Here is a 43,041-nt window from a genome sequence, read left to right as displayed (position 1 = left end):
CTAAAGGCTCTTCTGCGCTACCGAATCTCTCTCGTTTTTCAGTGGGGCAAAAGTAGTACGTTTTCCCCTCTACTTCCAAATATATTTAACATTATGTTTAAATTTAATTCATATTCATCGGTAACTCGCTGAATTCATGTGAGAAAAATTTTGGCAATGTTGACTGATGGATACTGACTATAGAATGTAGGGCGATGGATGATCGATGATCGATGATTGTGTGGGAGATTGAGAAATTATCTATGGGATTGTAAAGCTTACAGTGCTGCTGCCCTAGCCCCGATAGAAACGGCATCCTTTTTTAGATTCCACAGGCAACGCAGAGACTATCTAAAAAAGATACAGTGCATAGCGGGTAAAAGCTCCTAGAGAAAAGAAAGCAAGAGTTGTTTTTAAAGAAATTTTAATGAAGCCGTAGAAAATTCGCTTCTAATTAAAGTATCGTTTGATGAGCATCTTATATATATAGTAGCCTAGAAGGCAACCGATAGTGTCAGCAACGATGTCTAAGGTTTCCATAGATCTGCCGAGACCCATTTCCTCTTGAAGGATTTCTGTAAGGAATGCATAGATAAGGATGATCTGAAAAAAGTAAGAGAACCTAATTCTTGGTAGAGCCGCCATAAACGAAAAACCAAGCATTGCAAATATTCCTAAGTGCAAAAATTTGTCGATGCCATTGAACATAAAGAAGTATTCATGGTTTTCTACTCCCGGACGCAGGAGCATATAAGTAAGAAATGCCCAATAAATGGGCAGTATCTTAATAAATATGTTTGAAATCTTATCCAATGATTGCCTGATATTCTTCAGCAGAAAGCAATTCTGACTGATCTGCACCGTCAGCAATCTCTAATTTGATAATCCATCCGTTTCCGTAAGGTTCAGTGTTTAGTAATTCCGGCTGATCTTCTAAAGCAGCGTTGAATTCAATCACTTTTCCTGAAATAGGTAAGAACAGATCTGAAACTGTTTTTACAGCTTCCACACTTCCGAAAACGTCTCCTCCATTGATGTCATCATCTACAGTATCTACATCTACGTAAACGATATCTCCCAACTCTCCCTGTGCAAAGTCTGTAATCCCAATCGTAGCGATGTTACCTTCGATCTTTACCCACTCGTGATCTTTAGTGTACTTTAATTCTGATGGTGTGTTCATTTTTATTTTTTATTTAATAGTGACAAATTTATTCAAAATAGAGATATGCTCAAAGAAAATAAATGATTATTTAATAAGCTTGAAGATTGGAGCCTGGAGAAGGAATTTTGCTTGCTCGGAAATGCATCTTGAATATTAATAAAGAGCATTGCTTATACAAGTGTCGCTACCTTGTTTATTATTTGTTTTAAAATATAACCGAACTGCTATATACAATAAAAAATCCCCTTCTACTGTGAGAAAGGGATTGTTTTGATTTCATCTTTATTATAGGCCTCCGGAATCACCAAAAGTAAAGGTTGCAGAAAGACCTGCTCTGATGGTTGATAATGGGAATGCCGTTGATATTTTATATTTTGAGGTCATCTGCTCGTAGAATACTCTTAAATTTAAGTTTTCTGAAACATTGTAATCAGCAGACAATTTAATGTTCATTAATTTCTGACCACCTGTCACCTGCGAATCATCTAATAAAATATTCATAATACTTGTACGGCTGTCTCTCAAAGATATATCTCCTCTGATGTTAAGATCACTTCCTTTTCCTCTTCCACCTCTCGTGTTGGTCATATTGCCTAATCTGAAGTTTCTTACGATATAGCCTAATCTGACAACATATTCTGTATTTGAATCTTCGGTCAAAGTATGGTTTACCAATCCTAACAATAAAGTTCTCATCCGGTTATACTGCAAACCAAATTGCATATTGTTTCTCATGGTAACGTCGATTCCTATAAGTGGTGCAAAAGCTTCTACATAACCTACCTGGGCAAAAGTATAAGGATTGATGTAATCGTCATTCACATCTCGTCCCGTACTTGCAGGATCTACTGTGGTGTTGAAATAATCGATACTTGACTGTATACCTGTTGCCGTATATGTTGCGTTGTAGCTGTGCAGAATATCAAACTTGGTGAATTGCCCACTGATCATCGGTATATTTTTTAAACCTGAATAGATGATTCTCCAGTTTGGAAGAGGCATGCCTGCTTTTTTCGGATTTCCGATTGACTTAGCTCCTTTTCCCTCAACTGCTGCACGGAATGCAGGAATTAAAACATAGGCATTTGTAATACTGTGACCATCCGTAAACCCATCTGTTCCTATTGTTCCACCTAACTGCTGGGAAATCATTCTTGCATTTTGTCTGATCGATTCGTATACTGCCTGTCCGTTTTGGAATGCCGTATTGGTTATGATCACTGAGTTTGAGTAGCTCACCATATCATTGGCAAAGGTTAAATTCGGATTAGAGAAACCATCAGTATCCCGGAAATTGAAACCGGTCTGTGAGAAGTTTCTGTTATACGTCTGCAAGACATTAAAATCAATTCTAAAATCATTCACCGGCATCATCTGTAAATTTGCACGGAGTTCCCTCGTCGACATTTTCACATAAGGATCAATCATAAATTCTGAATCACTCACCCAGCCATTTTCGATGACTGTACGTCTGATGTCTGCCTGAGATCCTAAAAGGAAACCAACTGTTGGCCCTCCTAAAGTCTGCCCATAACCATATCCGTTGGGTGCTGATAACAATCCCGGTAGAACTGTACCGTTGTTCTCAGAATAATTAACATCTAACTGTTTGAATGAAGTCAATACAAATGCTGCATTCTGCAAAATAGACAGCTTATTTTTAAACTTATAGCTTTTAAATTTATATCTTTTTTTATCCCAAGCCTGAGTGTAAGCATTATTTAAGGAATCCATTTCCTGCTTACGTTTCTGGAGTGTGGTTGACATTTTTTTGAAATACCCAAACTGACCAAAGAACTTAGGAATATCGGCTGTTGCCGTAGCCTGAATGATATTGGTATTTTGACCAATGGATCCTAAGCTTCCGTCCGGACTTGACAGTAAAGCAGTAGACCTAGCATTCCAGTTGTAAGTAAAGCCATATTGAAGTTCTGCATCAATAAAGTCTAAATATGGGATAAGCTGGAACGGGAGTTTATAGTTTAGCTGAACTCTGTGATTATACAAAACCGGTCTACCTGCTCTGAACATGTTCCCGAAAATGGAAGAATTATCCATTGTATTAACATCTACATTATCATTCAGCGTTCTTGTAAGAGAGTTGATTTCCAGTTTTAAAGATTTGGTAAAATTAAATCCTAAACCATACTGCCATCCGAAGTAGAAGTTTCTGTTTTTGATTGCCGCAAAGTCATCCCCTAAGTTTCCGCTTAAAATAGCATCAATATTTCTAAATTCAAGCTCGTTATAATTTCTGTCTAATTCTGTTCTGAAAGACAATCTTGTTGGAACCGGATTAAAATTAAACTCTTTGATCCATCTCAAATACTTCGTTGACTTGGCAGTATCGCTAATCATTTTGTTAAACGGTTTAATCACCCAAGGTTTGAAGGTATAGTTATAATCTAAGAATCCTCTTAAATATTGTCTGTAGTTTCTTTTGGTATAAATATCTCTGTAGAAATCATCATTATAAACCGCAGTTAGTGAAAGGTTTTCTACATCGTAGAATTTAGGTTTACTGTTTTCCTTTACTCTTTCCTTGTGCATATTCACAACACCTAAGCTTCTTTGCTGCGTGTAGGTTCTTGCTACTTTTTTCAGTTCTTCTTTATTATTGGCTTTGCTGAATTCTACATCGGTATCTAAAGGATTGTATTTCGGATCTTCGATTGTTTGTGAGTAAGAATAGTTCACCGGAATTTTCACTCCAGTTTTTTCAGGCAAGAATTTATCTACATTCACCTGGGTATTGACACTGAAGGCTGACTGTGTAGACTGATTTCTTTCTGCCGGTTTAGAATCTATATTTCCGAAACCTACCGAAGTATAAGAACCGCTTGCATTCACAACGGCAAAATCACCAAGGTTGAAATTTAAACTTGCATTTCCTGCATAACCTCCATCATTTTCAATTTCAGAGAGACGGATTTCGTTGACCCAGAGAATAACATTATTAGGACCACTCGGCGCTCTTGGATCACTTGTGTTTCGTACCCCAACCATGATGGTGGTAATGTTCCCCAATGAAGGTCTACCTTTTATAAATATTTTTTTGTTGGAGTCTCCAAACTGAGCATCAGCTCTTCTTTCTGTAATTGAAGTCGGAAAACTTTTATCTCTTCTTAATTTAGCATCTACAAAATCCTGAACATTAAGATCAACATCATTTTCCATAGGCCAAATTTCTAATGGAGCTGTTGCGGTATTTGCTGTAAACTTTACTGAAGCTTCGTACTCATAATAATTATCAGTCGCATCACTACCAAGACGGATAAAGAATTTTGTATCCGGATCATAATCTGATGTCCTTGGTGAATCTAAATTTTCACCATGTACAAAAAGCTTAAGTTTTTTGTATCTTCTCATATCAAGCGCTGTATTTTTAAATACACCTTTCGCTTCAGTTCTGATATTTTTAGCTTTCAGATAAAGTGAAGACTCATTCTGTCTTTGTGCACCGGCATTTCCACTTAAAACCTGTCTGTCAATTCCAGGAGGCAGTACATATGGTGGCTGATTCAGTGCGTTCTCTTCAATATTTACACTTCCCACTTCCAATTCACTGGACGTTACTCCACCTGTACCTTCTTGAGGTCCTGTTACCGTAGGACTTGCAATTAAATTAGGATATCTTCTCCAGTCTGATCTTACCAAATCTAAAGTACCGAATCTTAAAGTAGAAGCCTGCTCGAATCCTGTCATTAACAATCTTGCAAATCTTACATTATTAAGTACTGAAGGATCTTGATCTCCACCTAAAGATGTGTCTAAATCTGAAACAGGAATTCTGAATAAATACCACTTAACTTCGTCACTTTGTCCATTTTGGAAAGTGGCAGTGACAATTTTTTCATCAACAACATAATTACTGGTTCCAGATTCTAAACTTGTTTTATCTAAATTAACTACATATTCATTGTAGTTTTCACTTTGATCTAAGTTATAGTCTCTGTTGATATCTTCTGCATCCGGAGTTTGTGAAGCTACTTCCAAAGAGTTACTTTGAGAGTTACCTTCCGGGCCTCTGAAATATTTGTATCGCTGAACGATTGAAGCTGCCTGACTTCCTGTGAATTTTTCAGACATGTAGAAAACAAAATCATCAACTGCAGGGTCAGTAAGATTCAATACAGGGTTTACAAATGTACTCGTCGGGAATTTTAAACCTTCCTGATTTGAATTTAAACCATCATAACCTGCATCCTGAATCGTACGGTCTTCACCTTCACTCGAAAATGCATACAAAATAGGCGGCTGTTTTGGCTGAGTTCCCCAGTTTGAACTAGATGTAGATGAAGTTTGTGCCGGTGTTGGCAATCCGTTTTCATACTGCATCATTCCATCTTTCAAAATATCTTCACTTACGTTTCCTAACTGAAGTAAAAGTTTAGGGTTTGTTCCTAAATTGTTTCCGTCAGCATAGGGATCCATCATCCAGAATTCTACATACTCAATATTTGAATTGACAAAATTGGAAACCTGAATCGGTCTCATAATTCCTGCCCATCTTTGAAGTGGTGTTTCTGCATTAGGATTCACATTATAAGGTCCTTTCTCTGTCGGATAATAAGAAATATCAAAAGTGTTGGTAAACGTCTGTTCACCTGCCACAAAATCTCTGTTATTAAAAATCTCCGAAAGCTGAACTCTTCTTGAGGCATGGTTGGAAACCGACTGTGCAGTAATTCCTGCCGGAGCTTTTCCTCCTACTCCCCAGAATCTAGGGTCAATATTGTACCATGACAACAAACCTCTACCGTAACCGTTGGTTACATTATCGTTGGCTCCTGCTCCCGCAAAAATAGGATTCGTCTGGTTTTTTTCAGGTTTTGATGCTAAACTCCATGCTGCAGGTTCTTTTAATGAAATTTTTGAAGTAGTCTGTTCAAAATCATCAATGTACGACTGATCGTTTGTTCCTTTATTGATTCCCGGAAGTAAATAAGCTCCTTCCATTTTGAAATTTAAATTGGATGGTGCTTCCGTATTGATCCCAGGAATTTTATCCGTTAATCTTGTCAAGAAAGGCAGCTGATTGTTGTACATCATATTGATGCCCGCCATGGTGTTGTTAACAGCTTCCTGACCGTAGTTTACTTTTTGGGTCAACGGAGATTCAGAATAATTAATCACTGTTCCCCCAAAAATAAAGTTGTCGCTAACTCTTCTTTCAAGATTTAAACCTAAAAATCTTTTTCTCTGGGTATTAAAAGTTAGCTGATTCTCTAATGAGATATTAATTGCCTGTCCGGACTGTTTTACGTTTTCATTAATAATAGTTACCGTTCCCAGCATATAATCTACGGTATAGTCGACACCTTCTGTCAGCTGTACTCCATTTGCCGCAACTTTTACGGAACCCTGAGGAACATTCACCGCACCTAAAGAAATCCCCTGACCTTGCGATCCTTTGTAACGACCTTCCATCGTATATCGTTGGGCCAAATTGCTGGATGTTGCCACCTGCTTCTGCTGAGTATATAAATCTGTAAAGACATATTGAGGGTCATTACCTACTAAACCTGCCATGTAACTTCCGAAAGGCTCCACTTTGGTATAAATTAGTTTGCCTAATTCCGGGCGAATGGTGATTCCATTGACAAAATCGAAAACTCCATCACCTAAGGTACCTCCATTGTTTTGTAAATCACCGTTTACATTCAGACGATCCCAGTTTAATAATTTCAATAAATTGGTATTCTGAACCGGTGTATTTGGAAGGTAGTTTACTTTACCACCTGTTTTTGCATCTCTGTAATAAATATTTAAAATAAAACCATCCTGATCAACTTGGCCGGCATCCAATGCATAAATATTTTTCATCATCAATTTCCACATTGGTGATGTTGTTTTTACATTGGTATTTGGTTTCAGAACCTTAGTCACCAAAACCGGACTTTCCTCAGAAAACTCTCCAACTTTATAGACTTGGTTGGTTCCATTGACGGTATAAGAATAAGAAACTGCCAAAAGCTGATTCTCATTTAATCTCTGATTTAATGAAATATACCCTAACTGTGGATGAAAGGTAAACTCAGTGCTGGTAAGTCTTCTTGCCTTTCTGTTGAAGATAAACTGTTCTCCGTCTGCATATGCTTCTGTACCACCTGCAGCATTAGGAAGAACCTGCCCCACAATTGTATTATAGGCAGAATTCACATCCCGCAAGCCTGCGCCCAAACCTGTAACGGCAGAATAGATACCATTTTGCGAGTTATCCGGTAGGCCAGAGGCGCCGTCTCCCAAATCTCGCACACCTACGATGCTTTTTTGATATGCCAAATTTGAATTTCCCTGATCTAAAACCCACACCTCCATTCTGCTGATGTTGATTTTTGAATTAATCTGAGGATAATTCAGCAATGCATTATCATAATTATTAAGAAAATAATGGCCTATAAAATAATGCTGATTGTCTTCATAGTCAATTGCGTTTACTTTGAAAGTATTCATTACGCCACCGCCCTGTACAACGATATTTCTGGCTTCACCCTGCTGTTGAGAAAGGACAACCGTTCCGAAAGTTTTTCCCAATTGAAATTCGGTTTTCACCCCGAAAAGTGATTCCGAACCACGGATTAAACTTGTTGAAAGCGGCATATTTACATTACCAAATTCAACTCTTTTGATAATCTTGTCTTCACCTCCTGCGCTTGGCTTGTTCACATCCCCCAAACCTTTTGTCTGAAGATCTTTCCAAGTACCTTTTGCCTGCCAAACCAAATTCATTCTATTCTCGAATGCGAAACCGCTTTGTGTATCGTAATTGGCTTTTAACTGAAGGTTTTCACCAACTTTTCCAATTAAACCAAGCTGAATTCTCTGGTCGATATCAAAAGTGAAACTGGTTCTGTTTTGAGGTAAAATTAATGGGTTATCAATTTTCTGATACAAACCTGCAAAATCAAAAGAGGCATATCCTGAAGGAATAATTTCAATTTTATTGCTTCCGAAAATGCTCTCAAAAAGTCTGTTATTGATGGTAAGTGAAGGAATCAAACCTTTTCTCTGCGCTTCAGACGTATCTTTTCTGTAAAGTAAACTATACCTTTCAGATTTGTCTTTGTAATACAATCTCGCTTGCTGAGCCTCCATGAATTCTTTATAATCTTCCGGAGACATTGCGGTCGGCTGACCAACTACCGTATTGCCTATTTTAGGATATACATAGTACATCCCGGTTTTGATATCGTAGTAGCCTTCGTAATAAGTAGGATCAGTAACTTTATAATCCCTTTTTATTGAAAACGCTTCAGGATTTACCTGTCCAAATACATTTATCGATAAAAATAAAAATGACAGGAGCGAACATATCTTGAGAAACCTATTATTTTTCACCAAAAGTTAAATATTTTTTAATATTTGTTTTACCAATTCTTCAACAGAAATCTCCGGATCCTGTTTAATGATACGATCTGCAATCTTCTCACTCATTCTCTTAGAAATTCCTAAAACTTCTAATGCAGATAACGCTTCATCCTTGCTTTTATTATTTGCCAGCACAGAATTATTTTCTTCTATACTGCCGAATTTCTGCACCTTATCTTTCAAATCAACAATGATTCTTTCCGCTGTTTTTGTTCCCAAACCTTTTGCTTTCTGAATAACGGCACTGTTTTTGGAAAGTATAGCGGTAGCAATCTCAGAAAGACTTAAAGTTGACAGTAAAATTAATGCTGATACAGCTCCAACACCGTTAACACTTATTAAGAGATTAAACATTTCTTTTTCGGAACGGGTATTAAAACCGAACAGCAGATGTGCGTCTTCACGTATAATTTGTTGGATAAAGAGCATGGTCTCCTGATTCAAAGTCAGGGTTTGCGAAGTCATTAAACTGATGCCCACATAATACCCAATGCCATTGACATTGACTACCACATAAGTCGGTGTAAGCTCCTGAACAATTCCTTGTAAAGAAAATATCATCATTAATTTTTATAACTTCCAAATATAGTAATTTAAACTAAGTAATAAATTCATTTAACACAAGAATGATATTTAACTTTTTTTGTCATTGCAAAGACAATGATTTAACTAAAAAAACAAAAAACTCCAAAAATGGATTTGACTAAAATCGCAAATCCGCCATGAAAATAAATGCGGGCAGAATTTTTAGAATTCTGCCCGCATCGTATAAATTTTTTTTTGATAAGATTTCATCCTACCCTTTACCAAGTCGTTCCTTCGTAATTTTTTACTTTTTACTTTTCACTTCTCTTCTCTGCGCATCCAAAACGGCAACCGTTGCCAAATTAACAATCTCATCAACGCTTGAACGCATCTGTAAAACGTGAACGGGCTGTTTCAGTCCCATCAAAATTGGACCAATCACCTGTGCAACCTTCATCCCTCTGATTATTTTGTAGGATAAATTGGCAGATTCAAGATTCGGGAAAATGAATGTGTTTGCCGGAGTTGTTCCTAATTTTGAGAATGGGTAATCACTCAAATGATCTGCATTCATCGCAAAATCAGGTTGAATTTCTCCATCAACAATCATTTTCGGGAATTTCTCGTGGAGAATACTTACCGCTTTTGCCACTTTTTTCGACGTATCAGAAATCGCTGAAAAGTTTTCAAAACCAAGCATTGCAATTCTTGGTTCGATTGCAAAAGATTTCACTGTGTGTTCTGCCATTTTAGCAATATTCACCAAATCTTCAGCGGTAGGATTTTGATTGATCGAAGTATCTGCGAAGAAAATTGGTTTCTTTTCTGACAAGATCATCATCATAGCCGCCACTTTTTCAACACCTTTTTCTTTTTCAATCACTTCTAAAACAGGCCTTAAAGTGGAGACATAATTTTTAGAAAAACCAACAATCAAACCGTCTGTATCACCGTGCTTTAACATTAAAGGACCAAAATAATCTCTTTGGCGAACGTATCTTTTCGCTTTGTACTCATTCATCCCTTTTCTCTGACGAAGTTTCCAAAGTGTTTCTCTATATTTTTTTCTGTTTTCTTTTTGGTCATCATCACTAGGATCGATAATCGGCACATCAAGAGTGATTCCGAAACGCTCCATCTGTTCTTTGACGTATTTTTTATCTCCCAATAGGCTTGGGTAAGCAATTCCTTCTTCATAAAGAATTTGTGCAGCTTTCAAAACATTATATTCTTCAGCATTACCCAAAGTAATTCTCTTTGGATTTGCTTTTGCACGGTTTTGCATCATTCTCACCAATTTCTCATCTCTTCCCATTCTGTCGAGAAGCTGAGTTTCGTATTCGTCGAAATCTGCTATGGTCTTTCTTGCAACTCCACTGTCAATTGCTGCTTTTGCCACCGCACTTGACACTTTGGTAATTAATCTGTTGTCAAATGGTTTCGGAATAAAATATTCTCTTCCAAACTGTAAATTCTGAACATTGTAAGCCAAAATTACCGCTTCAGGCACTGGTTCTTTTGCTAAATTAGCAATAGCATGAACGGCTGCCAATTTCATTTCTTCATTAATTCCTTTTGCCTGAACATCTAAAGCACCACGGAAAATATAAGGAAAACCTAGAACATTATTTACTTGGTTAGGATAATCACTTCTTCCTGTCGCCATGATCACATCTTTTCTCGTAGCAAGTGCCAGATCGTAAGCGATCTCAGGATCAGGATTTGATAATGCAAAGACAATAGGATTTTCGCTCATACTGCTCAACATTTCAGGTGTCATTACATTTCCTTTAGACAAACCAATGAAAACATCTGAACCTTTTACAGCATCTTCTAATGTATCGATATCTGTCTGAGCAATAAAATCTATTTTTTCCGGAGTAAGGTTTTCCCTTTTATGATTAATGACTCCTTTACTATCGCACATCAATACATTCTCTCTCTTTAAACCTAAAGAAATGTACAGATTGGTACAAGCAACAGCTGCCGCTCCTGCTCCATTAACCACCATTTTTACTTCTTCAATATTTTTGTTGGCGATCTGAAGTGCATTGATCAATGCTGCTGCAGAAATAATTGCAGTTCCGTGCTGATCATCGTGCATTAATGGAATATCCAATTCCTCTTTTAGTCTCTGTTCGATATAAAAAGCTTCCGGAGCTTTGATGTCTTCAAGGTTGATTCCTCCGAACGTTGGAGCGATACCTTTTACAATCTGAATAAATTTATCTGGATCTTTTTCGTCGATTTCTATATCAAAAACATTGATGTCTGCAAAAATTTTAAACAGAAGCCCCTTACCTTCCATTACAGGCTTTGAAGCTTCGGCACCAATATCACCCAAACCAAGAACCGCTGTTCCGTTTGAGATTACTGCAACCAAATTCCCTTTTCCTGTATAATCATAAACGGTTTCAGGATGATGATGAATTTCCATACACGGTACAGCAACTCCCGGAGAATACGCCAAAGACAAATCTCTCTGTGAAGAGTGAGGCTTAGATGGTATAACTTCTATTTTTCCTTTGGGTTCTGCTTTATGATAATCTAGCGCGGCCTGATTGAAATTTTTTTCGTCGCGTTGAGTTTTATTCGACATAGAATTTTCTGTTTTTTATAGTATATATTTAATATGGTAGTTGACTAAACTTTCGATCGGTTTTTGTACAACTTGTCCCACATTCAATTGAAGTTCTGAAGCTACAGAACGTAGAATATTTTCGTAATAATAAGCAATCGATCCGATAAAATTAATCTCGGATTCTTTAGATTCTTCGTAGGGAAGCACCTGGTATTCGAAGAAATTTTTCATTTCTTCAGAAACCATTTGGATAAAATAAGGATGATCTTTTCTCTCTACCACAAATTTATTAAAATCTGCCAGAAAAGCGTTGGGTCTAGTACTGTGATACATATTTTTCAATGCCTCTTCAACCGTCAAATGATAGGTCTCTTCAAATTCAGCATGAAGATCCTGAGGTAATTTTTGCATAAAGAATCTGCGTACCAATTGTTTTCCAATAGCACTTCCGCTTCCCTCATCACCAATGAGAATACCCAGTGATGGAAGTTTTATCTTTAAATTTTCCCCGTCGAAATAGCACGAGTTCGAACCTGTGCCCATGATGCAAACGATTGCAGGTTTACCATTGTATGCGGCATAAGCGGCTGCGGCCAAATCTTCTCGCACAGTAATTTTAGCATTAATAAAAACTCTCCCCACCTCCTGTTCTACGGTATCGCAGTTTTGCTTCACGCCACAACCTGATCCATAGAAATAAATCTTGGTAATTGAATTTTTTACAGACGTTAAGCTTGTATTTTTTTCAATTTCGGGAACGATCAGTTCTCTGCTGATAAAATTGGGATTAAAACCAATGGTTTCGGTTTTTAGGAAAACATTTTTGAATTCATCTAAAATTACCCAGTCTGATTTTGTAGAACCACTATCAACAATAGCAATCATAATTCTTATTTTAAGAGTGCTAAATTATGAATTTATCTTTAAATAGCCTTTAAAAACAGATAGAGAAACCCTTGTAATGATTAAGCTCAGCTTTTGATTTCAGATTTATTTTGGTTAAACTGTATAAGCCAGTCTTCTATCTCTTTTTCCAGATAGGAAGTCTGCATCACCATAGCATTGATAAAGTCGTCAGGAATAGGTTCTCCCTCTTGATTTTCCAGATTCCAAAGTTCGTCTGACATATTTTCGTACTCTGAAAACACTCTTTTGAAACGTGTATTTTCTTTTTCTAAAGCTTCAATATTTTTTTGCTGAAGCTGAAATTTCCTGTATTTGTTTTGAGATTTCATACAAATAGTTTGATTATTTTAATGTGTAAAATTTGAGCAACCTGTCTCAATCAATTAGTACAAGATAGAAAAACCCTCAACAGAATGAGTTGAAAATGAATTTAGTATCAGGTATATAATGCTTCTTTCTGAAAATTAAATTTAGAAATTATTTTTACACGAAAAAAAAAATTAACAACTTTTTTCACTGTTTAACATATAGTTATAAATTTGCACATTACTAAAATACATGAGAGAACTATTACTACGCCACAAACAAGTCCTGTTTTTCATCATCGCCGGCGGACTGAGTGCCGTGGTAGAAATTGGGAGTTTTAAGATTTTCAGCTCTTATCTTCCCCAGATTTTTTCTCAGGAACAGAATTTTCATGGTGTACATTTCCCGTTCAGTAACATTTTCTCGACGAGTTGGGGAATTTTAACCAATTATTTCCTCAGTATCTGGTTTGTTTTCGAAAGAGGGAAGCATTCTAAAAAAAGAGAGTTCGTTTATTTTATGGGCGTTTCTTTTTTTTCTACACTATTAAGTTTATTTTTCTTCCAGATATTCTACAGTTTTATATTTAAAGACAATATTGATTTAATTTTTTATACCTTGAGTCCGGAAATGATCAGTAAAATAGCAGCTATTCTGTTGGTTTCTGTTCTGAATTATTCGGTGAAGAAAAAAGTAATTTTTAACGGTTGATTTGTGGTAAAGATTTTAAATTATCTCTGGAGATTTTGGTTAGTGGTTTTGGCATTTTTGCTAACAATCCTATTAGGTTTACCTGTATATCTGTTTTCTCTTAATAAAAAAACATATAAATACGCTTATATTTTCATCAGAATCTGGTGCTATGGAGTTTTCTACGGAATGGGTATGAGATACGAACTCATCAATTTGACCGATAAAAAAATCGATAAAAACACACAGTACGTTGTTATTTCCAATCACACTTCCATCATGGACATCATGCTTCCATGCATTTTGTTTCCAAATCATCCGCTTTGCTACGTTGGAAAAAAAGAACTGGTGAAAATTCCAATTTTCGGAACTATTTATAAAAGAATCTGCGTGATGGTTGATAGAAGCAGCCCCCGGAGCCGCGCTGATGTTTACCGCAGATGCGCAGAAAAAATGGAAGAAGGCAACAGTATTGTACTCTTCCCTGAAGGTGGTGTTCCCGATGACACTTCTATTGTTCTCGATCAATTTAAAGACGGCGCATTTACTTTATCTTCTAAGCATCATTCGCCAATCGCAATATTTACTTTCATAGGCTTGAAAGAAATGTTTCCGTTTGATCATTCTAAAGGTTTCCCTGGAAAAGTAAAGGTTTACTTCAACGATATCCTTGAACCAACAGATTTTCCGAAAGATTTAAAATTGTCTTCATTTGAGACAATAAAAAAAACGTTAACACAGCGCAGTTAATCAAAGAAAAAAATTATATTTGTTGTTAAGATTTTTTAAAAACAAATATGTCTAAAACAACTCAACCAACTAATTACCCCGCACTCTATACACTTATACTGGTGTTTTTTTTCTGGGGATTCATTGCGGCAGGGAACAGTATTTTCATTCCGTTCTGTAAAAACTATTTTTCACTCGACCAGTTTCAGTCACAGCTGATCGATTTCGCATTTTATACAGCCTATTTTCTCGGTGCATTATTCCTTTTTATTGCGAGTACTATAAAAGGTATTGACATTATTGGAAAATGGGGTTACAAAAAAAGTATTGTATATGGGCTTCTGCTCTCGGCCATTGGTGCTGCCATCATGATTATTGCGGTAAAAAGCAATGTATATTACGGAATGTTGATCGGTTTATTTGTCGTAGCATTAGGTTTTTCTATTCAGCAGACTGCTGCTAACCCTTTCGCCGTACTTTTAGGTGATCCTAAAACAGGAACTAGCCGACAGAATCTGGCTGGAGGTGTCAACTCTTTTGGTACTTCCATCGGTCCAATTATCGTAGGTCTTGCTCTTTTCGGAACAACAGCTACAGTGGATGATGACCAGATTAAGCATTTAGCTTTAGATAAAGTTATTTTACTATACACAGCAGTCGGAGCATTATTTTTAATTGCTGCCGGAATTTTTCATTTTTCTAAAAAGTTGCCAGCAGGAATTTCTACAGAGCCAATGGAGAAAGCAGGTAAGGCTAGAAAGAATTTGATTGCAATGACTGTCTTGGTCATCCTTTGTTTCATTCCTGTGTTTGCGAGTTATAATTCTGATGCTGCGAAGAAGATCGAGGTTATAAACACTGAGTTAGCGACTTTAGACAACAGTAAAAAAGCAGAAACTGATGCAGCTACAATCGAAACAATTCAAAAAAACATAGATACTAAAAAAGTAGAGTTACAAGAAGTAAAACACCCATTGGAAAAAACAAGAATGTACTATTTAGGTGGTGCCTTACTTGCGGTGGTTTTATGTTTGGTTTACGCCAATACAAGTTCTAAGAAAAATCCGGAAGGCTGGGGAGCTATGAAATATCCACAACTTGTTTTGGGGATGCTTGCGATCTTAGCTTATGTCGGGGTTGAAGTAGCCATTGGAAGTAATTTGGGTGAACTTTTAAGTCTACCCGAATTTGGAGGACATCAGTCTTCAGATTTGGCACCTTATATTTCTATGTATTGGGGAAGTTTGATGATCGGGAGATGGACAGGCGCCATCAGTGTTTTCAACCTTAACAAACAGCAGCAGATGATTGCGACGATTATTGTTCCGTTCATTGCATTCTTTGTAATTATTGGAATTAATATGATTGCGCAGAAAGACATGTCACATTTATATTATTATGCAATCTGCATCGTAATTCAAGTGATTTTGTTCTTAGCTAGTAAAAACAAGCCGGCATTAACTTTAATTATCTTTGGATTATTCGGAGTAACTGCAATGATTGTAGGTCTTCTAACCACAGGAAACATTGCGATTTACGCATTCCTTTCAGGAGGTTTGGCTTGTAGTATCATGTGGCCTTCGATTTTTACTTTGGCAATTACAGGATTAGGAAAATATACTGCTCAAGGTTCAGCATTTTTAGTAATGATGATTTTGGGTGGAGGAATTATTCCACCGCTTCAAGGTAAATTATCTGATATTATTGGAATTCACAGCTCGTATATCATACCAGTATTATGTTTCGCTTATATTACGGTTTTTGCTTATATGGCAAGAAAAGCTTTGAGTAATCAGGGAATTAATGTTGACGTTTTAGAATCTGAAGGTGCACATTAATCAATTAAAAATATATCAAAAAAAGAGATTTTGGGCAGCTATTTTAGTTGTCCAAATTCTTTTGTTCTATATTTTCTCAAAACTGAGAATAATGATTTCTGCGTTTGAAAGTTTTTTCGAGGTTCAGAGAAAGATTCATCAGATACTTTTCTCACGAGTTCCTTTTTCGTTTGGAGATCTATTGTACATTCTATTGGGAATTTCACTTTTTTATTTTATCACTAGGTGGTTTAGGAAAGAAACAAGAAGTGCCTCTTTTTTAAAGATTTTAATATTAGCAAATATTCTCTACTTTACCTATCAGATTTTTTGGGGAATGCTTTATTTCCAGAAGCCTATTATTACAAAACTTCCAGAGACTGAAATCACCCTAGAAAAGAGAAAAAACTTAGCTTTAAAATACTTGGAAAAATGCAAGCAGACAAGAATGATTGTAAAAGAAAATCAACAAGGGGTTTTCGTTGTTTCAGACATCAAGAATATTCAGTCGGAAATTTTGAATCGTCAGACAAAACTGCCGACATTTATCTCAGATAAAAAAGCAGAGCAGATCAATTCATTTAAACCTAGTATATTTAAAAATATCATGAGTTTTACAGGCATTTTGGGGTACTACAATCCTTTCACCGCAGAAGCTCAATATAACCCCGAATTACCATCTTCATATTTGCCTTTTACTTTGGCTCATGAAAGCGCACATCAGCTAGGTTTTGCCCGCGAACAGGAAGCTAATTTTATTGGATATTTAATTGGGGTCAATTCATCAAATTCTGAACTCAGATACAGCACGCAATATTTTACTTTAAAAAGTCTGTTGAACTCAATCGTTTACGACGATGAAAAATTTGTTGAATATATTATTAAAAATTATTCTGCTGGTATGAAACGGGACCGAGCGTACGAAAAGCAATTTGTTTTTCAGCATCAAGGATGGCTTAATGAGTTTTTTGGGTTTACAAATAATCTTTTTTTAAAGAGCAACCAGCAGGAAGGCTCTGTTACCTATTCTTATTTCATTGATCTTTTAGTGAGATACGAGAAGTAAAAAAAAAGAATCGTATCAGGCGATACGATTCTAAAAACACAAATGATGAAAAAAAATTTATTACCTTGACTTGTTCCCTCATTCAAGGCTCTGTAAAAGTACAATAATATTTGTTATTTCAAAACTTCAGTATCTACATTTATTTAATTTTAAGAAAAATTATAACTTTTTAAGTTTTCTATCGGTATGATCGTATTCGACTGATTTACTAATTGAAGGCCATTTTCATATTTGAAAAAACACCAAATTTAATTGAAATTTCTTACTAGATAAAACCTTTAAAGAAGTATTGCATTCAATGTTTAAATTTCAAAAATAAGAATCGATTTTGCTTTTTTTGAAAATCCATTTATTAGAGTGTAAACAATTTGTTATTGAGTATATCTGGCATAATAAACCACTCAAAAAAGTCTCAATATTCTAATTGAGCATCCCAAATGTATCTGTAAAAAGAAAACAGAGAAAATAGTCTTTCAAATTCATTCTTTAGATCATATCAGATTTTTTGAATAGTGTAAAGTTTTGTATTGATCAGAAAAAAAATTAAACCGAAATTCACAGTCAACCATGGACAAACTTTTTAGAACCTGATGAGAGAAGTTTGTAATGTCTGTTTCTCTTAGATTTAAAATTTTCTAATTTTAGAAAGAGAGTAATTAACTATACTCATTAAAAAAAACAAACCCCTATAAAATAGGGGTTTTATTGTAGCGAAGACGGGAATTGAACCCGTGACCTCAGGGTTATGAATCCTGCGCTCTAACCAACTGAGCTACCTCGCCGTTTTGGTGGTGCAAATATATAAAATATTTGACTTTTACCAAAATTATTTTGCATTTAAATATGTCAAAACATCACCTACATGGTCTGGCTTACTGATAATCTTGTTGTTAGCATCCAAAATAAAATAGCTAGGGGTGGCATGTACATTATAAGTTTCGGTATATGAACTGTTCCATCCTCTCAATTCAGAATCGTTGATCCATGGGAAAGCTGCAATTTTCTTGGTATAAGAATCTTTGTCAGAATCTAGAGACAGTGCGATAACCTGAATATTTTTAGCTTTAAGCTCATTGTATTTTTCCAAAAGTTTTGGAAGCTCAGTTTCGCAATGTGAGCATGTAGAAGACCAAAAAACAATCACTTTCTTTTCTGCTTTTACGTCTGCTATAGATTTAGCAGTTGTATTAACGGCCGATTGAAATTTATAGCTTGGAAATACAGCGCCAATTTCTACATTCGCATTTGATTTCAGGGTAGAAGCCAGACGATCAGTAATGGTACATTTAAGATTTTTTGCAAGCGATAAATACTTATTCTTAAACTCGGTCATTTCATAGACATCAAAAATATCTATTAATTCAGACAAAACAGTTTGGCCACGAGGAGTTTCTACCTTAAGCCTATCTAATAATTTATCTACAGACTGCGCAACATTAGTATTACCTCCATTGTTAAGATAAGCCACTAAAATAGGTCTTACCAGTGAAGATGATTCCAGCATATCATTTGATTTATCAAAAAAATCTACAACTTGATCCTGACTTACTTTTTTTGCAGCATCATTTGAAAGAAATTTAGTATAATTGGTGTTGTAATAAGCGACAAAAGGATGTTTAGCTTGGTCTATTGTACTATTTCCTGACAGCTTCCCCATCTCTGTAATGAGAGCCTTTCCAAACTCTGTATTATCCTTATAGTATTCTTTAATTTGAGCTAAAGCTGGTAAAATAAGTTCTTTTTTTTGAGAATACTCCTGAATGTTATTCATGAGTTCATTAGCTTCATCCAAGTAGATAACATTTGTGACTTTATTTCCTTGAGTTTCCAATTTAATATTCACATTTTTATTTTCAGAAATAAAGCTGATACTGTTATTGGTATTCGGAAAATAAACCTTCATCATCCCCGAATAGTTTTTTGGATATTTAAAAGCCCATGAATTGTTCTTATTTTGTTCTTTAGTAACAATAATATCTTTCGAACCACTGAGAGTGTATAAAATAGCTTCCTGCTCCTTAAAATCTGCCGGTGTCTGAATACTTACAGAAAACTGTGCTTGCAGAGAAAATGCCAATAACATTCCCGATAATATAAATATCTTTTTCATTATGTAAAAATAAAAAAACTCCCTGACTAATCAGAGAGTTTAAAATATTTTAATAAAATTTTTATATTTTTTTTGCTTTGTATTTCTTGGCAAAATACAAAATAAAAACTATCCCGATTATACCTAAAACATAGACATACATATCAATTGGTGAGGTTGGATTACAATTAAAACAAGGAGCTCCCGGACCATTTGATTGGGCATTTGCTACACTGAAAAATACTAAAAATAGAGTAAATAGTACTTTTTTTATAAGAAATCTCATCATTTTTCGAGGTTATTTAATTAGTATTTTAGTATTAACTATTGTTCCGTCGTTTCCTACAACTCTCACAACATATCCAGCTTTAATCCCTGAGTCTAATCTAATTACGAAATCTGAATCTGTTTTGATAGACTTTCCTGAAATTACAAGCTTACCACTTGTATCGAAAACTTCTACAGAAGCAGATTTCCATTCTGGATCAAATCTTACTATATAATTATTAATATTAGGATTAAATGTTACTAAAGTTCTAGATGCTGGTTTAACTTCATTAGTATTCAGAACAACATTCTGTGGAGTTCCATAGTATAAACCAAAATTAGAACTGTTTACAGGGATAACCGCTCCTTGTGTCGCTTGAACAGCTTGTCCGGTTCCTATCGTATAGTAAAATCCGGTTCCACCAGAAAGCATATGTGTTCCAGTAGGAATGAGGTTGGTATCGTCTCTAATCTCAAATTTCAGAGATGCTACATTCGAACCAAATACATTCATATCTATTCTTTTACCCAGATAATTTGTTTCATTAGCCTCATTGATGTATAATCTGTAAGTAGAAGCATAATTCTGATCAATTCCTCCTGCAGCAGTTTCCTCAAAAGTTTGAATGATTGACGAATTATTAGTCATCGCCTGAACTGAACTTAAACTTGGATTTGCAAAGTTCCCTGTACCAAAATGAGGAGCTACCACATAGTATGTTTCACCTATTTGATTTCCGTTGGCATCTAAAGCCAACACACCTAATTGCTTAATTGCGCTTGCATTCTTTGCCGCAGTTACACCATAGGATGTTCCCTCAGCCCTTGGAGTATTGCTGAATCTTCTCAAATTATCAAAATCCATTGTTTGGGCAGTATTGTCTCTAAGTTTTATCTTAAAGGTACTTAATGGATTTATAATTAAAGTATTAAAATTTCCTAATGGTTTATGGGAAACAGGGTCAAAATTCACAACTTGAGTCGATGCATAACCTGATCCAGTTCCTGCAGTTGGATTATAAACAACACTTTCAGGATTTGCAACGATACCCCAAATATTTGTCAATGCATTATTATCAGTAGTTGCACCGGGCTCAACCCATCCTATAAACGATAAATCTAAATTTGTTAAGTAAGGGTTTGAGAACTGATATGTATATTTACCAAACGTAGTAGATGTACTCCACGGTGTAGTGTTATCGAATGTATCAAAAATATAGGTATTATATTTCTCCTGATAAATATTAAGATTATTTCCTAAAGTACCGAAATTAACTGTTACCAAGTTAGGATTTAAACTCACTCTACCTCCATTTGATAGACCATCAGCAAATGGTGCACCTTTTAATGTATGTAAGAGTTCTGGGTTCATACCTAAGCCAGTTCCTACTGCATAATATGCAGTTCTGTCCGTAGGAACAGTTGGCGTATTTAAATTCACTGTAATGCCAGGAGTTGTTGCACTCGTAATGGGAGAAGTAGGGATAATTGAACCATCCCATCTCAGATTAGTATTACTCCATTTCAGAACTTCTCTGTTACTCCATCTGTTTTCGGTCAAACTACCACCCATTTCTGTACTCAGACTAGCAAATGTTTTACCATTAAACGGCATTCCGATCTGCTGATATACACCATGTTTAGTAACAGCATACTCTTTATCTACAGATCCTGTAATATTGTTCTGTGGAATACCTGTAATGTACAGCTGACCATACGTAGAGGTAACAGGTGTAGCGACTTGGTTTAATCTTACAATTACATTCGTGGGATTAGGAGTTCCAGCAGTAGCAAGTGTTCTTACGACGTCAGTAGAATTATTTCCTACTACCATCATATTTCCATGAAGATCAATCACTCCATTTCCTCTTGACTGCATACCTCCACCATTATAGACTAAGGTACCTTCACTTACGTACATTTTAGCTGTGTCATCTACATGAAGTAGAACGGTCTGCGCCTGAACAGAACCAACAATAGCTAAAAGTCCAACAGCTAATAAATTTTTTTTCATTGTATATTATTTTTTGTATTAATACAACCGTCACTTACAAAGATATAATTTTTTTTCAAAAAAAAACATTAAACTTATTTAGTAATCAAAATATTATCGTCTTTTAATATGATTTCCTCATCTTCACCAATTGAGAACATGTAGTCTTCTAATACTTTTTCAGTAGTTCCTCTTAGCCCTCTTGCACCCAATCCTTTTTCCATTGTTTCGTCTACAATTTTCTCAATTGCACTCTCGGTGAAGATCAATTTAGTACCATCCATCTTGAAAAGTTCTACAAATTGATTCGTTATTGAGTTTTTAGGTTCCGTCATGATTCTCACCATTGTTTCTTTCGTCAATTTCTCTAAATAAGTAATGATTGGAAACCTTCCGAGAAGCTCAGGAATCAATCCAAAAGTACGAAGATCAATTGCATTAATATTTGTCAACACATAATCATCTTCTCCCACTTTATTGATTTTTTCCGAGCTAAAACCAATTGCCTGCTTGTTCATTCTTCTTTCAATGATTTCCTTGATTCCATCAAAAGCGCCACCTGCGATGAAAAGAATGTTTTGTGTATTCACCTGAATATATTTCTGGTCAGGGTGTTTTCTTCCTCCTTGAGGTGGGACATTTACAATGCTTCCTTCTAAAAGTTTCAGCAAACCTTGCTGCACTCCTTCCCCTGATACATCTCTTGTAATGCTTGGGTTATCAGATTTTCTAGCAATCTTATCTATTTCATCAATAAAAACAATTCCTTTTTCTGCTTTTTCTACGTCGTAATCTGCTACCATCAGAAGTCGTGAAAGAATACTTTCAACATCTTCACCTACATATCCTGCTTCTGTCAAAATGGTTGCATCAACAATGCAGAAAGGAACATTGAGTTCTTTAGCAATCGTTTTCGCCAATAAAGTTTTACCTGTACCAGTCTCACCAATCATGATGATATTTGACTTCTCCAATTCGACCTCTCTGTTTTCGTCTTTAGCGTGAAGCAGTCTTTTATAATGATTGTAAACAGCAATTGACAACTGCTTTTTAGCCTGATCCTGACCAATCACATACTGATCAAGAAATTCTTTTATTTGTTTTGGTTTCTTAAGTTCTTCGATAGTTTCTGCAGGAGAATATCCTGTAGGAGAAACCGTATCTTTTACGATAGAATGTGCCTGCTCGATGCAGTTTTCGCATATAAATCCGTTCTGTCCCGAGATCAACATTTGCACTTCATTTCTTTTCTTGCCACAGAAAGAACATAGGTTTGCATTCATTTTATTTTAAATATAATTAAAGAAAATCGTAAAAAATTTCTTTTTTACGATTTTTCTCCTGTTTTGTTAAGAATTAATTATTGACTTTTGAATTTCTGTATATTCTTCTACAGACAATTTAAGCCGCTCGTTTTTAAAGTTCATATCCTCTATCTTATTAAGAGGAATCAGATGGATATGAGCATGCGGAACTTCAAGCCCCACCACGGCAACCCCTACTCTTATGCAAGGAATTGCATTTTTCACTTTTTTCGCCACTGTTTGGGCAAAACTCCAAAGGTTTTTATACTCTTCACTATCCAAATCAAAAATCAAATCGACTTCTTTTTTTGGAACAACCAAAGTATGGCCTTTCACAAGTGGCATTGCATCTAAAAAAGCAACAAAATCATCATTTTCTGCTATTTTATATGCAGTAATTTCGTCATTAATGATTTTTGTAAATATTGAGCTCATTTTAAATAAGAATTATAAATTTTGAGTTTTTAATCAAGTGTGATTTCCAATACTTCGAAAGATAATTTATTTCCGTTTGGCAACACGATTTCTGCTGTCTCGCCGATTACTTTTCCCAGTAAACCTTTTGCAATAGGTGTATTTACAGATATTTTACCGGTTTTCAGATCACTCTCGTTGTCTGGTACCAATTTAAAAACCTGTTCCTTTTTAGTATCATTATTCATCAACCTTACTGTCGTTAAAATAGAAACTTTTGAAGTATCAAGCTGAGTTTCATCAATCACTTTAGAAGTCGTAACAATATCTTTTAGTTTAGAAATTCTCATTTCCAACATTCCCTGTGCTTCTTTGGCTGCATCGTATTCTGCATTTTCAGACAAATCCCCCTTATCTCTTGCCTCTGCAATCTGTTGAGTGATTTTTGGTCTCTCTATCTTCTCCAATTGCTCAAGCTCGGCTTTCATTTTCTCTAATCCTTCCTTAGTTACATAGCTTGCCATAATTTTTTAAATTTAGTTTTAGTATAAAAAAATAATCCGACATTTGTCGGACAATGTTTTTGCGTGTTAATCGTTATTGTTTTACAAATATATAAAAATTTATATTGAAATGAAAAAAACTTTCTCAACCATATCATTTTTCATCTTATTGACTTTCAGTTTATTAAACATAAACTCATGTGGCAGCAACCAAGACACAGTAAGCTGTTTTCCTAACTCACCGATAAGTGCCAATCTCAATCTGAACCTCGCAACTTATAATAATTTAAACTACGTAGGGCAACCCGTTTACATCGATGAACAGCAATCCGGAACGCGTGGACTTATTGTAGTGAGAACACAAGATTCGCCTGCATCATTCAAAGTGTATGACCGCAACGCGCCACATCTTTGTCCTGACAACAATACAACTTTAGAAATAAAAGACAATATAAGCATCGTCTGTCCAAAAGACAATGCCACCTGGATATTACTTACCGGTCAACCGACAGCAATCTCATCAGTTCCACCAAAGACATATTTCTGGAATTATGATGCAGCAACAAAAAACCTTACATTATACAATTAGATGAAAGCCGTTATCCAAAGAGTTTCTGAAGCCAGTGTAAAAGTAAATGGAATTACTGTCGGGGAGATCAGCAAAGGTCTTATGTTACTAATCGGTATCGACGAACAAGACGAAAAAACTGACGCCGACTGGTTGATTCAGAAAATTTTACATCTCAGGATTTTTGGGGATGAAAATGAAAAACTCAATCTTTCGGTAAAAGATATTTCGGGAGAAATTCTCTGCATCAGTCAGTTTACCCTAATTGCAGATTACAAAAAAGGAAATCGCCCTTCATTTATCAAAGCTGCAAAGCCCGAAAAGGCAGTCCCACTTTTTGACTACTTTAAAGATGAAATCGTAAAATCAGGTTTGAAAATCGAAAGCGGAATCTTTGGCGCAGACATGAAAGTTTCATTAATAAATGACGGACCGGTAACTATTGTTATGGATTCAATTAGCAAAATTTAACATTCACAGCACTTTTTGGGGAAAATTTAGCTCAATCATTCGTTAATTGAACACATAAAAACATGACTACGGTCGTATTTCACACATTAGTTACAAAAAGTAATAATTGAATTATACGCTTCATAATTCACATTATGAGAAATAATCAATATAATAATCAGTTTTTCTTTGCACAATCGTTAAATTTGGTTAAATTTAAAAAAAAGACATAACTAAATTAACGATTATGAAAAATTACTACTCTATGCTTATTCTCCTTATGTTTGGATTAAGCATCAATGCACAAGTTGGAATCAATACTGATAATCCGAAATCTACCTTACACGTTCAAAAGAGAGCCGAGCTCACGTATGCAGATGGTATTTTGCCACCAAGAATTTCAGGTGATTCACTAAGATTGAAAGAAGCTGCTTACGGACCAGCACAAAATGGCGCTATAGTGTATGTAACATCTCCCGCAACCATCACAGGACCAAAAACAATAGCTGTTATTTCTAAAGGTCTCTATGTATACGATGCAGCCGCGCCGAATACTGGCCCTGGAACAGGTCTATGGAATGTATTACCTGAAGGACCTATAACCCCATCAACAAGTACTGGTGATGGCGCATATGCAGGTAGAGTAGCAGGAACTTTGTCATTACTTAATCTGGGAATTAACCTTCTTGGTAGTAATATTCAAACAATACCGTTACCAACTGCAACTGTAGCCCCAGACACAAATGTTGATATTGCTTCAGCACAGATAACAACGACTCCAACAGATTCATACTACACGATTCCTTCTACAGGTATTTATCAGGTAAATTATAGCTACCGAACAGGTCAAGGTATAAGACTAGAGCTTCTAGGAGCCAACAGACCTGGATTGATTATCACAAAAACAGCTACAGGAGCACTTCCTTCAACAGCAACACAAATTGATTACAGATATTTTGGAGGTCTTAATTTGCTAGCATTACCAACACTTCCAATTATTGGTGGGCTATCTTTAGCGAATATTGCATTAACACAAGGTCAGATCAGCCATATTTATCAATTCACTGCGGGAGACCGAGTAAGATTTGGAGTTATTTCTGGTGGATTAGCTGCCGGAGTATTATCTGACTCATCTGCAGAAATTTCTATCTACAAAGTTAAGTAAGTAATAATTTAATTTTAATAAAAACAAAAAAGCTTTCTCAAAATTTGAGAAAGCTTTTTTTATTACTGCCATTTAATTATCTAACAGGTACACTGCTAAAATTCAATGCTACTTTCAGATTCATATCAGATGTAGTCTGATTTTTCAGTTCATAAACTGTTCTTACAGTCACTCCTGTACTTTTCACCATTTCATCTAAAAATCCCGCATCATTTAAATCTAAATTTACACTTGAAGCTGTTGATGAGATATCGCTGCGTGAGGCCACAAGCTTTTCACTGCTACCGCTTGACGAGATGTAAATTTTAACAGATTTTAAAGCGCTAAGATTTCCTCCTGTCGGAGAAACTACTGATACTTTTGCATCTGCAATTCTCACATCTTTTATCTGCGCATTATTGTTTCCTCCAAACCATGTCTGAACGTTAGTTGCTGTCGCTGTTGACGAAATTTCTTTATTTGCCGGAACTCCGGTAGAAATCAAAACATTTGCCGTGTAAGGAAATGTATTCTGAATCACCGACTGAACCGTTCCGCAACTCACCATTATAGCTGATGCGGCTATTGCTATCGAAAATATATTTTTCATTTGATTAAATTTTACATTTCTATTTGCATAAATTATACCAAATCATTCTACACTCACAGAAAAACTTCCTGTGGTTTTCCCATCCGCCATATTGTTCTTACCGATAATCAACCAAACCTCTCCAGAACTGGGTACATCATAAGTGATTTCCCTCATAAATGGCCCATCCATTTTACCATCGGGAAGCTTAATCTGATTAAATCGGATATTGAAATCCTGCTGTTTGGCAACAATTTTAGCAGTAATTTTAGGTTTATTGAAATTTGCAATTTTCAGAATGAGCTTATCTTGTTTTTCTGTGAATTCTTCACCAATCGTAAACGGAAGGCGTTCCCCGTCTGCCAGTCTTACGATGACTCTGTCTTTTTCTTCCCTTGCAACACCTGTTCTCAAAACCTCTTTCGTTGCAGGAGCATTGTTGATTACAGAATCTCTCTCTCTTTTATCAACAGAATCTGCACTTGGCTTCGGTATTGGCTGTTCGGTTATAATAACTGAATCTCTATCTGCAGATTCCGAAACTTCAGCTTCCTTCTTACATGATAAAATCATTAATGGAATTATTAGCAATAAAACTGATTTTTTCATAGTATATTTATTTTGACTTAAAACTACCCTAATTAATCTGCTTTCAGATTCTAATGAAATAAGGTATCAATTATTTTTGAATAGTTTCATAATAAAGAATCTTTGAAAGAAAAGTTTCCGCTCTTTCTTTCTGAACCCTTCCCAAAACATCTTTTTTCAGCTGTGTGTTTCTTTTTTCTTCCGCATATTTCAGCAAGTATTTTTGACTGAAATTGATTGAAGTCAGGTGATAATTGACTGCAAAATCCTTTCTTTTCATATTTTGTGAAGTGATGATTCCGCCCCAATTGATGTAACTGCAAGCTAAAACTGTTCCATAAAAATACCAGATCATTACATTGAAAAGAAAGATATTTCTTTTTTTCATCTGAATTTTAATAAAAGTCATCACCAAACCAATCAATGACAAAATAAGAAATGCGCATACTCCCAAACGCTTGTACGTAAAACCGTAAGAAACGATGTATTCTATGTTTTTAAGCATCGTTGAGATGACCAAAACAGCATTCAGAATGATCCATATTTTAACTAAATTTTTCATCAAACCCGCTTTTGGATCGAAGTTGAAATTTGATTTAAAATAGAACATAATCACAAGAATCGCCATTACTATTGACATAATAACTGCCAAAACTCTTTCATGAGTTTCTTCGGAAAGTTGATTTGGAGTTTTTACCGTTTCATAAAACTGCTCATAATTGAACGTAATTATAAAAAATACCAGCAAAATATTTAAGGAGAAGAAAGAAATCACACCGCTCATCCTCTCAGAATTTAAGTCTAAGAAAGAATAAGTAGGCTTCTGAATTTTATCCTGATCTGTAAATCCATTTTCGAGTATATGATTTTGTTTATAGATTAGTTTCTCAACAGAGTAATTCCAAAAATTGAAAGCAATGAAAAAGCCTAAAACCGTAATGACTAATAATTGCCAAAAATTAATATCAAATTCATAATTGGTAAATACGTTTGCAAAACGCTCACTTGCAACAGAATAAATTCCGAAGAAAATAGAAATAAGAATCAATGGAATCAATATAAAAGCCATTGTTTTTTGCCAAAGTCCGGAAGTATTTGTTTTTGGAAGCCAGGAATCAAAACTGAAAAACCGACAGATAAACGTGAAACAGTTGACCACAAACACAGGTATCAGCAAAAGAATTTTCATTCTTCTGTGTTTTGAACGGTAAGAAAGAAGTAACAGTGAAATAACAACTGCTAAAAATGAAGGAAAATCTCCGTACCACGCAAAAGCTATACTTGAAAGTATGCTTGTCACCAGAAGAATAAGAAAAGTTTTGGTTCTGTTTTTTTCAAGTGTCTTGAAAAGCGTCAGCAAAGAATAACCAATTCCTAACATACCGAGATTAAGCCCTATATTTTCATTGTAAAATACAATGATGAACAATGCGGTTGCAATAAATATATAATGATGTGTTTTCATAGGTTTTAAAATTAAGTTTGAATTTGTCTGAAATTTAGATTAATAATAAACCGGTGTATCTTTGTGTTTCAGAAAATCTTTTATATTTTCAAAATTCTGCCAGAGAAGTTCTTCAAAATCAATATGATGGAAAGTTCTCATGTTTTGTCCTTTGCGGAAAGCCTTTAGATAAATTTTAAAATATTCTGGGAAAACAATTGTTCCCAAAGCCAGAACTCCCAAAAGATAAGCACTCCGTTTGCCGTTGCCAAATAGCAAATATTGCATTGCAATTTCATCCTGAACATTGGTGCTGCAGTCTGTGATTAGGTGATAGACATCGTGGTTTTCCATTTTGGGAATCATCCTGAAACCGTGATTGTGATAGAATTCTCCCAACGTTCTGCCCAAAGAATCTTCATTGAAACTCAGCAGTTGTTCTTCGCTGAACTGCCATTGTCTTTTTTTCTTTTTGAAATATTTCCTGTACTGCTTTTGTGAGTTTTCGTACATGAAAATGATAAAGTGGATGCGTAGTTTTTTCATAGTTTTTGATTTAGTAATAGTTTAAAAAATACGAGATTACAATGATCAAGGGAGCCAAAAATGGTATTGAAACTGAAATCCAAAAGCCTAGTTTAAAAAGTTTTTTTCGAAATTGTGAGGTATTGTCTTTATTATAAGTGAGGTCATATAAAACACCGAAAAAATAAAATAAGTTGGCAACCCCAATCATAAATAGATATCCTACTGCCTGAAATACAATAGTGAACAATGTTATTTCAAACTCATCATCGTATGGCATAATCAACCTAACACCTGAAATTACGTAAAGAATAAATGCTAGCATTCCTGATACAGCTAATCCTACGTTGTATTCAGTTCGTCTCTCCCTCCACCAGTCTTTTATTTGTGATTGTGTAAGATCTGACGTCTCTCTCATTATTATATAATTAAAAGTTTAGAAGTGATAATCCGATGTAGAAATAAAGAATTGCAATCGGGATATTGATACAGATTATTAATGATGCTTTCACACAGGTTTTGAGTTGAGACTTATTCAATAGACCAGAAATCAGTAAACAGAGAATAACAAATAAATTAATGGGTATCGCAAATTGTAAAAGCGTAAATCCAGAATTGGCAAAAGAATCATTTTTAGACATGATATATCCGAAAAGGCAGATATTTCCCAAAATAAATGATAGCCAAAAGAAAAATTTCCCGACGTTAAGAATATTTTTGTTTTTCATAATGATATTTTTAATCTTGAATTAAAGTAAAAACAGTAATCTCCGGCCTCACCATAAATCTTACCTGAAAAGAATGTCCTATTGCGCGGTTGATATAGAGCATTCTTCCGTCCTCCAAATCAATTTCTCCTGAAACATATTTTCTATTTTCTACAGGAAGTATTGGTGTAATCACTCCTGGAATCCTGCATTGTCCGCCATGCGTGTGACCACTCAGAATCCAGCCTTGATAACCATTCCATACATCTTCGTCGCAGACATCAGGATTGTGACAAAGCACAAGGTTAGCTTTTGATGAATCATAATCTTTCATCACTTTCATCGGATCGAAATTAGGTGACCATAAATCGTCGAAACCGATGATATTCAGCCCATATGATTCTACCTGTGCATTTTTAAGCACCTTAATTCCTGAATTTTCCAGAATGTCACAGATCCTTTCGGCGGAATCTAAATCTTTCCAGTTTGCTCCATAATCGTGATTTCCTAAAATTCCGAAAGTTTCCAGTTTCCCGTACACTGATGTTTCCATTACTTTTTTTAGACTTTCTAAGTCTTCCGAACTTCCGTGATTGACAAAATCTCCGGTGTAGACCACAAAATCAGGATTAAAGTTTTTAGCTTTCTGGAAAGATTCGATCAGAAAATTCCAGTCAAAACGGTCTCCAACATGCAGATCGGAAATCTGCATCAGAATCTTGCCTTCCAATTCTTTTGGCAAATTTTTAATCGGGAGTTTTCTTTCTACAAATTCTACCCAAAAAGGTTCAATTTGCCAAGAATACATCAACGGAAACGCTCCGACTGCAGAAAGCTGTACAAGTCTTTTGAGAAAATGTTTTCTTGTCATAAGTCTGATAAATTGAGTATATATTTTAGAGAAATTTAGCTACCAGCGAACGGCGTTCCGAACAAACCGACCGCCAGTTCCATCCAGACGAGTATTAAAATAAGTATTGTAACGATGGAAATGATGAGTTTTATCTTGAAAGAAAATTTTGAGCTTACAATCATATAAATGAAAGAAGCGGTTCCGAAGAGTAAAATCCCGGCGATCACAAAATCAGATCCTGACCAGTCCCAACCGTCTACGAATAGGTTTCCGATAAAAGCGGCGGCTAAAAGGAGTGAAGGAATGGCGAAAATGAAAGCTGTGTTTTGTTTTTGTGTTGTCATCATATTTAATTTTAATATTTAAAAGTACTTTGATTTTCAAAGCTAAAATTCAAAAATTTTTTATTTATCTCCCAATTAATTTTTCTAAAGCATCTAAATGTTCCGTAAAAGCTGTCCTTCCGGACTGTGTAACTCTATATGAAGTCTTAGGTTTTTTGCCTACAAACTCTTTTTTCACCTCAATATAATTGGCTTTTTCTAAGGCATTGCTATGACTTGCCATGTTTCCGTCTGTGATTTCCAGAAGGTTTTTCATTTCAGAAAAATCAACCCAGTCGTTGACCATAAGAACAGACATAATGCCCAATCTTACACGGCTTTCGAATTCTTTGTTGAGTTTTGAAATGTTAATCATTATTATTTACTTCAGTTTAATCATTGATTCTTTTATGTTCAAGTTTAGAGACCTTGTTATCTTCAAAATTTACGATCAGTAAATGATCAACAAAGCCGAAACCGTTACTCAGACCTCCATAATATTGCCAAAAATGGTTCTGTTGATCTCTGAATTCAGGATTTCCTAAAATTCTTTTGACTTCCAGAGAGTCTTTGGCTATTAACAACTTGCGGCTGATGAGATCGTCCATCATTTCATATTTTGATATTTTACCTTCCGCTTCTGTCGCCGTTTTCCATTCATCTTCATCGAAATCCCTGCTTTTTTCTCTGCTCATCATAAAGATGAGATAAGAGACAAATGCAAAATAAATTAAAGGAGAAAGAACTACAGCGATAATTCCACTTATCAAAAATTTCTTCTTTCTCTTTTTAAGTAATACGGCTGATATACTGAAAACAAAAACAGCAATAAAAAATATGTAGAAGGCTATCATTTACTTATACTTTTTATGCATAATCAAGCCATACACAATATGCAGCACACCGAAACCAACCGTCCATGCGACCAATCCCCATCCTAAAAACAGGAAGGAAAGTAATCCCAAAACAATCTGGCAATATCCTAAATATTTTATGTCTGTCAAAGTATATCTCTCGGCACTTACCAAAGCCAATCCGTAGAAAATCAAAGTTGCAGGTGCCACCAAAACGAATAAATGATGGTACAAAAGCACTAAACAAAACAAACCACCAGTTACCAAAGGGACTGCAAACGTCACCAAAAGTCTCCTTGTTGTGGCATCCCAAATTTTCAGTCCTTTCTTTTTGCTTTTATTGGCAGTAAAAATATATCCGCTTAATAAAGCAATAATGAGAATAACAGCTCCAATGATAACCAATTCGCTCACCAATGCTTTCCCGAAAATATTTCTGTCACCATCGAAATAATCAATCCCTTCTCTCTGAAAAACAAAGTAAACATAAATCGCTCCAATGATTGCTGCCAAACCGGCAACGACACCCGACAATCCGCTCAGTGAAATAAAACGTGACGATCGTTCCATCATGGTACGGATGTGTGATAAGTCTTCGTGATAGTTTTTTGATTCCATATAAAAGAACTTTGAATTACAAAGTTATATTATATTTTGAAATATCAAAACTTTTTTCGAAAAATTTATTCAAATTGTTAACTTTAGAAAAACATATACTATGGATAAAGAAACCTTGCGTTCAGAAATCTTCAGGCACTTAGACGGCGTGGTAACCGCTCCAGTCGTTGTTTCATTACTAAAAAAAGAAATCATTGCCTTCATCATCGAACGTAAAAATATTTCACTGAGTGAACTTTCAGACGAATTTAATGCTAATGATGGGTATTTAAATGTAGCAATCCGGACATTGGCCTCACAACGTTTTTTAGACTATAAGGTAGATAATGAAAAAGACCAAATATCTATATCAGCAAATAAAAACACTCAATTGCTTCAAAAATACAGTTTGCTTTATCTTAAAGTAATTCCGTTTCTGAAGCTTTCTACAGATATTAAAAATCAAATTAATCAAACTTCGTTCATCGAAGAATTCTCATTACTCAGCACAGCTGTTAAAGATAATTTTGGAATTCAACTATCTGATGTTGCCGATGAAAAAAACATTCAGGAGCAAATTTTAAAACATATTGAAGGTTGCATTATTGGTCCGGTCATCGTATATCTCGGAATGACTGGGATGTTTCATAAATATTTTATGGAAACGTCTTTTCAGGCTGCAGAATTTCATAAAAATTCTGAGAATTTTGAAGTAGTTTTAGATTTCCTGACTTTTTTGGGTTGGTTTAAAAAGACTGGTGATAATTACAAATTTACCGAAACCGGAATCTACTTCGCCAAAAGAGCTGCATCCTATGGTGTTACGGTATCTTACCTCCCTTTGCTGAATAAAATGGATGAACTCCTGTTTGGAAATGCTTCAAAAATTAGAGAAATCTCAGAAGGCGAAGATGAAATTCATGTGGACCGGGCAATGAATGTTTGGGGAAGCGGCGGCTCGCATTCCAATTATTTTAAAGTGGCCAACGATTTTATTATTCAGATTTTTAATCAGCCTATTCATTTGCAGCCAAAAGGTGTTCTCGATATGGGTTGCGGTAACGGAGCATTTATACAACATATTTTTGAAACCATCGAAAGATATACGCTGCGTGGAAAGATGCTTGAAGAATATCCTTTATTTTTAGTTGGTGCAGATTACAACCAGGCTGCATTGAAAGTCACCCGCGCTAACCTCATCAACAACGATATTTGGGCAAAAGTAATCTGGGGGGACATAGGAAATCCGAAACAGTTATCCGATGATTTAAAAGAAAATTACGAGATTGATCTTTCAGATTTACTGAATATCAGAACTTTTCTAGATCACAACAGAGTCTGGAAAGCTCCTGAAAATAGTCGACGCGAAAGAATCAGCACTTCCACCGGAGCATTTGCGCATCGCGGAAAAAGATTGCCCAATAGTTTAGTTGAAGAAAGCCTGAAAGAGCATCTTGAGCTATGGCTTCCGTATATCAGAAAAAACGGACTTCTTATTATTGAACTACATGCTTTAGATTCAAAACTGACGAGTGAAAACTTAGGAAAAACTCCTGCAACAGCGTATGAAGCTACGCATGGTTTTTCTGACCAGTATATTTTGGAAGTTGATGTCTTTAAGAAAATCTGTCTGGAAACCGGATTGAATATTGATAAGGAATTATTCCGGAAGTTTCCCAATTCTGATTTAGCAACGGTTTCTATCAATTTATTGAAGAGCTGATACCACTTAATTATACCAAATTACTTCTCGCTAATTTTGCCGATTAGGTATATCGATTCTTAATTAACAAAAAAACCATTCTGAGAGTCAGAATGGTTTTTGTGATTTGGTGTATTTATTTCAATTAGGAAGCTTAGTTCCAGAAATTTCAAATGGGAAGCTCACTCTCTGTCCGCCGTCGTCTAAATTCACCCATGTAGAGGATGCGACTACAAACTGTTGTGCATTGTTTACTTTGCCGGCATCATGAGGAAACTGTGGATAGAAATGAGTACCTGTAGACGTTTTTGAACCCCACTTAATCCAATATGTTCCGGCATTAAGATTAAGATCTGGTGACTGTATCTTCATTTTATATATTTTTCGGCTGGTATTATCCGTTTGTCCCTGTAAAATTCTATACCATTTTGTTTCTTCCGCAGAAACATATCGGTTCGTTGTTACATCACCGTACACTTTTACTGCACCTGCAACAGACGGGTCTGATGAATAAATTTCAAAGTAAAAATCGCTTACCGGGAATGTAGTTCCTGAGAAACTTGTTTGATATGCATAGAAATAAAAGTTCTGGATGTTCCACTTTTCACCTGCCGGAATCTGAAAATCATCTGTCAGCATACGGTCAGTCACTGTTCCATTAAGTCCCCAAGTGCTTTGAGGTCCTTTTACTTCGCTCCAAGTATATCCTGCAGGAACAGAAGTTCCAGCCGTAGAAGTAGCTCCTGTACTCATACCGTTAACATTACTAAAGCTGAAAACTTCTGGCTGTGGTGTCATTTCTTCGTCGTCATTCTTACAGCTTAAAACCAAAGTTGCAGCCGTCATAAGGCATAAAAAAAATCTTGCTTTCATAATAAAGAGTTTTATAAATTATTGATACAAAACTACTTTACATGAAAGCAAAACCTTAAAGGGAAAACACCCTTTTTGAAGGATGTATTTACCCTATTTTATTTTGTTCTTAATCTTTCTTTGATTGCTTCGATGTTTTTCTTGGCAGAATCTTCCAAAATTAGGCTTGCACTCATATGAATTCTTGCCGGCATCAATTCGTTAAAATATTCAGTTCCTTCCCATGAAACTTTCTTGATCAAAGCTAAAGCATCTTCGCTTCTAGATGCTAACGTAAGTAAAAACTTTTCAAGCTTTGAATCCATATCAGCAATGGTTTCTGACACTGAGTGATAAATATTATGCTGCTCTGCCCAATCTGCGGATCTGAAATCTGCATCAATTGCCATTGCCGAAAACTGGGATTTTCCGATTTTTCTTTCTACATAAGGACCAATAACAAAAGGACCGATCCCTAGATTGATCTCCGTAAGAGCCAATGCAGAATCTTTCGTTGCAAAACAGTAATCTGCTCCGCAAGCCAATCCTACACCTCCTCCGGTTGTTTTTCCCTGAACTCTTACCACGACGATTTTACCACAGTTTCTCATGGCATTTAAAACTTTTGCAAAGCCTCCAAAAAACTTTGTAGATGCATCAAGCTCTTCAATTGCCAACAATTCGTCAAAACTTGCTCCGGCGCAAAACGCTTTTTCGCCTTCACTTTTTACAAGAATAGCTTTCACTTCATTTTTAGCTCCTTCATCTAAAATTGTCTGAGCCAATTTTTCAAGAATCGCTCCGGGAAGAGCATTGCTTTTCTGTGTTCCGAATGTGATCTCGGCAATATTGTTTTTAATTTCTGAGGTTACAAAGTCGTTCATTTCTTTAAAATATAGTTTGATATTTACTAATTACAAAAATAGTTTAATCTAAATAAATATTGATACATTCAAAATGATTGTTCTTTATATTCCAATAATTTTTTTACCGTTTAAAACTTCTGTTTTTTGTTTACAGATTAAACTTTCGCCTCCCTGTGGAGTTATGTTTTATCGAGAAATATTCGCCTGCATTTTGCCGTAAAGCAGCAAACGCTTGAATGCGTAGATAGCAGGGAATTTTTTGAAATGAAGATTAATTCTCCTTTTATATTCTGAAATAAAATCCCCTTTTCGCTCTTCATCCAGTCTCTCCAAATACGGAATTAGCGATGAACCGGAAATGAACTGAAAAAGATTTTCTGAATCATCAGCAATAATGGGATAAACTTTCACGGAAATATTTAACTCTCTTAGCCCGCCATTGAACATAATCTGCGCATATTCATCTATACTTAAAACTGGTGAAACTCTGTTCCATCCCTCCAGATAAGTACAAAAAGGTTCTTCAGAGGCAAGTTTAAACAAAATTTGATTCAGAATATTTTCTGCCTGCACAGGCATTTGTATTGCAAGCTGCCCATTATTGGTGAGCATCGACAACAATGTGGGAAATAACGTGTGATGATCATCAGACCATTGCAATGCAGCATTGCTGAAAATTAAATCGAATTTTTCATCTGATTTACATAAATCTTCAACAGTTATTTTACTGAAATGAAGCCTGTCATTTTGAAACTGTTTGACATCAGCAAGCATTTCTGCAGAAGAATCGATGCCAAAAAAAACTGCATTTTCAAATTTTTCAGACAAAATATGCGTTTGTTCGCCGGTTCCACATCCGATGTCGATTGCTTTTTTCAAATGCTCTGATGAAATTAAGCTCATTAAATCGAAGAACGGCTGATAGCGAATGTTTTTAAACTGATTGTAAATTTCGGGACTCCAGGGCATCATTTAGATTTTAATCTTCTTTGACAATGGTCTTCTTTATATTTTTTGATAAAATTTCTTTATATCTCAATCGTTTGCTGACGCGTCATTCTACATCAAATTCTTCCTCTTTTTTTAAACCTTTAATAAAAGTTTCAAAATCTTTGGCTAAAAAAGTCTTTTTAAAACCGTTCTCAAGATCTACATGTACTATCTCCGGCTCACCATCTTTGCCGCAGTTTGTATAATCAAGAGCAACCATATCGTTTCCTGCGGAAGGACAGTCAGCAAAATACACACCGATAGCGGGATATCCTAACTCTTCAATCACAAACCGACTTCCTTTTTCTCCGCAAAGAGAATAAATCCTTTCTCTTCCAATACCCATAATACCGGTTATTGCTACATGGTCATCTGCCCAAGAATTGGCTTCAGCAGTAGGAAAAACAGATTTATTTGCCAATCCGCCGTTTTGTGTTTTCATCATCTGAATATAAGAGCCCGGAAGTTTATATCCCAATTCTTTCTGAACAGAATCGATCATTTCATTATCAGGAATATTCCCAATATAATCTCTTGCAGAATAACTGCACTCACTCCAAAAACCTTTAAAGTCGAAATCCTTGAAAAATTGTATTTCCATATATTTTTAATTAAAATGAAGCCGTATTAAGCTTCTCCAAATATCTGTATTTTATTTAACTAAATCAATTCAAATTATTTAAAATAATGTACAAAATTTTCTGGTTGCAAGTGTTCAGGATTTAAATTTGAAAAAAGATTTGAACCAAAATTAGTTACAATAGCAAGCATCAAAAAAATTTTATATTTAAATATACTAAAAATCCCTTTTAGCAAATAGCCAAAAGGGAGTATAAATTCCATCAATTATTTTAAATTAAATCAGTCCAAACTGCTCAAAATGATGCGTAAAATGTTTTCTTTGGAAAAGCTCCATCATCTCTTTATTCAAATGTCCGAATCTTGGATTGTAATGTTCCGCAAAAGGATTTTCTTTGAAATAAACCGTAAACTCTTTTAATGTTTCTACTAACTGAGTTTTAGCAGCATCAAGATTTTTATTTTTGTTTTGAGGAACTTCACCTTCTTTCCATAATGGATATTGCGCTCCCGGACGAATCTTCATATCGGTGTACAACCAGTCCTGAAGTTTTTCTAATTTTTCTTCCGGAATTTCGTCAAAATCTTCCGGCTTCAGATCGCCGAAACCGTTTCTTAAAACCTCTTCCAAATGTTCAACCATCAATTGCGGAGTGAAATTTCCAAAAACAGGCTGTGTATTTTCAGTTAGTGCATTCAGTTTTTTCTGAATATTCTGAACTTTAAAATCAATAAACGGAGAATGTTTTGCTACCAACGTTAAAATCGTCGCTACACAAACCACCTCATCTCTCTGGTTCACTACTTCAACCAACCATTTTACCACTCCTGAAGGAATATTTCTTCCTTTCACACCTCGGTTAATCTTTTCTTTTGCCGTTAAATAAACGGTAATCGTATCTCCGGCATAAACCGGTTTGAAGAATGAACAGTTTTCCAATCCGTAGTTGGCAATAACAGGACCTTTTTTGCCTGAGACAAACAATCCGGCTGCTGCAGAAAGGATAAAATATCCGTGAGCAACCGTTTTATCGAAAATCGTTCCTGATAAACTCGTTGCGTCTGTGTGTGCGTAGAAATGGTCCCATGAAACATTGGAGAAGTTAACAATATCTGCATCAGTAACTGTTCTTCCTGCTGTTTCAAGAGAATCTCCAACCTCAACTTCCTCAAAATATTTCTGGAAAGGATGTTTGTCTGAATACTTTTTCTCAGCACCTTGCTGATATACTTTCGTAATCGCCGTCAAAATATCCGGTGAACCCTGAATGGCTGTTTTCTGAAGGAAGAAATGAAGACCGTTCAGTCCACCCATTTCTTCACCGCCGCCTGCTCTTCCGGGACCACCATGCATCAAAGTTGGTAGCGGAGAACCGTGACCTGTACTTTCTTTCGCATTGTCTCTGTTTAACACGAAGATTCTTCCGTGCTGAGAAGCCATTTTCCATGAAGTTTCAGCTACGAATTTTTCATCGTGAGAAACAATGGATCCTACCAAACTTCCCTTTCCTCGTTTTGCCAACGCCGCAGCTTCTTCTGCATCTTTGTAAGGCATCAATGTAGAAACCGGACCGAAAGCTTCGACATCGTGAGAGATATTTTTAGTGAACGGAGAATCATTTAAAAACAATTTCGGAGACATAAATGCTCCGTTCTCGTAATCTGCAGCTACCAATTCGTGTTTTCCATCGTAGATTAGTTCGTTTTCAGTTTTCAGAATATCAACCTTTCTTAAGACCTCATCGTACTGCTGTTTTCCGACCAAAGAACCCATTCTCGTTTCTCGGCTTAATGGATTTCCGATTTTCGTCTGATCTAAAGCTTTAGACAAAGCATTCTGAACGTCTCCAATTAAGTTTTCAGGAACCAAAATTCTTCTGATTGCTGTACATTTCTGTCCGGCTTTAGTCGTCATTTCGGTACGAACTTCTTTGATGAATAAATCAAATTCGGGCGTTCCCGGTTTTGCATCCAATCCAAGAATCGAACAGTTTAAAGAATCTGCTTCCATGTTGAAACGGACAGCATTTCCTGAAACAGAAGGTAAAGATTTCAATTTTCTACCCGTTGTTGCAGAACCTGTAAACAATACAGAATCTCCATCCTGAACATAATCCAGAATATTTCCCGGCTCACCGCAAACCAATTGAAGCGCACCTTCAGGAAGAACGCCACTTTCAATCATATCCTGAAAAACAGCATTCGTTAAATAAGAACCGTAAGGAGACGGCTTCACAATACTTGGAACACCCGCCAATAAAGAAGTCGACAGTTTTTCCAACATACCCCAAACAGGAAAATTGTATGCATTGATTTGTACAGAAACTCCTTCACTCGGTGTCAAAATATGAGTTCCGAGAAAAGTTCCGTTGGCAGAAATTTTCTGAGTTTCACCATCTACCCAGAACGGTGTGTTCGGGAGCATTCTCTTGGCCAATCCTGAATACGTGAAAAATGTTCCAAAACCTCCTTCAATATCAACCCATGAATCTGCGTGCGTTGCCCCTGTTTTATAGGATAAATCGTAATATTTTTTCTTTCTTTCCAAAAGATACAGCGCAACCTTTTTTAACATTTCCCCACGATCATAGAACGTCATGGATGAAAGATTTTTATAGCCGACTGTTCTTCCGAAATCAAGAGCCTGTTTGAAATTCAGCCCTTCTGTATCTGAAACGGCAACCTGCTCTCCCGTCACGGCATTGTACAAAGGAATTCCGTTTCCGGTACCTTCTATCCATTCGCCGTGGATATAGTTTTTTAGTTTTTCCATAAAATATTTTATATTCTAGTTTATCAATATATGAACGTAACTGTATTACCAACAATTAAAAAAAAATCTGTGAGGTTGCTACATTTTCATACTTTTATATTATTTATTTTCACTTCGGTTCCTGATAAGGAAACAGCTTTACCAACCCTTCATACAAACTTCTGTGAAGAATAGTTGCATGATTGTCTGTTTCCATCATTTTATAGTCTACCGTCCAGTTTTTCTTGTTTGATTTTAAAAGAATATTGTAGAAATCTTCTGCATCTTTCACCATTACTTTATGCTCGCCTTTTCCGACAGAAACATAAACAAATTTCTTAGTGTCCCTAATTTTGGATAATAATAGCGGAGCCTGTTTTAGAAGACTTTCATCATCCCACCATAAACTCGGACTGATAATAAAATAGTTATTGAACATTTCAGGTTTTTTCAACAAAATTTCTGTTGCTAAAAGTCCACCCAGTGATTGCCCAAACAAGTAGGTATCGGTAGTTTTAAACTGACTTTCAATGTAAGGTTTTAATTCTTTTTCAAGAAAGCCAATAAACTTATCAGAATGTCCTGTTGTAGGATAATCTTTCTGCAAATCTTTTAAATCTGTATGAAAAGTGAAGTCTCTTTTTCTGTCAATATTCGCAATTCCGACTACAATCGTTTCAGGCATGGCATACATCTGATTAAAGAACTGCACCAATCCCGTGACGTGAATAAAATCTTCATTCATACATCCATCCAAAAGATAAATGATCGGATAAGGTTTTGTTTTATCAAAATTTTGAGGAAGATAGATGTTCAACGTTCTTTCTTCTTTTAAAATTTTGGACTTTATCGCTCTGATTTCTCCAATCACCAACGGTTTTACATTTCCAGTCTGGGCAAAAACCATGAATTGAAAAGTAAATAATATACTGATGAAAGTGAGAAGTTTTTTAAACATTTTAATCTTATATTTTAATCTTTAAACACTATTTGATTTTCTTACTGTTTTTAAAGAATTAATTCCATGATTTATTTCCGTGACCTAAAACAAAATTGATAAAAAAGAAAGTGAAGAACATGAGCATATAAAACATCCAATCTTCATTTTCACGTTTAAAAACCAGTCTTATTAAGTAAAAAAATATTAAACCTACCAATCCTAGAATTAAGGACTTTCTGAAGTTTCTCAGGGTGAAAATATCTTTCATGAATTTATTTTTATGAAGTCAATTATTTCACATCATCCCAAATACTGTAATCAACAACTTTCGTAGGAATCTGCTGAACATATTCTGTAAAAGGCTCACACAAGTGAATGGCATCTTTCCCTTCTCTTGCTAATTCCTGATACAATCTCGTTCCTTCGGTTTTCCACTTAATCATTTCATCAGAGACATCACGGATGATTCTTGCCGGACTGCCAACGATCAATTTTCTCGCATCACATCTGAAATTGGCAGGAACAAAAGCCAAAGCCCCGATGATACATTCGTCGCCAATAGCTGCTTTATCCATCACAACGGCATTCATTCCAACCAAACAATTCCTACCGATCTGTCCAGAATGAATAATTGCTCCGTGACCGATGTGTGCAGATTCTTCCAGAATGGTTTCAATCCCCGGAAAAACATGAAGTGTACAGTTTTCCTGAACATTCGCTCCGTCCTTCACAATAATTTTACCCCAGTCGCCACGGATCACCGCATTAGGACCTACATAAACTTCTTCACCGATTTCCACATTTCCAATGATCACCGCCTGCGGATGAACATAAGCGGATGGTTTTATAATGGGACGAATACCGTGATATGAGTAAATATTCATAATTTTAATTTGAAAATTGAGAATGAGTTAATTTGAAAATTATTTTTAACGCAAAGTTCACAAAGCTTTTTTGAAAATTTTCATGCATATTTTTCGTTCGCAAAGGCGTTTCACTCAGCAGAGTTTTAAACTTTAATTTAAATCAGCTAATTTGAAAATTGATAATATTCTGAATAGCATTTTCAAATTCTCAAATTAGCACATTTTCAAATTAAACCCGTTCAATCACCATTGCATAGCCTTGACCAACACCGATACAAAGCGTACACAACGCATATTTTTTATTTTGCTTTTGAAGTTCCAATGCTGCAGAACCTATAATTCTGGCTCCTGAAACTCCTAGCGGATGACCAATGGCAATTGCGCCTCCGTTCGGATTAACTCTTGAGTCATCATCTTTTAATCCTAAACTTCTTGTGACCGCTAAAGATTGAGCAGCAAATGCTTCGTTCAGTTCGATGACATCCATATCATCTAATGAAAGATTTAATCTTTTCAAAAGCTTCTGAGTCGCTTCAACTGGCCCGATTCCCATAATTCTTGGCTCAACACCGGCAACAGATGAACCTAAAATCTTAGCTTTTGGTTTTAAACTATATTTTTTTACCGCTTCTTCGCTTGCTAAAATTAAAGCTGCTGCACCGTCATTCATTCCGGAGGCGTTTCCAGCCGTCACTGTTCCACCTTCTTTTCTGAAAGCTGGACGAAGTTTCCCTAATCCTTCCATTGAAGAAGTCGGTTTGATGAACTCGTCCTTATCGAAAATTTTCGGATCACCTTTTCTTTGTGGAATTTCCACTTCTATAATTTCTTCTGCCAGTCTTCCGCTTTCCTGAGCTTTTGTCGCTTTCTGCTGAGACCAAAGGGCAAATTTATCCTGATCTTCACGGCTAATGTTGTGCATTTCTGCCAAATTTTCGGCGGTATCTCCCATTGCGTCAACTCCGTACATTTCTTTCATTTTGGGATTTACAAATCTCCATCCGAAAGTGGTATCAAACATCTGGCTGTCTCTCCCAAAAGCTGTACTTGGTTTTGACATCACATAAGGAGAACGCGTCATGTGCTCTACTCCACCTGCAATATAAATTTCACCTTCACCGGAAGCAATCGAACGGAAAGCATTGGC

40 protein-coding genes and 1 tRNA gene (1 of these 41 only partly in view) are annotated in these 43,041 nt (G+C 35.7%); 8 read left to right on the top strand and 33 right to left on the bottom strand.

What is annotated here, in order from left to right; genetic code table 11:
* Window positions 1–429: 429 nt before the first annotated feature.
* The 7 genes from AR685_RS15785 to AR685_RS15755 all read right to left on the bottom strand — a co-directional run bounded on the left by AR685_RS15785 (window position 430) and on the right by AR685_RS15755 (window position 12,856).
* On the bottom strand, window positions 430–792 hold the full coding sequence (locus AR685_RS15785; protein WP_228376449.1) for a VanZ family protein: 363 nt from the start codon (window positions 790–792) through the stop codon (window positions 430–432).
* Entirely contained in the window at window positions 785–1,162 is a 378-nt protein-coding gene (gene gcvH, locus AR685_RS15780) for a glycine cleavage system protein GcvH (RefSeq protein WP_047446839.1), read from the bottom strand. The genes AR685_RS15785 and gcvH overlap by 8 nt, the downstream gene beginning before the upstream one ends.
* A gap of 267 nt (window positions 1,163–1,429) precedes the next feature.
* Window positions 1,430–8,485 carry a cell surface protein SprA gene (gene sprA, locus AR685_RS15775; protein WP_059125145.1) on the bottom strand — a complete coding sequence of 2,352 codons (7,056 nt, stop codon included), beginning with the start codon at window positions 8,483–8,485 and terminating at the stop codon, window positions 1,430–1,432.
* A 6-nt stretch (window positions 8,486–8,491) separates the two neighbouring features.
* Window positions 8,492–9,076, bottom strand: coding sequence for a Holliday junction branch migration protein RuvA (gene ruvA / locus AR685_RS15770; RefSeq protein ID WP_059125144.1), 585 nt, complete (start codon window positions 9,074–9,076; stop codon window positions 8,492–8,494).
* 268 nt (window positions 9,077–9,344) lie between these two features.
* Window positions 9,345–11,639: an NADP-dependent malic enzyme gene (locus AR685_RS15765; RefSeq protein WP_059125138.1), complete on the bottom strand. Its 2,295-nt coding sequence runs from the start codon at window positions 11,637–11,639 to the stop codon at window positions 9,345–9,347.
* Between the two features lie 15 nt (window positions 11,640–11,654).
* A complete protein-coding gene (locus tag AR685_RS15760; RefSeq protein WP_059125137.1) occupies window positions 11,655–12,506 on the bottom strand; it encodes a BadF/BadG/BcrA/BcrD ATPase family protein in 852 nt (283 codons plus the stop codon).
* Window positions 12,507–12,592: 86 nt separating this feature from the next.
* Window positions 12,593–12,856, bottom strand: coding sequence for a hypothetical protein (locus AR685_RS15755; protein WP_047446844.1), 264 nt, complete (start codon window positions 12,854–12,856; stop codon window positions 12,593–12,595).
* A 229-nt stretch (window positions 12,857–13,085) separates the two neighbouring features.
* On the opposite strand from AR685_RS15755, the gene AR685_RS15750 reads away from it, so the two are divergent.
* From AR685_RS15750 to AR685_RS15735, 4 genes are all read left to right on the top strand, one after another.
* Window positions 13,086–13,544, top strand: a complete 459-nt coding sequence (locus AR685_RS15750; protein ID WP_059125136.1) for a GtrA family protein — start codon at window positions 13,086–13,088, stop codon at window positions 13,542–13,544.
* A 3-nt stretch (window positions 13,545–13,547) separates the two neighbouring features.
* On the top strand, window positions 13,548–14,273 hold the full coding sequence (locus AR685_RS15745; RefSeq protein WP_082671954.1) for a lysophospholipid acyltransferase family protein: 726 nt from the start codon (window positions 13,548–13,550) through the stop codon (window positions 14,271–14,273).
* 47 nt (window positions 14,274–14,320) lie between these two features.
* The gene (locus AR685_RS15740) at window positions 14,321–16,090 is read left to right on the top strand and encodes a hypothetical protein (protein ID WP_059125135.1); all 1,770 of its coding nucleotides are present in this window, start codon (window positions 14,321–14,323) and stop codon (window positions 16,088–16,090) included.
* Between the two features lie 91 nt (window positions 16,091–16,181).
* Complete coding sequence (locus AR685_RS15735) at window positions 16,182–17,135, top strand: DUF3810 domain-containing protein (protein WP_228376448.1); 954 nt, start codon at window positions 16,182–16,184, stop codon at window positions 17,133–17,135.
* Window positions 17,136–17,843: 708 nt separating this feature from the next.
* Here AR685_RS15735 and AR685_RS15730 read toward each other — a convergent pair.
* From AR685_RS15730 to greA, 6 genes are all read right to left on the bottom strand, one after another.
* Window positions 17,844–17,917, bottom strand: a tRNA-Met gene (locus AR685_RS15730).
* Between the two features lie 44 nt (window positions 17,918–17,961).
* Window positions 17,962–19,245, bottom strand: a complete 1,284-nt coding sequence (locus tag AR685_RS15725; protein WP_059125133.1) for a TlpA family protein disulfide reductase — start codon at window positions 19,243–19,245, stop codon at window positions 17,962–17,964.
* Between the two features lie 277 nt (window positions 19,246–19,522).
* Window positions 19,523–21,505, bottom strand: a complete 1,983-nt coding sequence (locus tag AR685_RS15715) for a T9SS type A sorting domain-containing protein (protein WP_059125132.1) — start codon at window positions 21,503–21,505, stop codon at window positions 19,523–19,525.
* A gap of 74 nt (window positions 21,506–21,579) precedes the next feature.
* Window positions 21,580–22,767 (bottom strand): ATP-dependent Clp protease ATP-binding subunit ClpX, encoded by a 1,188-nt coding sequence (gene clpX / locus AR685_RS15710; protein WP_059125131.1) that lies wholly within the window; start codon window positions 22,765–22,767, stop codon window positions 21,580–21,582.
* 66 nt (window positions 22,768–22,833) lie between these two features.
* A complete protein-coding gene (locus AR685_RS15705) occupies window positions 22,834–23,223 on the bottom strand; it encodes an HIT family protein (RefSeq protein ID WP_059125130.1) in 390 nt (129 codons plus the stop codon).
* Between the two features lie 29 nt (window positions 23,224–23,252).
* Window positions 23,253–23,726, bottom strand: coding sequence for a transcription elongation factor GreA (greA, locus tag AR685_RS15700; protein ID WP_047446862.1), 474 nt, complete (start codon window positions 23,724–23,726; stop codon window positions 23,253–23,255).
* Between the two features lie 109 nt (window positions 23,727–23,835).
* Between greA and AR685_RS15695 the strand changes: the two genes are divergently transcribed.
* The 3 genes from AR685_RS15695 to AR685_RS15685 all read left to right on the top strand — a co-directional run bounded on the left by AR685_RS15695 (window position 23,836) and on the right by AR685_RS15685 (window position 25,888).
* On the top strand, window positions 23,836–24,294 hold the full coding sequence (locus tag AR685_RS15695) for a hypothetical protein (RefSeq protein WP_047447122.1): 459 nt from the start codon (window positions 23,836–23,838) through the stop codon (window positions 24,292–24,294).
* Window positions 24,295–24,744, top strand: coding sequence for a D-aminoacyl-tRNA deacylase (gene dtd, locus AR685_RS15690; RefSeq protein WP_059125129.1), 450 nt, complete (start codon window positions 24,295–24,297; stop codon window positions 24,742–24,744).
* Window positions 24,745–24,970: 226 nt separating this feature from the next.
* Window positions 24,971–25,888, top strand: a complete 918-nt coding sequence (locus AR685_RS15685; protein ID WP_047446866.1) for a hypothetical protein — start codon at window positions 24,971–24,973, stop codon at window positions 25,886–25,888.
* 76 nt (window positions 25,889–25,964) lie between these two features.
* Here the strand turns inward: AR685_RS15685 and AR685_RS15680 are convergent, their stop codons facing one another.
* The 11 genes from AR685_RS15680 to AR685_RS15630 form a co-directional block, all read right to left on the bottom strand.
* The gene (locus tag AR685_RS15680) at window positions 25,965–26,477 is read right to left on the bottom strand and encodes a hypothetical protein (RefSeq protein ID WP_047446868.1); all 513 of its coding nucleotides are present in this window, start codon (window positions 26,475–26,477) and stop codon (window positions 25,965–25,967) included.
* Between the two features lie 42 nt (window positions 26,478–26,519).
* Window positions 26,520–27,065, bottom strand: coding sequence for a hypothetical protein (locus AR685_RS15675; protein WP_059125128.1), 546 nt, complete (start codon window positions 27,063–27,065; stop codon window positions 26,520–26,522).
* A 70-nt stretch (window positions 27,066–27,135) separates the two neighbouring features.
* Entirely contained in the window at window positions 27,136–28,509 is a 1,374-nt protein-coding gene (locus AR685_RS15670) for a DUF4173 domain-containing protein (protein ID WP_059125127.1), read from the bottom strand.
* A gap of 39 nt (window positions 28,510–28,548) precedes the next feature.
* Window positions 28,549–29,034 (bottom strand): Coq4 family protein, encoded by a 486-nt coding sequence (locus tag AR685_RS15665; RefSeq protein WP_059125126.1) that lies wholly within the window; start codon window positions 29,032–29,034, stop codon window positions 28,549–28,551.
* A gap of 10 nt (window positions 29,035–29,044) precedes the next feature.
* A complete protein-coding gene (locus AR685_RS15660; RefSeq protein ID WP_059125125.1) occupies window positions 29,045–29,431 on the bottom strand; it encodes a hypothetical protein in 387 nt (128 codons plus the stop codon).
* A 10-nt stretch (window positions 29,432–29,441) separates the two neighbouring features.
* Entirely contained in the window at window positions 29,442–29,741 is a 300-nt protein-coding gene (locus tag AR685_RS15655; protein WP_059125124.1) for a hypothetical protein, read from the bottom strand.
* A gap of 10 nt (window positions 29,742–29,751) precedes the next feature.
* Complete coding sequence (locus AR685_RS15650) at window positions 29,752–30,591, bottom strand: metallophosphoesterase (RefSeq protein ID WP_059125123.1); 840 nt, start codon at window positions 30,589–30,591, stop codon at window positions 29,752–29,754.
* Window positions 30,592–30,626: 35 nt separating this feature from the next.
* Window positions 30,627–30,920: a hypothetical protein gene (locus AR685_RS15645; protein WP_059125122.1), complete on the bottom strand. Its 294-nt coding sequence runs from the start codon at window positions 30,918–30,920 to the stop codon at window positions 30,627–30,629.
* A gap of 61 nt (window positions 30,921–30,981) precedes the next feature.
* Window positions 30,982–31,272 carry a winged helix-turn-helix domain-containing protein gene (locus tag AR685_RS15640; protein WP_047446882.1) on the bottom strand — a complete coding sequence of 97 codons (291 nt, stop codon included), beginning with the start codon at window positions 31,270–31,272 and terminating at the stop codon, window positions 30,982–30,984.
* Between the two features lie 16 nt (window positions 31,273–31,288).
* Window positions 31,289–31,750, bottom strand: a complete 462-nt coding sequence (locus tag AR685_RS15635) for a hypothetical protein (protein ID WP_059125121.1) — start codon at window positions 31,748–31,750, stop codon at window positions 31,289–31,291.
* Window positions 31,751–32,368 carry a hypothetical protein gene (locus tag AR685_RS15630; RefSeq protein WP_059125120.1) on the bottom strand — a complete coding sequence of 206 codons (618 nt, stop codon included), beginning with the start codon at window positions 32,366–32,368 and terminating at the stop codon, window positions 31,751–31,753.
* A 100-nt stretch (window positions 32,369–32,468) separates the two neighbouring features.
* Here AR685_RS15630 and AR685_RS15625 point away from each other — a divergent pair, with 100 nt between their 5' ends.
* Entirely contained in the window at window positions 32,469–34,070 is a 1,602-nt protein-coding gene (locus tag AR685_RS15625) for a class I SAM-dependent methyltransferase (RefSeq protein ID WP_059125119.1), read from the top strand.
* Window positions 34,071–34,190: 120 nt separating this feature from the next.
* Here AR685_RS15625 and AR685_RS15620 read toward each other — a convergent pair whose 3' ends face one another.
* From AR685_RS15620 to pcaF, 9 genes are all read right to left on the bottom strand, one after another.
* Window positions 34,191–34,922 (bottom strand): hypothetical protein, encoded by a 732-nt coding sequence (locus AR685_RS15620; protein ID WP_059125118.1) that lies wholly within the window; start codon window positions 34,920–34,922, stop codon window positions 34,191–34,193.
* A 98-nt stretch (window positions 34,923–35,020) separates the two neighbouring features.
* Window positions 35,021–35,785, bottom strand: coding sequence for an enoyl-CoA hydratase/isomerase family protein (locus tag AR685_RS15615; protein ID WP_059125117.1), 765 nt, complete (start codon window positions 35,783–35,785; stop codon window positions 35,021–35,023).
* 168 nt (window positions 35,786–35,953) lie between these two features.
* Entirely contained in the window at window positions 35,954–36,736 is a 783-nt protein-coding gene (locus tag AR685_RS15610; protein WP_059125142.1) for a methyltransferase domain-containing protein, read from the bottom strand.
* Between the two features lie 85 nt (window positions 36,737–36,821).
* A complete protein-coding gene (locus tag AR685_RS15605; protein WP_059125116.1) occupies window positions 36,822–37,358 on the bottom strand; it encodes an SMI1/KNR4 family protein in 537 nt (178 codons plus the stop codon).
* Between the two features lie 255 nt (window positions 37,359–37,613).
* Window positions 37,614–40,109, bottom strand: a complete 2,496-nt coding sequence (paaZ, locus tag AR685_RS15600) for a phenylacetic acid degradation bifunctional protein PaaZ (RefSeq protein WP_059125115.1) — start codon at window positions 40,107–40,109, stop codon at window positions 37,614–37,616.
* 109 nt (window positions 40,110–40,218) lie between these two features.
* Complete coding sequence (locus AR685_RS15595; protein WP_059125114.1) at window positions 40,219–41,046, bottom strand: alpha/beta hydrolase; 828 nt, start codon at window positions 41,044–41,046, stop codon at window positions 40,219–40,221.
* Window positions 41,047–41,104: 58 nt separating this feature from the next.
* Complete coding sequence (locus AR685_RS15590) at window positions 41,105–41,296, bottom strand: hypothetical protein (RefSeq protein ID WP_059125113.1); 192 nt, start codon at window positions 41,294–41,296, stop codon at window positions 41,105–41,107.
* Between the two features lie 22 nt (window positions 41,297–41,318).
* Window positions 41,319–41,912, bottom strand: coding sequence for a transferase hexapeptide repeat family protein (locus tag AR685_RS15585; protein WP_059125112.1), 594 nt, complete (start codon window positions 41,910–41,912; stop codon window positions 41,319–41,321).
* 211 nt (window positions 41,913–42,123) lie between these two features.
* Window positions 42,124–43,041: the 3' portion of a 3-oxoadipyl-CoA thiolase gene (gene pcaF, locus AR685_RS15580; RefSeq protein ID WP_059125111.1), read on the bottom strand. It continues 291 nt past the right edge of the window; the window shows 918 of its 1,209 coding nt (coding positions 292–1,209); its start codon lies beyond the right edge, outside the window; its stop codon occupies window positions 42,124–42,126.

It is taken from the genome of Chryseobacterium sp. JAH (genome assembly GCF_001507335.1).
Lineage (GTDB): Bacteria > Bacteroidota > Bacteroidia > Flavobacteriales > Weeksellaceae > Chryseobacterium.
This window is presented reverse-complemented; position numbering and strand designations above follow the sequence as displayed.

Coding starts and splice junctions, on each gene's coding strand:
- gcvH (WP_047446839.1), bottom strand. CDS start 1,162: ATGAACACACCATCAGAATTAAAGTACACTAAAGATCACGAGTGGGTA.
- ruvA (WP_059125144.1), bottom strand. CDS start 9,076: ATGATATTTTCTTTACAAGGAATTGTTCAGGAGCTTACACCGACTTAT.
- AR685_RS15765 (WP_059125138.1), bottom strand. CDS start 11,639: ATGTCGAATAAAACTCAACGCGACGAAAAAAATTTCAATCAGGCCGCG.
- AR685_RS15760 (WP_059125137.1), bottom strand. CDS start 12,506: ATGATTGCTATTGTTGATAGTGGTTCTACAAAATCAGACTGGGTAATT.
- AR685_RS15755 (WP_047446844.1), bottom strand. CDS start 12,856: ATGAAATCTCAAAACAAATACAGGAAATTTCAGCTTCAGCAAAAAAAT.
- AR685_RS15750 (WP_059125136.1), top strand. CDS start 13,086: ATGAGAGAACTATTACTACGCCACAAACAAGTCCTGTTTTTCATCATC.
- AR685_RS15740 (WP_059125135.1), top strand. CDS start 14,321: ATGTCTAAAACAACTCAACCAACTAATTACCCCGCACTCTATACACTT.
- AR685_RS15735 (WP_228376448.1), top strand. CDS start 16,182: ATGATTTCTGCGTTTGAAAGTTTTTTCGAGGTTCAGAGAAAGATTCAT.
- AR685_RS15725 (WP_059125133.1), bottom strand. CDS start 19,245: ATGAAAAAGATATTTATATTATCGGGAATGTTATTGGCATTTTCTCTG.
- AR685_RS15715 (WP_059125132.1), bottom strand. CDS start 21,505: ATGAAAAAAAATTTATTAGCTGTTGGACTTTTAGCTATTGTTGGTTCT.
- clpX (WP_059125131.1), bottom strand. CDS start 22,767: ATGAATGCAAACCTATGTTCTTTCTGTGGCAAGAAAAGAAATGAAGTG.
- AR685_RS15705 (WP_059125130.1), bottom strand. CDS start 23,223: ATGAGCTCAATATTTACAAAAATCATTAATGACGAAATTACTGCATAT.
- greA (WP_047446862.1), bottom strand. CDS start 23,726: ATGGCAAGCTATGTAACTAAGGAAGGATTAGAGAAAATGAAAGCCGAG.
- AR685_RS15695 (WP_047447122.1), top strand. CDS start 23,836: ATGAAAAAAACTTTCTCAACCATATCATTTTTCATCTTATTGACTTTC.
- dtd (WP_059125129.1), top strand. CDS start 24,295: ATGAAAGCCGTTATCCAAAGAGTTTCTGAAGCCAGTGTAAAAGTAAAT.
- AR685_RS15685 (WP_047446866.1), top strand. CDS start 24,971: ATGAAAAATTACTACTCTATGCTTATTCTCCTTATGTTTGGATTAAGC.
- AR685_RS15680 (WP_047446868.1), bottom strand. CDS start 26,477: ATGAAAAATATATTTTCGATAGCAATAGCCGCATCAGCTATAATGGTG.
- AR685_RS15675 (WP_059125128.1), bottom strand. CDS start 27,065: ATGAAAAAATCAGTTTTATTGCTAATAATTCCATTAATGATTTTATCA.
- AR685_RS15670 (WP_059125127.1), bottom strand. CDS start 28,509: ATGAAAACACATCATTATATATTTATTGCAACCGCATTGTTCATCATT.
- AR685_RS15665 (WP_059125126.1), bottom strand. CDS start 29,034: ATGAAAAAACTACGCATCCACTTTATCATTTTCATGTACGAAAACTCA.
- AR685_RS15660 (WP_059125125.1), bottom strand. CDS start 29,431: ATGAGAGAGACGTCAGATCTTACACAATCACAAATAAAAGACTGGTGG.
- AR685_RS15655 (WP_059125124.1), bottom strand. CDS start 29,741: ATGAAAAACAAAAATATTCTTAACGTCGGGAAATTTTTCTTTTGGCTA.
- AR685_RS15650 (WP_059125123.1), bottom strand. CDS start 30,591: ATGACAAGAAAACATTTTCTCAAAAGACTTGTACAGCTTTCTGCAGTC.
- AR685_RS15645 (WP_059125122.1), bottom strand. CDS start 30,920: ATGATGACAACACAAAAACAAAACACAGCTTTCATTTTCGCCATTCCT.
- AR685_RS15640 (WP_047446882.1), bottom strand. CDS start 31,272: ATGATTAACATTTCAAAACTCAACAAAGAATTCGAAAGCCGTGTAAGA.
- AR685_RS15635 (WP_059125121.1), bottom strand. CDS start 31,750: ATGATAGCCTTCTACATATTTTTTATTGCTGTTTTTGTTTTCAGTATA.
- AR685_RS15630 (WP_059125120.1), bottom strand. CDS start 32,368: ATGGAATCAAAAAACTATCACGAAGACTTATCACACATCCGTACCATG.
- AR685_RS15625 (WP_059125119.1), top strand. CDS start 32,469: ATGGATAAAGAAACCTTGCGTTCAGAAATCTTCAGGCACTTAGACGGC.
- AR685_RS15620 (WP_059125118.1), bottom strand. CDS start 34,922: ATGAAAGCAAGATTTTTTTTATGCCTTATGACGGCTGCAACTTTGGTT.
- AR685_RS15615 (WP_059125117.1), bottom strand. CDS start 35,785: ATGAACGACTTTGTAACCTCAGAAATTAAAAACAATATTGCCGAGATC.
- AR685_RS15610 (WP_059125142.1), bottom strand. CDS start 36,736: ATGCCCTGGAGTCCCGAAATTTACAATCAGTTTAAAAACATTCGCTAT.
- AR685_RS15605 (WP_059125116.1), bottom strand. CDS start 37,358: ATGGAAATACAATTTTTCAAGGATTTCGACTTTAAAGGTTTTTGGAGT.
- paaZ (WP_059125115.1), bottom strand. CDS start 40,109: ATGGAAAAACTAAAAAACTATATCCACGGCGAATGGATAGAAGGTACC.
- AR685_RS15595 (WP_059125114.1), bottom strand. CDS start 41,046: ATGTTTAAAAAACTTCTCACTTTCATCAGTATATTATTTACTTTTCAA.
- AR685_RS15590 (WP_059125113.1), bottom strand. CDS start 41,296: ATGAAAGATATTTTCACCCTGAGAAACTTCAGAAAGTCCTTAATTCTA.
- AR685_RS15585 (WP_059125112.1), bottom strand. CDS start 41,912: ATGAATATTTACTCATATCACGGTATTCGTCCCATTATAAAACCATCC.